The organism is Kribbella qitaiheensis (genome assembly GCF_042657745.1).
GTDB lineage: Bacteria > Actinomycetota > Actinomycetes > Propionibacteriales > Kribbellaceae > Kribbella > Kribbella qitaiheensis.
The window spans coordinates 1-55,685 of the sequence record NZ_JBHSKE010000013.1; the positions used below are offsets into that span (position 1 = coordinate 1).

Consider the following 55,685-nt stretch of genomic DNA (forward strand, 5'->3'; position numbering starts at 1 on the left):
TCACTTACCAGCGGCTACAGGCACCGAGTCTGCCAGCGACCGACCCGATAACACCCATTAGGCAGTACTGGTGGAGTCTCGGAGACCCAGGCGCAGGCGGCGCCCCGCAGTGGCCCGTGCGGCGACCACTACCTGTCCTTCGGTACGCCGCCGGCTCTCCCTCTCCCTCCGTCCCCGGTCCCCGGCGGCTCCCCGACGTACCGGCTTGCCCTCCGGCCGGTCGACCCCCGAAGGCGGGTTCCCTCCTCGGAATCCGGGCAGCCACCCGACGTACCGGCGCTCCCTCTGAGGGGTCAACCCCGAGGGTGCGGGTTGCCCCCTCGGGTTCTGAGCAGGCATCCCTGCGGTTGAGGGGTTGACCCCTCAGAGAGGGCGATCGCTGCACAGCGGGGCCACGAGCGACGGGTCGCGGTTCGGGGCGGGGGTTGCCTGCCGTTGTTGTGGGTTCCCCTCTCGATGGTCCGGGGGGTAACCCGCAACAGGAGCGGGTAACCCCTCGAGTTGGCGGGCGGGTGCGGCTGGGTGGTGGTGCTGTGCGGCGGGTGGCCACCGGTTCTGTGGTCGCCGGCGGTATGTAGGCGCGGGGTGGAGTGGTGGCCGGGTCAAGTTGGTGGATGGGAATTGGCCCATGAAAACTTGAGACAAGTGGAACTGACTGGTGGGCCGGTGGGCTTCTAGGCTCTTGGTATCGAGAGCTTAGGGAGACTGAGATGACTGACACCGACCGTCGTGCCAGGCGGTTGTTGCCGCCTGCTGGGGCGCCCCGGAACCTGGCGTTCGCGCAGTTGGCCAACTCGGTCGGTGATGGGGCGTTCATCGTCACGTCGGCGTTGTTCTTCACCCGGGTGGTGGGGCTATCCACCGCGCAGGTCGGGCTCGGGCTGACGATCGCGTGGCTGGTCGGCTTCCTGACCGGGGTGCCGCTCGGGAACCTCGCGGACCGCAAAGGGCCCCACGGCGTCGCCATTCTGCTGGCGCTGTCCACCTCGGCCTCGGTGGCGTCGTTCCTGTTCGTCCGGAGCTTCCCGCTCTTCGTGATCGCCGCAGTGGCGTACGCCAGCAGCCAGACCGGCCTCACTGCCGCCCGGCAAGCCCTTCTCGCCGGCCTGGTCGAACCGGCAGAGCGCACGCGCATCCGCGCCTTTCTGCAGTCGACGACGAACGCCGGTCTGGCCGTAGGCGCCACGATGGGTGGAGTCGCCCTGCGGTTCGACACCGCCCCGGCGTACCTGACCGTGTTCGCGGTCGACGCCGCGAGCTTCCTAATCGCCGCCGCGCTGATCCACCGGGTCCCCGCGGTCACCGCCGTCACTGTTCGGGTAGCAGGGGAGCCTCGCCTCGCAGTACTGCGCGACCGCCCCTACGCAGTACTGGCTCTGCTGAATGCGGTGATGCTGATGTTCATGCCGCTGCTGAGCCTGGTGGCGCCGCTGTGGATCGTGGAGCGCACCGAGGCGCCGGACTGGGTGGTCGCCTCCTTGCTGATCATCAACACGATCGGCGTCACCCTGTTCCAGGTACGTATCGCAAGGAGCGTCACTGACCTTCGTACGGCGACCCGCTCGGTCCGCTTCGCCGGAGTCGCCATGTTGGCCGCCTGCGGGGTGTTCGCCCTCTCTGCGCTCGGTTTCGCCCCGGCCGGCGCCGCCGCAGTACTGGCTGTTGCTGCAGCTCTCCTGACTCTTGGCGAGATGAAGCTGGCCTCTGGTGCTTGGGAGATCAGCTTCGGCCTGGCCCCTGCCGACAAGCAGGGCCAGTACCAGGGCTTCTTCGGAACCGGCCCCGCAGTGGCGCGGATGCTCGGCCCGGCGCTGCTCACCACGCTGGTACTCGGCTGGGGTCCCGTGGGCTGGATCGTGGTCGGCGCCCTGTTCCTTGGGACCAGTTGCGCGACTGGTCCCGCCGTACGATGGGCGGCACGGACGCGGGCCGTCGGCCCGGCGGTCCAGCCTTCGTTGGTAGAGGAGTGCGCCGCCTGATGGAGATCCCCGGACTGGTCGAGATCACCTCGTACGACGAACTGCGCGAGGTGGTTCCCGAGCCCCTGCAGCACGCAGCCGACAAGACCCGCAAGGAGCTCCACGAGCTCGACCGCCAGTGGCTCGCCGAGTCGCCGTTCTGCCTGATCGCCACCTCCGCGGCCGACGGCAGCTGCGACGTCTCCCCCAAGGGCGACCCGGCCGGGTTCACCAAGGTGCTCGACGACACCACCATCGCCATTCCGGAGCGGGCCGGGAACCGCCGGATCGACGGCTTCACCAACATCCTCACCAACCCGCATGTCGGGCTGATCTACCTGCTGCCGGGACGCGGTGAGACGCTGCGGATCAACGGGCGGGCCCGGATCATCCGCGAGGCGCCGTTCTTCGACGACATGGTGGTGAAGGGCAACCGCCCGCAACTGGCGCTGGTGGTCGAGATCGAGGAGATCTTCCACCACTGCTCGAAAGCGTTTCTCCGCTCGAAGCTGTGGAAGCCCGAGACCTGGAACCCGGACGCGATGCCGAGCCGCGCCAAGATCGCCAAGGCCCTGGACCGCCCGGGCGACGACCTGGCCACGCTCGAGACGTACTACGGGCCGCAGTACGAAGAGGGGATCTATAAAGTCAAGTACTGAACTACTCCGTACGGAGCAGCTTCAAGTACGCCGTGGCGACGATGACACCGGGTGAGCCGGACCTCTACGGTTCCAGGGTGAGCACCTCTGCGCCGACTCTCGGGGACCGCGTCAAGCGGCTGGCGCTGCCTGCCGTGTTGTCGTTCATCGCCGTCTTCGGGTCGTTCGGAGCGTCCCGCGGCCAGGAGGACCGGCGCGCGGCGGACTGGTTCATGGTGGTGCTGCTGCTGATCGGCACGGTGTCCCTCTACTGGCTCCGGACCCACCCGGTGCCGGTGCTGTGGGCAACGGTCGTGTCGACGCTGGTCTACATGCTGATGGAGTACCCCTGGGGCCCGGTGATCTTCAGCTTCGTGATCGCCGTCTTCACGGTGATCCGGACCGGTCATCGCCTGGCCGGGTGGGCGGGCCTCGTCGCCCTGTACGCCGGGCATGTGCTCGGGCGGCTCATCCTCGGCATCAACGAGCAGGGGGTCTACCAGGTCCTTCTGGTCGGCACGTGCTTCGTAGTACTGGGTTTCGTGGCCGAGCTGTTCCGCGGCCACCGGGAACGGGTGATGGCCGCCAACAAGACCCGCCGCGAGGCAGAGCTCCGCCGGGCCGGCGAGGAACGCCTGCGGATCGCCCAGGAGCTCCACGACGTGGTCGCACACCACATCTCGCTGATCAACGTGCAGGCCTCCACCGCGTTGCACCTGGTCGACCGACAGCCTGAGCAGGCCGCTCCTGCCCTCGCGGCAATCAAGGAGGCCAGCAAGGAAGCACTTGTCGAGCTGCGATCGATCGTCGGCGTACTGCGTCAGTCGGACGAGTCCGCACCGCGCCAACCAGTCACCGGGCTGGACCGGCTGGAGCACCTGGTCAGCCGGACCGCCATGGCCGGGCTGGAGGTGCACACGGTCGTGCACGGGGAGGCCCGGCCGCTACCGACCGGGCTGGACCGCGCGGCGTTCCGCATCATCCAGGAGTCACTCACCAACATCGTCCGGCACGCCAAGGCGACCGAAGCCACCGTGCGCATCCAGTACGGCGAGGAGTCGCTCCTGCTGCAGGTGGACGACGACGGGAAGTCTCTGGCGGGTCCACCCAAGGAGGGCAACGGCATCGTCGGCATGCGCGAACGAGCCACCGCCCTCGGCGGCACCCTCACCACCACCCGCACCCCCACCGGCAGCCTCCGCATCATCGCCCAACTCCCCCTCCCCCTCCCCTGACTCCACGGTTCAGGAGAGGCAGCGCGCGGGGTCAGGGACGGAGGACGCGGTAGCGGAGATGGGTGACGCGTTGTGGGAGGTCCTCGTCCGGGGTGGTCAGGCGGCGGACCAGGTCGAGCTCGATGTGCTCCGCCGGCAGGTTGTCGAACAGCCGTCGGCCCTGCCCGAGCAGAACCGGTACGACGTGCAACTCCAGCTCGTCGAGCTCCTTTGCCAGAAGCAACGCCTGCGCCGCACCGGCCCCGTGCACCATGACGTCGCCATCCCCCGCCGCGGCCCGGGCTTGCGAGGCACACTGGCGCACATCGGTGACGAAGCGGACGCTGCCCGGCGGCGGATCGTCCGGGACATCGTGGGTGAGCACGAAGACCGGTACGCCGTCGTGGTGGTCGCCCTGCCAGTGGTTTGCATGTTCGTAGGTCCGGCGGCCCGAGATCAGGGCGCGGGTGGCGAGCGACTCGGCGTACACCTCGCCGCTAGGTCCCGGGTCGTTGCGCCGGTCGAGCCAGTTGAAGAGGCGGAACCCGTCGACACCCATCGGGTTGTCCATGCTGTCCTGCGGTCCGACGACGTACCCGTCGAGGGACATGGTCATGTAGAGCCGGATCTGCGCCATCGGTCAGCCCTCCGACCGCACGCGGTACCGCAGGTGCTGGACACCAGGCGCGTCCAGGTCGCGGACCAGTTCGAGCTCGACGTGATCCGGCGGCAGGTTGTCGAACAGCCGCCGGCCCTGGCCGAGCAGCACAGGCATCAACTGCAGCTCCAGCTCATCCAGCAGCCCGGCGCGAAGGCACTCCTGCGCGGTCGCGGCGCCGTGCAGCAGGATGTCGCGCCCACCTGCCGCGGCTTTCGCCTGCGCAACGCAGGATTCGATGCCGTCGGTGACATAGCGGGCGGATCCCGGCGCGGGCTCGTCGGGTGCGGAATGGGTCAGGACGAAGATCGGTACGCCGTCGTGGTGATCGCCGGCCCAACCACCCGCGAACTCGAAGGTCCGCCGGCCGGTGATCACCGCCCCCGTGTCCATCAACTCGTCGAACACGGTGGCGCTGGCCTTGTCGACAGGCCGGTACGACGCCGGGTCCATGCCGCCTGGGCCTAGCCAGTCGTGAAGCCGCTCACCGTTCACGCCGAGCCCGTGCTCCTTGCTGTCGTCCGGGCCAGTGATGAAACCGTCCACGGACATGGACATGTAGAGCACGACCTTGCTCATCGCGGCTCCGATCCGTCAGAGGTGAACTCGATCTCGATGGCGATCTCGATGGTGTCGGCCACCACGACGTTACCGGCGCCGAAGCCGAGCTGGATGTCGACACCGAACGCGGCGCGGCTGATCTTGGTCGTCGCCGAGAACCCGGTGCGCTCCACGCCGGACGGGTCGTCGACGACGCCGAGGAATTCGCCTACCAGCTGGACAGTCCGGGTGACGCCGTGCAGGGTCAGCTCGCCAACCAGGGTGAAGGTCTCGCCGTTACCGAGCTGGTGGCGCAAGGCCTGTCCACCAAGCAGATCGCCGGCCGGCTGCACTTGTCGTCGCACACGGTGCAGGACCGTCTGAAGTCGATCTTCGCGAAGTCCGGCACCGGCTCACGCGGCGAGCTGATCGCCCGCCTGTTCTTCGATCACTACGCCGGCCCGCTGACGCTGGGAGCCCCGGCCCACTCCTGACCTGAGCGCCGCGTACGCAGTACTAATAAGTTGGCAGGCGGACGTGGGAGGGGTTGAGGTCGGCGACGCTGGGGACGCCCAGGAGCGCCATGGTCCGGCGTACCTCGGTGGTCAGGATTTCGGCCGCGCGGGCGACACCACGCTCGCCGCCGGCCATGAGGCCGTACAGGTAGGCCCGGCCGACTAGGCACGCGTCCGCTCCGAGCGCGACTGCCGCGACGATGTCGGCGCCGCTCATGATGCCCGTATCGAGGTACACCTCCGCGTCGGTGCCCACTGCCTTCCGCACCTCCTGCAGGATCCGCAGCGGTGTTGGTGCGCGGTCGAGCTGGCGACCACCGTGGTTCGACAGCACGATCGCGTCGGCGCCGGCGTCGACCACCCGGCGCGCGTCCTCGACCGTCTGGATGCCCTTCACGATCAGCGGTCCGTCCCAGATCGAGCGCAACCAGTTGAGGTCCTCGATGGTCATGGTCGGATCGAACAGCTGGTTCAGCAGGTCCGCGACGGTGCCGCTCCAGCTCGACAGCGACGCGAAGGTCAGCGGCCGGGTCGTCAGCAGATTGGCCCACCACGCCGGGTGGAGTGAAGCGTCGAGCACCGTCTTGACCGTCAGCGACGGCGGGATCGTGAACCCGTTCCGTACGTCGCGCAGCCGCGCCCCGGCGACGGGGACGTCCACCGTCAGCATCAATGCCTCGTACCCGGCGGCGGCCGATCGCTTCACCAGGTCCTCGCCGGCGTCGCGGTCGTTCCACACGTACAGCTGGAACCACTTCCGCGCGTCCGGCGCGGCCGCCGCGACGTCCTCGATCGAGGTGGTGCCCATCGTGGACAGCGCGTACGGGATGCCGATCTGCTGCGCGACCTTCACGACCGCGCTCTCGCCCTCGTGGTTCATCATCCGGGTGAAGCCGGTCGGCGCGAACGCGAACGGAAGCTCCGAGCGCTTGCCCAGGACGGTGGTGCTGAGGTCGATCTCGGCGACGTTGCGCAGGATCGACGGCTGCAGCTCCATCTCGGCGAACAGCCGGCGGGCCCGGGACAAGCTGATCTCCGACTCCGCCGCGCCGTCGGTGTAGTCGAACACCGACCTCGGCGTACGCCGCTTGGCGATGGCGCGCAGATCCGCGATCGTGAGCGCCTTCTGCAGACGGCGGTCGGTCGCGTTCAGGGTGACCGGCTTGGGCCGCAGCAACGGCTTGAGCTCGGACCAGCGAGGCATCTGGCGATCAGTCATGGGACTTCTCTCAGGCAGTCGGCGGTGTGGTCGGACCACAGCATAGTCTGTGGTCCGACCACAGGGCTACACTCGCCGATGTGAAGAACTACGAGCTGGTCCTGAGCCGGGTCGAGGCCGATCTGGCGGCGGGCCGGCTCCGGCTCGGCGGGCGGCTGCCCGGCGAACGCACGCTGGCGGAGCAGCTCGGGATCAGCCGGCCCTCGGTCCGCGAGGCGGTCCGGGTGCTCGAGGCGATGGGCGTCGTCCGCACCGCCACGGGCTCCGGCCCCGAAGCAGGCGCCGTGATCGTCGCCGAACCCGCCTCTCCCCTGACCGCTCTGGTGCGCCTGCACCTGGCCACCAACCATCTGCCGATGGGCGACATCGTCCAGACCCGCATCCTGCTCGAGTCCTGGACCGCCCGCCAAGCGGCCCAGAACCGCGCCGCTGGGGCTGGGGACCAGGCCGACGACGGGCTGGCGGTTGCTGAGGAATTGCTGGATCGGATGGATGCGCCGGGGTTGACGCCGGAGGAGTTCCACCTGCTGGATGCGGAGTTCCATGTCGCGCTCTCGGCGCTGGCCGGCAACGTGCTGATCGCTGCGGTGATGTCGTCACTGCGGACCGCCATCCACAGCTATGTCCTCGCCGCCGTCCCCAACCTCGCCGATTGGGACGCAACCGCCCACGGGCTTCGCCAGGAACACCGAGCTATCGTCGCCGCCATCCGCGCCGGCCAGCCCACCAAGGCCGCCAACCTGATCACTGACCACATAGAAGGCTTCTACCTGGCCGCCCGCCTCTCCACCTCCTGAGCAACTAGAGGTGTGCGGTACCGGCGATGTAGGGGATGGGGACGAGGCCGGGCAGGGTGTAGCGGTCGAGGGTGACGGTGGTGAAGCCGGCGGACTGGATGGCGTCGCCCGTCTGGCGGGTGGGATCGCAGCCCTTGTCGAAGGTACGGGTGATCGGCCTGATGAGGCCCTGCAGGCGACGGACCCAGCTTCCGCGAGCCGCGCCGATGTGTTCGAAGAACACGAAACGCCCGGCGGGACGGAGCACTCGCCGTACTTCGTTCAGTACTCCGCCGAGGTCGTCCACCGAGCAGAGGACGACCGTCGACAACACCGCGTCAACGCTTGCCGAGGGCAACGGAATCTGCTCAGCGCCGGTGTCGAGAACCCGGTAACTTCCGCCGGTCTTGTCGGCCCAAGTGGCTGCCGTGCTTTCCAGCGTGCGGCGGCTCGCGGCGTGCGGCTCGAGACCGATCCAGTCGACACCCTTGCCCAGCATCCCGAAGTTGGCGCCCTTGCCCGCACCCAGCTCGAGCACCGTCCCGCTCAACCCACCGACCAGCTCCCGCTTCTTCGCGTCGTACGCCGCCCAGCCGCTCATCCGTACCATCTCCCTATCTCACTCACAGTCCACGGCGTTGCACCGAGCTGAGGCGGGGAGTGCTGTGCGGCGGAGGCCGAGGATGGTGACGGCGCCTACGACGAGGTGCAGGGAGGCCAGGCCGAGCTTGGCGCCGACGCCGATCCCGCCGAAGATCGGGCTCCCCAGCGAGGTGATGCAGGCGACCAGGGCGACCACTGTCCATACCTTGCGGGCGTTGACCGTGTTGTGTTCGAGGATCGCGAGCAAACCCCAGCCGGCGAAGGCCATCGCTGCGGAGGCGAAGAAGACCGACGCGGCGCCGATGTGCATCGTCGAGCCCCGCTTGGCCTGAAGGTCGATACCCGCCACTTGTGAGAGCACCGCCCAGACCGCGAGCGCTGCCGCCACCGTGACCCCGACGACAGCCAGCCTGCTGCGACCTGCGACCCGAGTGGGGCCCTGGAGAGCGCGTTCAGACGTACTCGAGAAGGTGTGGTTCGTGGTGCTCATGGTGGGTCCTTCCACTGTGGCCGTTGCTTTGATGAGGCCCAGGATTCAAGAGAGCGCGTCCTCGCGGCATCGGCCGCGAGGCTGTGGCGACCCGGCCGGAAGTCTGCGGGGTATCGACTTTGGTCGGTGGCGATCCGGCCGGGCCGCGGCCTAGCCTCGGCGGCATGAAAGAGAGCGGCGTCGAGGAGATCTGCGGTCCGACGAACCACTGGCGCTGGGGGAACGTGCTCGCCGTGGGCGCGGTCGGAACGCTCTCGGCGCTGACGATCATCGGGCGGCACGCAAACTCGCCCCAGGTCGGCTGGCTGGTACTGGACATCGTGGTGGGAGTGGTTGCCTGCGGGCTCATCCCGCTGCTCGGACGTCGCCCGATCCCGATCGCGCTGATCCTGGCCACGCTCGCCGCGATCTCCCCGGCAGCCACCCCGCCGTCCACGGTCGGCACGTTGACCGTCGCCCAGCGGCGTCCGCTGCGGGTGGCCGCGCTGGTCGCTCTCGCGGGTGTCGCAGGCCACCTGGTCCAGGGCATAGTCCGGCCGCGGAACGGCCTCGACCTGGCCTGGTACGCGATCCTCGACGTGGCGGTCCACGCCGCGCTGCTCGGCTGGGGCCAGTGGATCCAGGCCCGGCGAGCTCTGGTCAACTCGCTCCGAGATCGCGCTGTCCGCGCCGAGGCCGAGCAAGGCCGCCGGGTCGCGGAGGCGCGCACCCTCGAGCGGACGAAGATGGCGCGCGAGATGCACGACGTACTCGCGCACCGCTTGTCCCTGCTCGCAACGTACGCCGGCGCGCTCGAGTACCGGCCCGACTCGTCGCCCGAGAAGCTCGCCAAGGCCGCCGGCGTGATCCGCACCGGGGTCCACCAGGCGCTCGACGAACTGCGCGAAGTGATCAGCGTCCTGCGCGACAATGAGATCGACGAACTGCCCGGGGGCCGCCCGCAACCAACCTTCAGCGACCTGCGGGAACTCGTCGCGGAGTCCCGGGAGGCCGGCGCAGAGATCCGGTACGACGAATCCGTCGCGGATCCGAGTTCGTTGCCACCAGCAACCGGGCGGACGGCGTACCGGGTGGTCCAGGAGGGGCTGACGAACGCCCGGAAACACGCGGCGGGGTATCCGGTCACGCTGGTGGTGCAAGGACGGCCGGGCGGATCCCTGCAGATCGAGCTCACCAACCCGGGTGGAAACGGCGTACCGCTCACTCCGGGCAGCGGCACCGGGCTCGTCGGGCTGACCGAGCGGGTGAATCTCGCGGGCGGCACGCTGGACCACGGAAAGGCGGCCGGTGGCGGCTTCCGGCTGCACGCCTCGCTACCGTGGCCCGCATGAGCGACAGCGAGACCATCCGGGTCCTGGTGGTAGACGACGACGCGCTGGTCCGGGCGAGCCTGGAGATGATGCTCGACGGCGCGAACGGGATCTCGGTGGTCGCCCAGGCGGCCGACGGCGACGAGGTGCCCGCGGCGATCGACGCCCACTTCCCCGATCTGGTGCTGATGGATCTCCGGATGCCGCGGGTGGACGGGATCGTCGCGACCCGGCGGCTCCGGGCCCGGAAGAACCCGCCGGAGGTGGTGGTGCTGACCACGTTCGACACCGACGAGAACGTTCTCCACGCGCTCCGGGCGGGCGCGAGCGGGTTCCTGCTGAAGGACACTCCTCCGGCCCAGATCGTCGAGGCCGTACGCCGGGTCGCGGCGGGTGACCCGATCCTGTCCCCCGCGATCACCCGGCGCCTGATGGATCGGGCGGCCACCCAGGCGGACTCCCACACCGAGGCCCAGGCAGCGCTCTCCCGCCTCAGCCCCCGCGAGTACGACGTCATGCTGGCCGTTGCCCAGGGCAAGGCGAACGCCGAGATCGCCACCGAGCTCTACATGAGCGTGGCGACCGTCAAGGCCCACATCTCCCACATCCTCACCAAGCTGGAACTGGGCAACCGAACCCAGATAGCCCTCCTGGCCCACGACGCCGGCCTCGCCTGACCGGGGGATGCTTTAGCGTGGGCGCATGATTCGGGTGTTGTTGGCTGATGATCAGGCGTTGGTACGGGCGGGGTTCCGCTCGTTGCTGAACGCTGAGGACGACATCACCGTGATCGGTGAGGTGTCCGACGGGGCGGCCGCGGTGGAGGTGGCTCGCGCCGAGAAGCCGGACGTGGTGCTGATGGACATCCGGATGCCGGGGACGGACGGGCTCGAGGCGACTCGGCAGATCGGTGCCGAGGAAGCGCTCTCTGAGGTTCACGTGGTGATCCTGACGACGTTCGACCTGGACGAGTACGTGTTCGAGGCGCTGCGGGTCGGCGCGAGCGGGTTCCTGGTCAAGGACACCGAGCCGGTCGAGCTGCTCCAGGCGGTCCGGGTGGTCGCCCGTGGTGACGCGCTCCTCTCGCCGGGAGTGACGCGCCGCCTGGTCGCCGAGTTCGCGTCACGGAGCCGGCAACCGCACGCCAGCACGGAGCTCGACGTCCTGACCGAGCGTGAACGCGAGATCGTCGCGCTCGTCGGTGAAGGTCTGTCCAACGACGAGATCGCCGAACGCCTGGTGCTCAGCCCGGCCACGGCCAAGACCCACGTCAGCCGCGCGATGGTGAAGCTGGGCGTCCGCGACCGCGCCCAACTCGTCGTCGTCGCCTACCAGACGGGCCTCGTCCGCCCCGGCTGGCTCGGCTAGTACTGCGAGGGCTGCCCGGCACCCTGTACTACGAGGGCTGGCCCGGATACTCCCCTGGCGGTAGCCCGGGTCACTCCCCCGAGGCGACGCGGTAGCCGGGTGGTGGCGGGCAAGGTCGGGGTATGAGTGAAACTGCTGCTCCGCTGGTCGAGGTCACCGGCCTGACCAAACGCTACGGCGACACCCTCGCGGTCGACGGTGTCGATCTGACGGTCCGGTCCGGCGAGGTCTACGGGTTCCTCGGGCCGAACGGCGCCGGCAAGACCACCACGCTGCGGATCCTGACCGGCCTGATCGCACCGACCAGCGGAACCGTCCGCGTACTCGGCGGCGCCCCCGGCCAGGCTCAGGTGCTCGCCCGCACCGGTTCGATGATCGAGTCGCCCGCGTTCTACCCGTACCTGTCCGGGCTCGACAACCTCCGCCTGCTCGCCGAGTACGCCGAGGTGGCGCGCGCCCGGATCCACGAGGTCCTGGCACTGGTGGATCTCACCGACCGCGCGCGCGACCGCTTCTCGACGTACTCGCTCGGCATGAAGCAACGGCTGGGGGTGGCGGCGGCGTTGCTCAAGGATCCCGAGCTGGTGATCCTCGACGAGCCGACGAACGGGCTCGATCCGGCCGGGATGCGGGACATGCGCCGGCTGATCCGCGAGCTCGGCGCCGACGGCCGGACGGTGCTGCTGTCCAGCCACCTGCTCGGCGAGGTACAGCAGATCTGCGACCGCGTCGGCATCATCAGCGAAGGCAAGATGGTTGCCGAGCACAACGTCGAGGAGTTGCGCAGCCAGCAGGAACTGGTGATCCGGGCAGCGCCGCGAGAGAGCGCTCGCTCCGTTCTCATCGAGGCTCTCGGCGCCGACACCGTCCACCTGTACGACGACACGCTGCGAGTCAAGGTGGCCCCTGACCGCGCGGCGGAGGTCAACCGGGTCCTGGTCCAGGCGGGGATCGCGGTGTCCGAGCTCCGCAGTACCGAACGGGCTCTCGAGGACGTGTTCTTCGAGCTCACCACGACCCAGCCGGAGGAGAAGGCCGATGTTGGGTAGCTATCGCGCCGAGCTGCTCAAGCTACGCAAACGATCAGCCGTCTGGGTGCTCTTCGGAGCCGGGCTCGTGCTGAGCCTCATCTTCGGCTATCTGCTGCCGTACCTGGGCTACGCGACCGGCGATGACAACCAGCAGACCAGCGGAGTACCTCGGGCGCAGGTGTTGCGCGGCGTATTGCCCGAGCGCGTGCTGGACAACACGATCGGCGGCTTCCCGGTGTTCGCGGGAGCGCTTGCTCTGGTGCTCGGGGCGATCGTGGTCGGCGGCGAGTACACCTGGGGAACGCTCAAGACCATCCTCACCCAGAAGGCCGGACGCGGCGCGATCCTGGCCGGGCAACTGCTCGGACTGCTGACCATGCTGGCGGTGTGGGTGCTCGGGACCTTCGTTGCCTGTGCCCTGTGCAGCGTCGGGATCGCCGCGGCGGAGAACGCGCCGATGAGTTGGCCGGGTGCGCTCGACATCCTGCAGGCGCTGGCGGGCGGCTGGCTGGTTCTGACGATGTGGTGTCTTGCCGGCGTCGTTCTGGCGGTTGCCTTCCGCAACGTCGCGCTGCCGATCGGGTTGGGCGTCGTCTGGATCCTCGGCGTCGAGGCACTCCTGGCCGGCGTAGTCAGCAGCTTGCTGCCCGACTTGGAGTTCCTGTCCGACGCGATGCCCGGGGCGAACGCTGGTGCACTGGTCTTCAGCGTCACCGGGATGATCGCCGCCGACGCGCCTCCCGGAGTGCGCGACGCCGTGAGCGGAGAACGCGCTCTCCTGACGCTTCTCGGCTACACCTTGGTCTTCGCCTTGCTGGCCGCCGTCACCATGCGCCGCCGAGACGTCGCCTGACCACGTGCCGCCGCGACGTCGTCTGACCGAGCAGGGTGCGCTGATGCCGATAGTCGGTGGCAGGGGTCCGGTGGCCTCAGTCTCGCAGGGCGCCGTCGTACACTCAGCGCATGCCCGGCCTGCAGCACGCCGTCACCATCGCGGCCCCGCCCGAGCGGGTCTGGGCGGTGGTCGTCGATGTCGAGCGCTGGCCCGAGCGGATCCCGACGGTCGACGCTGTGGAGCGTCTCGACGCCGGACCGCTCGCCGTCGGCTGCCGAACCCGGTTGCAGCAGCCTCAGCTGCCCACAGCGGTGTGGACGGTCACCCAGCTGGCCGACGGGTCGTCGTACAGCTGGGAGTCGAGCTCGCCCGGCGTCACGATCACCGCCGCGCACGTCGTCGAGCCGCATCCCGACGGGAGCCGGCTCACCCTCGACCTGACCGTGTCCGGTCCGCTGTCCGGGATCGGCTGGCTGCTCACGCGGTCGCTGACCAAGCGGTACGTCGAGACGGAGGCCGCCTCGATCAAGAGGGCCGCCGAGACCTCGACCACGTAGACAACCAGTGGCGCGAACTCGAAGCCGTTGGACGGCTGGCTGCCGCGAGGATTTTGCGATCCGCAGTAAAACCACGCGGCCCGGACCCGCAGTACGGGCGCGTGTCAGAGGGTGTGGCCGGCGTGGGCGAGGGCTAGTTCGCAGAACATGGCGTTGGCCCAGGAGAACCACTCGCGGGTGAAGACGGTCGGGTCGTCGCAGTGGAAGGACTCGTGCATCTGGCCGGTGCCGCCGGTCGTGTCGCGGAGGAGTTCGAGCAATTGCTGCCGTTCCTCGGCCGAGGTGCTGGTGAGGCCCTGAACCGCGAGCGCGATCGGCCAGACGTGGGACTGCGGCGTGTGCGGGCTGCCGATCCCGGACGCGTGGGTTCCGCTGTAGTAATAGGGATTCTCGGGGCTGAGCAGCAGTGACCTGGTCGCCAGGTACGTCGGGTCGTCGGCGGCCGCGAACCCCGTCATCGGCAGGGAAAGCAGGCTCGGCATGTTCGCGTCGTCCATCAGCAACCGCTCCCCCGCGCCGTCCACCTCGTACGCGTAGACGCGGCCGAACGTCGGATGCTCGACGATGCCGTGCAGCGCGATCCCCTCGTCGATGCCGGCCTTCAGCTCCTTGGCCCGCGCCGCCAACGACTCGTCCCTGAGCACCTCGGAGGCGATGGCCTGCAGGTACCCGAGCACCACCGACGCGAACATGTTCCCGGGCACGTTGAACCCGTGCTCGGTGGCGTCGTCGCTCGGCCGGAAAGCGCTCCACGACATCCCGGTCGGCGTGGTCAGCCGCCCGCGTCCCTCCCGGACGAGGGTGTCCGTCGGCTCTTCGTCGTGCCGCTGGAACCGGTACGCCGACCGCGCCTCGTGGTCCTGCTCGACCGTCCAGAGTTCCAGGATCGCGTCCGCGGCGGCGCGGAACCGCTCGTCGATCACGTCCTGCCGGCCGGTGATCCGCCACAGGCGGTAGGCCAGCTCGATCGGGTAGCAGAGCGAGTCGATCTCGTACTTGCGCTCCCACACCCACGGGGACATCTCGGTCTCGTCGGTGGTGTGGCCCTCCCCGTTGGCCTCGCGGTTGAACGCGTTCGCGTACGGGTCGATCGCGATGTACTCCAACTGCCGGTGCAGTACGCCGATCAGCACGTCCTGCAGCCCGGAGTCGTCGCCGCAGAGCACCAGGTACGGCCGGAGCTGGGCGGCGGAGTCGCGCAGCCACATCGCCGGAATGTCGCCGGTCAGCACGAAGGTGGTCCCGTCGGGCAGCCGCTCCGCGACCGCGGGCAGGTTCGCCGCCATCGACCGCTGGAACATGTCCGCGATCACCTGGTCGCCGGTCGCCCGGCGGACCTCCTCGGCGGCGCGAGCCAGCAGGTCGGCATCGATACCGGTCATCACAACATCACCTTTCAGCAGAACCGACCTGAGCGACTGCGGGAGCGCTCTCCGTCGGCCCGAGCAGGAGCACGGACGGATTAGGCGAGAACGTGTGGTCCAGCACCAGGCTGGCCGCTCCGACCGCGCCGACATCCTCGCCGAGGGCGGTCCCGGCAACCACGAAGGGGTGTACGGAACGGACCAGGAAGCGCTCCTCCAGCGCGGACCGGACGGACTCGTCGAAGAACGGCGCGAGCTGGTTCCAGTGCGGGCCGCCGAAGACGACGCGCTCGAGGTCCAGCAGGTTCGCGATGTCTTCGACCACCTTGGCAATCCTCTCGGCCAGCGCGGCGATGATCTCGCGCGCCACACCGGGCCCGGCAGCGGCGTCGGAGCAGAGCTGCGCGAACGCCAGGTCGACCGCGTGCCGATCATCGAGATCGATGCCAGCGGCAACGACTCCGGCCTGCGCCGCCTGCTGGACCAGGTAGCGCGGCTGGCTCGTCTCGCCGACGCAGCCGCGGCGCCCGCAGTAGCAGAGCGGACCGTCGGGGTCCACGATGATGTGTCCGATCTCGCCGACGTTGCTGGTCGCGCCGCGGACGACCTCGTCGCCGATCACCAGCCCGGCGCCGACACCGGTACCGAGGTAGAAGAAGACGAAGCTGCCGCGTCCGTTCGGACCACCGGCCCACTTCTCCGCCGACGCGGCCGCGGTGACATCCTTGTCGAGCAGCACGGGTAGGCCGGTCCGCACGCGCAGAGCATCGCGCAGCGGGACCAGGTGCCAGGCGGTGAGGTTCGGCGGATCGACCACAACACCGCGGTCGACGTCGATCGGGCCGGGCGCCGCGATCCCGACGCCGACCACCCGCTCGCGTGGTGCGCCCGCCTCCGTGATGACGTCCTCGACCGTCGCCGCGATCCCGGCGATCAGCACGTCCGGATCGTCGGTGGCCGGCGTCTCCGCCCGTCGCCGCGCGACCACTTGGCCGGTCAGGTCGAGCACGACCACCGTCACGACCGCCGGGTCGAGGTGCACGCCCACGGCGTACTGGCCGGTGGGCTCGAGTTCCAGCAGCGTGCGGGGTTTGCCGAGGCCGGTGCTCTTCTGCCGGCCGGCCTCGCGGACCAGGCCGGCGTCGAGGAGGCGGCGGGTGATGTTGGAGATCGCCTGGCCGGACAGTCCGGTCGCCGCCGCGATCTCGACCCGGCTGAGGCGTTGCTCGGCCCGGCGGATCGCGTCCAGCACGACCGTGTCGTTGAACCCGCCGACCCGGTCGAGATTCGTACCCCGGCGAACCACGGCCGGCGGCTGTTCGGTGCTCACCACTCCCCCTGTTCCTCGCTGCACGGGCACTCCTAGCCCGAAGCCGGGTCAGCACCCCAGGGCTGCCCCCAGTCGTAGCGAACGGTGCTGTCGCCCGCGCGCCAGACGTTCGGCGTCGTGTTCACCAGCCAGTCGACCGGCTCGATCCCACCGGCGACGCCACCACTGAGCGCCAACCGTATACCGTCGCCAAGATCGCGATCGGTCTGCTCGGTGCGCGCGGCCGGATCGATGGAGACGAAGAGAGCGCTTCCCGAGCGAGCCACCAGGTCGAGGAACCGGCGGTTCAGCTCCCACGGCGTCTGCGGCGTGCACGGAACGCAGTCGGCGTCGAGGGTGAAGAAGCGGTTGTGCTGCGGCAGCCGGAACGCGAGCGAGTTGACGCCCATCTTCCGGGTCCGCTCCCAGTCCCGGCCGGACGTGTCGTCACCGGTGCGCTGGACGTCGACCAGGCCCGCGGCCAGGTGGCCGACCGTGTTGCAACCGATCAGTACGACGTCGTCGGCCGCCGCGCGGACCTCGCGGTACAGCGCGAGCACGATCTCGGCGGTGGTCCGGCCCGGATCGTGGAACTGCCAGCCGGAGTCCGTCAGCCGCGACCCCATCGCCGGACCGAAGCGGCCGAACACGTCGTACGTGCTGAAGTCGTGCTTGACCAGTTCGAACCCCCAGTCCTTGAACCGGCGCAGGTCCGCCCGCACCATGTCGAGCACCTCCGGGTACGACGGGTCGAGCGCGCGGCCCGGTCCGTCGGCCCTGCCGGGGCGACCCCAGGGACCGCTCTCCCGGGACAGCAACGGGCGGAACCACAGCCCGGGGCGCGCGCCGATCGCCTTCACCGCGGCGGCAGTCCCGGCCATGTCGTCGAAGAGGCCCGGGATCCCGCTCTCCCAGGGACCACCCGAACCGTTGCCGCCGGGGTTCCAGCCGTCGTCGACGACGCTGAACGGCTTCACCGGGTGACCGTCGGCCAGTTCGACGACCGTGGCCGCGTCCTGGAGGACCGCCTTCTCGTCGAAGCCCTCGCCGTACGCGTAGTACCAGTTGTTCGCCCCGACCACGGGCGCCGGCGCGGAGCGCTCGGGCAGGTGGGAGCTCATGGCTGCCACCGCGGCGTGCAGGGTGAGCCACGGAGTGCCGGCGTCCTCGAAGCGCCGTACCGTCGCCGCGGTGAGCGCCCGACCGGCGAGTTGGGTGGGGCCGCCGCCGTTGCGGAGGTCCAGCCAGAGGGTGATGCCGGTTTGGTCGACGGTCCAGGAGCAGAACGCGCTGGGGTGAACGTCCACGCCCATTCCGGTCGTGGTGCCGGTCTGGCGGTCGTGGACCAGCCAGTACCAGGGCAGGAGCCGCTCGGGTTGCAGGTGCCTCCACTGGAGATCGCCGTACGACCGCTCCCACGCGTCACCGAGCACCAGCGCCTCGGCCGGTACTGCCTCGTCCCACCGGAGCGCCACGCGAGAGACTCCGCCCACCGCGCTGACGACCACCTCACCCATCGGGGTCCATTTGACCTCGATACCCGCCGCGGACCAGCCGTTGCCGGTGCCCGGGGCGGTGGTCAGGGCGTCCGACGGACCGGCCTGGACGAAGACCTTGCTCGGTTCTCTCACTCCGCGTGCTCCTTCGCAGCATGATCGGATACAGGTGAGCGCTCTCCGGGTGCGGAGCGCCCGCCACTACCCTCACCCACGGCCGAACCGGTCGTGAAGGTGGAGGTCATGCTGTGACAGGACACCGTCCAGGTCGTCTCCCCCGACTCCAGCCGCCCGCGCGCGGGTGACTCGTACTCCAGCCGCCCGCCGGACCATCCGATGGTTGCCGAGGACAACACCGAGGCGAAGGCCGGCAGGTCGTCGTACCCTGGTGGCGCTGACGACCCCGCAGACCCCGGCCGCGACCGGTCCCGAGGATCTCAATTCGGCCGGCTCCCGTCGCTCGACCGACGCCGAACAGCACAGCCCGACGAATCCGTCGCCGCTGCGCGCGCCGCCCACAACGAACCGACCTGCAGCACCTCGTCGAACTCGGCGACCCGGGAAGTACGCGTGCAAGAAAGGGGATGGATCGGGCGGACCTTGCCTGCGGCAGGGGGCTACCGGACTTACCCCACGGACTTTAGTTACTCGTTTCGATGACTGTCAAGCGCCGTTGATGACCGGACTCGCGCTGCTGTAGACAAGGGGTCGACAGATCTGGAAGACGCTGTTGGGCGGTGGATCTCGACGACGAGGAGGCCGGGAGTTCGCGAAGAGGTGGAGCATCCCGCCGGCGGCGTCGTCGTTGAGAGGCCGATCGCCGTGCCGCTCACCGGGTGGACGAGTTGCTCGCAGCCGAGGCCGCGTCGACCGGATCGGTGGCGATGCCCCCGCGAATCCAGGCGAACCCACTCGGACCCGCGCAGACCCGCGCAGACCCGCCTGGCCGTAGGTCGGGGTCGCACCAGTGAGCATGCCCCCGCCGTCCTAGCCGCTTTCGGCACGCGACCAGCCGCCTGAGTCTCTCACACAGGCGACGACACCACCGGTTGCTATCGGTCGACCAGCGGGTGCGTTCCGGTGTGGTCGACGCGGAACTTGAAGCCGTGCTTGGTGGTCCATTCCAGCGCACCGTCGTCCAGGCGGCGTACCCGCCAACCGCCGTGGGTCTTGACCCGGTGGCTGTAGCGCCGCAGCGGGGTGAGGTTGTCGGTACTGGTCTGCCGTGGTGGCCCGGTCGCGCTGAAGTCGAACGGCGCGATGTGGTCCAGATCGAGGCTGTCGGTGGTCTCGGCGGCGCCGAACACGAACTGCTCGACCGGGTGGGTGAGCTTGACCCGCTCCCGGATCCGGCGCGGGATCTCGTACGCGTCGACGCCGACCTTGCCGTTCAGATCGATGACCGGCTTGACGACGATCTGGTCGTGGCCGAGCAACTCCTCCAGCCGGGCCGCGAACACGGGACCGAAGCGCTCCACCCGCGCGACCCCACCGCCGGCCAGCAGCGTCTCGTCGGTGATATGCACATAGAGCGTCGTCCGGGCAGGCCTGCGCCCAGCGACACCGCGACCCTGGCCGCTGTAGGCACTCTCCTTGATCGCCGCCAACCTCCTCGCGACCTCCCGACGTCCGGCATCGTCCATCCCTGGACCGTCGCCCGGCGGTGATTCAGGAGTCTCCGCGCAGCGGTCGTCTGCTGCCCCTGGATCAGGCAGACCAGCCGAACAGAACAAGCGGTCGTAGGCCGGGTCGCTGGGGTGCGGCGGTTCCCGGTCGGCCTCATCGTGCTCGCCAGGCTCATCGACAACGAACCGTCCCATCGCCCCATCCTCCCCACCACCCGCAAAATCCGCGGTCTCGTCGGCCAACGGGACAGGGAGGTCGGCGGGATGCGCGGTGTGGTCGGTGGGATCTGGACCGGGGTTCGCGGCGCCTGTTCCGGCCTTGGCTGGTTCTGCCTCTGCTGATGCAGGTGCGGCGGCCTCGGGCGCTGCGGGTGTGGCGGTCTGGGGAGTGGTGGTGGTTGGGGTGAGGTGGTGGGCGACGGTGAGGAGCTCGTTGGTCAGGGCCGGGTCGGCGATGATCCCGATCGCCTTGGCCTTGCGCCGCGGCAAGGTGTCGGTATCACCGAGTTGCGCGAGCGCATCGGCGATCTGGCGAATGGTCGCCTTGAAATGGATCACGTCACCGGTCGCCGCCCGCACATACAGCGTGGTGGTGCCGTGATCGTCGGCGCGACCCGCCCAAACACCGCGCTCCTTGGCTCTGGCCTCGGCCGCAGCCCGCGCCGCGTCCGGGTCAGCCTGCTGAACAGCCGCCTTCACGATCCTGTCCAACCGCACCGGCGTCACGGTATCGATAATCCCCGCGACCCGACGGTCGACAATCTCGGCCGCCTCCACCGACAGCGCCAAACACGCAGTCGCGACAGCGCGGGCCTTCCACGGCTCACCATGACCGCCCTTGACCTGGGCCCAGATCCGCGGCAGCCGATGGCGCAACGCCAGCGACTGGCCGATGAAGACCGCCGCCGAACCCGCCGAGCGACCGATCATCGCCCCGAACTCGGCGACCGCGAACTCCGCGACACCAGGACACCCCACACCCCCATACACCACACCGCGTTCACCACCGGCCAACAACACATGGCCGGGGACCGTCGCCGGGTCGGGGTGCAGGTCGGCGAAATGCTGCGCGAGCTCGATCAGCCGCACCTCGGCCCGCGTACGCAGCCCATGCAGCTCGGCGGCCGAGGTCAGCGTCTCGGTCGCACCCAACTCAGCCACATCCCTGTCGAACATGCGTTCGACACTACCCTGAGTGATGACCCGATCGCAACTCAGCTGAGGACCGATTCGCCTTATCCACAAGGGATAACCTCACACCCGAAACGGCAGCAGCTGGTGTATCACGACTTGCAGACACACTGTGAGTAGGAGCAACTGACCGTCGAGTCCGGCGGCTTCGGCCGGCCCCTGGTGGCGATCTGCCGCACCCAGTGCTGCTGGCGAGCATCGTCAACTCAGTGGTGTCGCCTCGCCAGGTCTCGGCCCTGCGCTTCGACTTCGAGAACGCGACCGTCGAGCTCGACCACCTGTACGGCTACACGGACCACGACTTGACGGTCACTGCCACAGCGGGCTTCGGGGACGACGTCGCCGCCGCCTGGAGTGAGGACCCGGCCGGCCAACCAAGCAGCCATCTCGCCCAACTGACCGCACGGCACCGATCAAGGAGCCGCCTCAGCAGCCCCCGGCGTACGGCAGTGTCCTCGTGCGGTTGATCGCCATTCTCGCTCAACCAGTGAGCGACCAGCAGATGCTGATGAAAGGTCATGGGAGCTCTTCTGTGGTCGGGCGTCGGCGCCCGCCGCTGTCGAGCGGCATTTCAGGGCGCGCGGGAACCCGGCACTCCGAACTGGGAGAACCGGGCGGAGCGTTACCGACGTGCGAGTCTCATGCCCGTAGTCTCACGAGGCAGAACCGAACGGTGAAAGGGCTTTGACTTGGTAGCCGAGGCTTGCCGGGGTCAGGAACCTAGGCGCTCGACTGCCTCGACCAAGCGGTCGACGTCGGTGCGATCCGTGTACGGCGCGAGGCCCGCGCGCACAGCTCCGGTGTCTCCCAGACCCGCGTGGCGGGCCGTCTCCAGCGCGTAGAAGGTACCCGCCGGCGCGTTGACCCCGGCCTCCGCGAGCTTCGCCGCGACCGCGCGCGGCTCCCACCCGTCGACGGAGAACAGCAGAGTCGGCGTACGGCGCTGGGCCTTGCCGTGCAAGGTGACTCCGTCGATCGCGGCGAGTCTGGGCTCAAGCTCCGCGCGCAGTTCGTCCTCGTAGTTCTCCAGCAACGCGAGAGATCCGAGCAAGCGCTCTCGCCGGGTCGCCCCCGTTCCACCAAGACCGGCGATGAAGTCGACCGCTGCGGTGGTCCCGGCGAGCAACTCGTACGGCAAGGTGCCGAACTCGAACCGCTCGGGCACCACATCGCTTGCCGGGAGCAACTTGTCCGGGCGGAGTCCTTCGAGCAACGCAGGCGATGCCGAGAGCACCCCGCAGTGCGGCCCGAAGAACTTGTACGGCGAGCACGCGTAGAAATCCGCGAACGCGGCGTCCACCGGGGCGTGCGCGGTCAGGTGCACGCCGTCGACGTACAGGAGAGCGCCCGCCGCATGAACCTTGGCCGCGATGCTCTCGAGGTCCGGGCGGGTGCCGAGCAAGTTCGACGCACCGGTCACCGCGACCAGGCGGGTCTGTGCGGAGAGCAGCGGCTGGAGGTCGTCGAGTTCGGAGGTGGCGGGGTCGAAGGACAACCAGCGCACGGTGGCGCCGACAGCCTCGGCGGCCTGGATCCACGGCCGGACGTTGGCGTCGTGATCCAGGCGGGTCACGATCACCTCGTCGCCCGGCCTCCAGTTCTTCGCGAGTGTCCGGGAGAAGTCGTAGGTCAACTGCGTCATGCTCCGGCCGAAGACGATGCCACCGGGATCCGTCCCCAGCAGGTCCGCCATCGCCTGCCGCGCGCCGACCACTATCTCGTCTGCCCGCCGCTCGGCCGCGGTCAACTGACCGCGGTTGGCCAGCGCCGACACCATCGTCCGCGCGACCGCGTCGGCCACTGCCTGCGGTGTCTGCGACCCACCCGGCCCGTCGAAGTGCGCCGCCCCCTCCGCCAACGCCGGGAACTGCTTCCGGACAGCATCAACCTCAAAGTCACCCATGACGCCATCCTCCCCCGCCGCACCCCTGCCCTACCACCGATCGTCCATCTGCCCGCTTCCAGACAAAAATCTGAAAATGTCGGGGGTTTGCTGCAGGATGTCAGGAGTGAGCACCCTGACGACTCCTGACAAGCCGCCGGTCAAGGCCTGGGCCCCCACGATGCTGGTCCTCGCCGCGATCTGGGGCTGCAGCTTCCTCTTCATCTCGATCGGGGTCCGCGAACTGCATCCGGCGTACCTCGCGCTCGGGCGGGTGCTCGCGGGCACGCTCGTGCTGCTCGCCATCCTGCTGGTCAAGCGCGAGGCGCTGCCCCGCTCGCCGCAGATCTGGGCGCACACCTTCGTCGTGGGCGCGATCGGCTCCGCCCTCCCCTGGACGCTCTTCGGGTACGGCGAGCAGCGCATCCCGTCCCTGCTGGCGGGCATCTGGAACGGGATCACCCCGCTGGCCGTGCTTCCCATCGCGGTCCTGGTGTTCCGGACCGAGAAGTTCACCCTGCAGCGAGTGCTCGGCCTCCTCGTCGGGTTCCTCGGCATGATGGTCGTGCTCGGCGCCTGGCAGCTGCAGGGCGGCGCGGATCTGGTCGGCCAGTTGTTCTGCATGGGCGCGGCCCTCTCCTACGGCGTCGCCATCCCGTACCAGAAGCGCTTCATCGCCGGCAGCAACCTCTCCGGTACCGCGCTGTCGGCCGCACTGTTGCTCTGCGCCACCATCCAACTGGCTGTGGTCGCCCCGCTGATCGCCGGTCACGCGCCGCCGACACCGTGGTCGCTGTCCGTGGAGGTGATCGCCAGTGTCGTTGCCCTGGGCGCCTTGGGCAGCGGGATCGCGTTCGTGCTCAACCTGCGGATGATCCGGCTGATCGGCGCCAGCATGACCTCGATGGTCACCTACGTGATGCCGATCTTCGCGATCGTCGTCGGCGTCATCGTGCTGGACGAGCACCTCACCTGGTACCAGCCGGTCGGCGCGCTCGTCGTGCTCACCGGCGTCGCCGTCTCCCAGGGCGTCATCCGGCTACCGCGCTCCGGCGACCGGCAGAAAACCCCGACGAAGGTGGCGCCGGCTCCGGTACCGTGAAACGGCGGCATCGCGTCGGTTGGGGGGAACCATCCGGCAGCGTGGCAGCCGACACCTGTACTCCGGTACCGCCGGCACCAGGTGGTTCTGGACTCCACGGGCGACCGAGCCGCGTTCTCCGGGGAGGAAAAGATGAGCATCACCGCAGAGCCCGACACCCACGAGATGGTCGTCATCCACCGAGTCTTCCGGCGTGAGTTCCGCCTGCTGCCCGACGTGATCAGCCGCGTCGGCCCGGGCGACACCGGCCGCGCGGCGATCGTCGGCGAACATCTGAGCGACATCGTGCTGGCGTTGCACCACCATCACGAGAACGAGGACGACCTGCTGTGGCCGCCGCTGCTGGAGACGGCGACACTGCACACCGACCTGGTGCACCGGATGGAGTTCCAGCATGCGGCGCTGTCGACGGCGCTCGACCAGATCGACAAGCTGACGCCGGCCTGGCGGGCCACTGCCAACCCGGACGATCGCGACGCGCTGGCCCAGGCCGTCCGTGAGGCATCGGCGATCCTCGACGAGCACATGGCCGAGGAGGAGCAGGAGATCCTGCCGCTGGTCCACAAGTACCTGACGGTCGAGCAGTGGAGCAAGCTCGGTGAACGCGGCGCCGAGTCGATCGACGACAAGCACAAGCGGCTGCTCTTCCTGGGCGCGATCCTCGAGGAGACCTCACCGGAGGAGGAGCAGAACTTCCTGTCCCAACTGCCGGCACCGGTCAAGCTGATCTGGAAGTTCGCCGGCCGCCGCCAGTACGGCAACTACATCCGCCGCGTCCGCGGAACCGCGTGACAGCGCAGCGTCAGCGGCGGCGGAGGTTGGGGATCGAGGCGATCACGACAGCGGCCAGGGCGAGCAGGGTGCCGGCGACCACCGGCAGCGTGACGGCCTGGTCGGACGCGGGCAGGAACAGGTCGATGAAGAGGCTGGCGATCAGCTGACCGGCGATCGTGCCGAGCCCGAGGACGAACACGCCCACCACCCGCACCACCGCGGCCGCCGCGCTGATGAAGATCACGCCGCACGCGCCCCCGACGTACAGCCAGGGTTCGGTCGGCAGGCTGTGTGGCGCGCCACGGACGATCAGGTCGACCAGGAACACGACGAGCAGTGCGGCCGTGCCGACCAGGAAGTTGATCAGCCCGGCGGCGATGGCGCCGTAGGCGTCCGGTGATGCCGTGCGCGCGACCCGTCCGTTGATGGCCTGCTGCACCGCGGTACCGATCCCGGCCAGCGCAGGCAGTACTGCGAGCAGCAGGCCCGACGGGTGGTTCAACCGATCGGACACCGCCAGCACCACAGCGAGAAGAGCCACCAAGGCGCCGAAGATCCGCAGCGGCGTGTACGGCTGGGGACCGGCCGGTCCGAAGCCGAGGCGGTCCACCACGAGACTGCTGACGGCCTGCCCCGCGACGACCGCGACGGTGAACACGGCGACGCCGATCACCACGACGGTGATGGATTGCGTCACGACCAGGTAGGCCCCCGAGAGACCGCCGATGCACTGCCACCAGCGGAGCGAGCCCTGCCCGTCAGACGGAGTACGGACGGTCGTCCAGACCTGTGCTAACGAGGTCCGGATCCGCGGCACCACCGCACTCCCGATCAGCAGGATGACCAGACCGGAACCGAAGGAGATCAGCGCGGCCGCGATCCCGTCGCCGAGCCGGCCACCGAGTTCACCGTTGAGGCGGGACTGGATCGCGAAGAGGATGCCGATGCCGAAGGCTGCCGCCAGCCCGATGAGCTGATGCTGCTGGGCGGTCGGGGCAGGCCGGGAGGCGATCGTTGTCACCTCCCTATCATGACCGTTCGGCCTCACGCCCCTGACACCGGTCCACCGACCGAGCCTCAAGACCGCCGGATCAGAGCCAGGTACATCGCATCCGTCCCATGCAGATGCGGCCAGAGCTGCACATCGGGCCCCTTCCCCAGCGCCGGCACCCCAGGCAACAGCGGGCGGGCGTCCTCGAGCACGGCATCGGACCGCCGGGAGAGTACGGCGTCGACGACGGATCCGGCTTCCCGCGGGTGCGGTGTGCAGGTCACGTAGGCCACCACTCCACCCGGACGCACCGAGGTTATCGCCGAGTCCAGCAGCCGTTCCTGCAACGGCCGCAGCTCCTCGACGTCTTCCGGCGTACGGCGCCAGCGCGCTTCCGGACGCCGGCGCAAGGCTCCGAGGCCACTGCACGGCACGTCGGCGAGCACCCGGTCGAACGAGCCCTCCGGCCAGGTCGGCTTCGTCCCGTCCCCGACCAGCACCTGGTGGTCGCCCGGCACCGCACGCAGGTTCGATCTCACCAGCTCGGCCCGGTGCGGCTGCGGTTCGACCGCGGTCAACACCCCGTCCCGCTGGCTCACGATCGCCGCCAGCAGCGCCGACTTCCCGCCCGGCCCGGCGCAGAGATCCAGCCACTTGGCGTCCGATCCCTCGAGCGGCGCCGACGCGAGTGCGACAGCAACCAGCTGCGACCCCTCGTCCTGTACTCCGGCGCGCCCGGACGAGACCGCGGAGATCCGTCCCGGATCACCGCCACCCTGAAGCACCGCCGCGTACGGCGACCAGCGGCCGCGGGTGGCTCCGGCCTCGATCAGCTCGTCCAGATCCGCGAGGCCGGGCCTGGCCACCAGCGTCACGCAGGGCGGATCGTTGTCGGCGTCGAGCAACTCGTCCAGCTCGTCGCCGTCCGTGCCGAGGGCGTCCGCGAAGGTCTCGACGATCCAGCGGGGATGGGCCTTCGCGATCGCGAGGTGACCGAACAGGTCGTCGTCGAGCGCCGGAGCGACTGCGGCGATCCACTGGTCGAGGGACCGCTGGCTGACCTTGCGGAGCACCGCGTTCACCAGGCCGCTGCGGCTCTGGCCGATCTCCGCGCGGGTCAGCGTGACCATCTCGTTTACCGCAGCGTACGAGTCGACCCGCATGTTGAGGAGCTGGTGAGCGCCGAGGCGGAGCAGGTCGAGCAGTTCAGGGTCCAGCTCGGCCAGCGGGCGGGACACGCTGCGCGCCAGGATCGCGTCGTACGTGCCCTGCCAGCGCAACGTGCCGTGCACGAGCTCCGTGGCGAAGGCGGCGTCGCGGCCGCCGAGCCGCTGGTCGCGGAGCGCCTTGTTCAGCACGAGGTTGGCGTAGCCGTCTGCGGAGGTGACCTGGCGGATCACCTTGTAGGCGAGCTGGCGGACCTTGTCGGGGCGACGCTGCGGCGCGCGATTGCGAGGACTACGGTCGCTCACTCGGCGCCTGATTCCGAACCTGAGTCCGGGCCTGATTCTGCACCCAAGCGGTCCGCTTCGGTGATGCGGACGCCTCGGGCCCAGTCCGCGGCCGCCATCGGCTTCTTGCCCTGGGGCTGGACCGTCACCAGCCGGAGCGCCTTGCTGCCGGTGCCGACCGTCACGCTCGACTTGGTCGTCACCAGCTCGCCCGGCTTCAACTCGTCGTCGGTCAGGTCGACGTCGAGCACCTTCAGGCGCTCACCGCGGAACGTCGTCCAGGCACCCGGCGCGGGGTTGCAGCCGCGAACCAGCCGATCGACCCGCTGCGCGGGCGCGGTCAGATCCAGCTCGGCGTCCTCGACGTTGATCTTCGGCGCGAGCGTGACGCCGTCGGCTGGCTGCTCCCGAGCCTCCAGGACACCCGCCTCGATGCCGTCGAGGGTGTCGACCAGCAGCTTGGCGCCCGACTCCGCGAGCCTGCTGAGCAGATCGCCCGCGGTGTCCTTCGGCCCGATGCGCTCAGTCAGTACGCCGTACACGGGTCCCGCGTCGAGCGCCTTCACGATGCGGAAGGTGCTCGCGCCGGTCACGTCGTCGCCGGAGATGATCGAGTGCTGCACCGGCGCGGCGCCCCGCCAGGCCGGGAGCACCGAGAAGTGCAGGTTGATCCAGCCGTGCAGCGGGATGTCGAGCGCCGCCTGCGGCAGCAACCCGCCGTACGCGACGACCGGGCAGGCGTCCGGGGCGATCTCCCGGAGCCGCTCGAGGAACGCGGGGTCGCTCGGCTTGACCGGCTTGAGGACCTCGACGCCCAGCTCCTCGGCGTACTCGGCGACCGGGGAGGCGACCAGCTTGCGGCCGCGGCCGGCGGGCGCGTCCGGGCGGGTGACCACGGCGACCAGTTCGTGGCCGCTGGCGGCGACGGCTTTCAGCGCGGTGACGGCGACCTCAGGGGTGCCGGCGAAGACGACTCTCACAGACCGAATCCGTTCGTGGGGTGGGGCGAGACCTTGATCTGCGGCGGGCCGGCCAGGCCGGACCACTCCGCCTCGCGGATCGCCTTCATCGCGGCCTTGCGGGTATCGGTGTCCAGCCGGTCCACGAACAGCACGCCGTCGAGGTGGTCCGTCTCGTGCTGGATGCAGCGGGCCAGCAGGTCCGAGCCCTCGATCACCACCGGGTCGCCGTACATGTTGAAGCCCTTGGCGATCACGTGCTGGGCGCGACGGCAGTCGAAGGTGAGGCCGGGGATCGACAGGCATCCCTCCGGACCGAATTGCTCGTCGGCCGAGAGGCTCAGCTCCGGGTTGACCAGGTGGCCGAGCTCGCCCTCGATGAAGTATGTGAAGACGCGCAGGCCGACGCCGATCTGCGGCGCCGCCAGGCCCGAGCCGGGCGCGGCCTGCATGGTGTCAGTGAGGTCCGACACCAGCCGGCGGAGCTCGGCGTCGAAGTCGACGACCGGGTCGGCCTTGGTGATCAGGACAGGGTCGCCGAACAGGCGGATGGGCTGGACCGACACGCAAACTCCACAACACTCACCGAACGGGGACCAGCCAAGTCTAGTGGTGCACCACAGCACCCTTCTCCGGCCGCCCGCCGTCCGGCTCCGCGGCGGGCTTGGTGGCTAAGAGCAACGGACCCGCTCCCCATTGTTGCCACAAGCACGTACTGTGGTCCCAGGCGTACCTACAGTAACTACCGTCACACGCCCAACGGGAGACCACAATGCCCACCGCCTGACGGTCAGGGACGGAGGTTGATCCCCCGGTCCCTGAGCTGGTTGCGCAGGGTCTGGCCGTCGACGAACAGCTCGGCGTCGAAGCCGACTGCCCGGGCGGCGTCCACGTTGTACTGCTTGTCGTCCATGTAGAAACTGCGCGCCGGATCGAGGTCGTAGCGTTCGAGCAGGATGCGGTAGATCGTCTCGCCGGGCTTGACCGTGCGCTCGGTGCCGGATACCACCTCGCCGTCGAAGCCGGCCAGGATCGGGAACGTCTGCTGCGCCACGGCCCACTTCTCGTCCGAGAAGTTGGTCAGCGCGTACGTCGGCACGCCCAGCTCGCGGAGCTCGGTGAGCACGGCCGCGGAGTCCTCGAAGAGGCCCTTCGCCATCTTGAGCCAGCCCGTGTCGTAGGCCTCGATCCACTCCGCGTGCTCGGGGTGCAGGGAGGTGAGCTCGGCGACCGCCTCGGCCCAGGGCCGGCCCGCGTCCTGCTGCTGGTTCCAGACCGGGGTGGCGATCTTCGTCAGGAAGTGCTCGCGCTGCTCCTGGTCGGGGATCAGCTCCTCGTAGAGGTAGTCCGGGCTCCAGTCCAGCAGCACCCCACCGATATCGAACACGACCTGGTCGACCTTCTGCTTACTCATGACCGCAACCCTACGGAATGATCCGGGCCGCTCAGGAAGGAGTCGGCGCCGGAATCGCCGCGGCAGCGCGGGCCCGGGCGTGAAGAGCGGGAGCCAGAGCCAGTTGGGCGGCGAAAAGGACGACTCCCAGCACGGCGCAGGCGAGCCACACCGTCGTACGACCGGCGTGTTCCAGGGTGTTCGTGCCGAGCAGCGGGCCGATGACGCTGCCGAGGCCGAACGACATGCTGCCGGCCAGGCCCATGTAGCCGCCGCGCAGGTCGACCGGAGCGAGGTCGGCGAAGACCGCGCCGATCACGGCGGCGAAGCCGATCTCGCCGATCGTCCAGACCACCACGGACAGCCCGTACCCCCACCAGCTGTGCACGACAGCGCCGAGGCCGAAACCGGCTCCGACGATCAGCATCGAGGTGGCCAGCAACTTCGGCCGGTCGAGCAGCGAGAGCCGGCGATTGACGAACGGCTGGACCAGCACGATCACCACCCCATTCAGCGCGATCACCAGCCCGTACGTCGACGAGGGCAGTCCGTCGGCCGCCATCGCCAGCGGCAGGGTCGAGTAGCCCTGGAAGTAGATCGTCGCGTAGCCGATCTGGAGCAGGATCATCAGCAGGAAGGTGGTGTCGCGCAGGGCCACGGGCAGCAACGGCCGACGAGGACCCTCGTCCAGCACCGGCCGGGTCTCCGGCACCATCCGCAGGATCACCAGCGCCGCGACGATCGAAGTACCGGCGTTGATCCAGAACAGCAGGTTGTAGCCGATGCTCGCGAGGACGCCCGCGCTGACCGTGGAGACGGAGAAGCCGAGGTTGATCGCCCAGAACAGCAGCCCGTACGCGCGAACGCGCTCTCTCGGCTGGAGCAGGTCGGCGACGGTCGCCTGGACCGCGGGCCGGAACAGGTCACCCATCAGGCCGACGACGAAGGCCGCCACCCAGATCGTCAGCATCGAGCGCGCCGAGCCAAGCAGGATCAGCGCGGCCGCGGTACCGAAGAAGCCGATCAGCATCGTCCGGCGGCGCCCGGCCCGGTCCGAGAGCCAGCCGCCGACCAACTGGGAGACGACGGAACCTGCACCGACAGCAGCGGCCACGGCGCCCGCAGTACCGGCGGACAGGTGGCGGTCCTGGGTCAGGTACAGCACCAGGAAGGGCTGCACGAAGCTGCCGAGCCGGTTCACCAACTGGCAGACCCAGAGGGCCCAGAAGGCTCTCGGCAGGGGCGGGGCATCAGTACGCGCGTTCATGGCTCCACTGTCGAGCCCGCGAGGAAGGCTGTCGAACATTAGGCGGAGGACTAATCGTCGATCGCAGCGTTGTCGCGGAGCTACAGTGCTCGGGTGATCACCATCAGGCTCAGCACCGACGACGTGAGCCGGATCAGGTTCGCGTTCTCGCCGGTCTGGGAGACGGTGACGAGTGTCCGGGCGCTCAGCAACAGCACGGCCGGCAGCGTGCACGGACCGTGGCTGCGCAAGGTCCGCCCGCTCTGCGTGGACCCGGACGACGACCTGCTGTTGCTCAAGGCCCTGATCCCGTCGGTGAGCTACATCCCGGACTTCATCACCCCCGCGCCGCCGCGACGGTCGACCAGCTTCGAGTCGGGCCTGGCCGCGGTGGCGGCGACACCGCATCACCTCGTCGTCGATGAACTCACCAAGCTGCACGCGGAGACTCCGCACCCGCTGCTGCCCGGGCTGATCGCGCATCCGCGCAAGGCCCTCGAGCGGATCACCTCCGCCCTCGACAACTACTGGCATCAGGCGATCGAGCCCGACTGGCGGCGGATGCGCTCGCTGCTCCAGGAGGATCTGGCGTTCCGGCTGGAGGAACTCGCGAGCGGCGGGGTGGACCGGCTGTTCCGGAACCTGCATCCGTCGGTGCGCTTCACCGGCGACCGGATCGAGATCGAAAGGCCGTACAGCTGCGACGGCGAACCCTTGCCGGGCCAGGGATTGCTGCTCGTACCCTGCGTCTTCACCTGGCCCGCTGCGCTCCCCGTCACGGCCGCGCCGCACGTGCCGACGATCACGTATCCACCGCGCGGCCTCGGGCGGCTCTGGGAGAGTCAGGAGGACGTGAGCGAGTCCCCGCTCGCCGAACTGGTGGGCCGGACCCGCGCCGCGATAGTGAGCCACCTCGATCTGCCGATGTCGACCACGCACCTGGCGCATCAGTTGGGGGTTTCGGCACCGACGCTGAGCGTCCACCTGGGCATCCTGCGCGCGGCGGGCGTGGTCGACTCTCGCCGGGACGGACGGGCCGTGCTCTACTCCCGCACATCGCTGGGCAACCACCTGCTGGCCGCGTCCCGCCCGGCCGGACTGGCCGCAGCAAGCGCCTGAGGCTGAGGCTGATCAGCCGAACGACGCGGGGTCGACCTGGACTCGGACGGAGCCGATCAACTTCTTGGTACTGCGCGCGGCCTGCCCTTCCTTCAGGGCCCGCGCAAGACTCGCACCGGCCGATCGCGGGGTCCGCACGACCGCCCGCGAGGTCTCGTCGTCGGTCGCCACCGGACCGAGAACCTCCAACCCTGCTTGCGGATCGATCAACTGCCGCACCCGGGCGACCAGATCGAACACCGCCTCGGTCGGCCCGGTGAGCTCCGCGAGCTTGGCCGCCGGAGCCAGCCGCGCAGTACGGCGCTCCTCCAGCTCGCGGGACGCGAACCCCTCGGGGCTCCACCGCACCACCGCCTGCAACGGCGTAGAGGACGGCTCGCCCACCATGATCACGGCACCACCGTCGCGAGCCGGACGAACCAGCGCCGCCGCGTTGAACCATCGCCGTACCGCTTCTTCCGGGGCGCGCAGATCCGGCCGGGCGAGCAGCAACCACGTGTCCAGCAGGAGGGCGGCGCTGTAGCCGCCTTCGGCGACTGGTTCCGCGCCGGGTGTGGTGACGATCAAGGCCGCCTGGTCGGACACCTTGTCGAGCATGTTGTCCCCGCCCGAAGTACGGACCAGGACCCCGGGAAAGGCCCGGCCCAGCTCCTCCGCGGTACGGCGGGCTCCGACGACGGCGGCGCGCATCCGGGTGTCGCCGCAGTCCGGGCATCGGTGGTCCGCCGCCGGGCGGCCGCACACGCTGCAACTCGGCGGCCCGGAACCACCGGTACGGCGCAACGTCCCGCCGCAGGTGGAACACCGGGACGGCGCACGGCAGGTCTGGCAGACCAGGCTCGGGAGATACCCGGCTCGCGGCACCTGGACGAGGACCGGGCCCGAGCGAAGCCCCTCGCGCGCGATCTCGAACGCCCGGTGCGGGAGTCGCGCGGCCCTGGCAGCCGGATCGCGGGCGAGCTCGGTGTCCGACTCCCCCGCGATGTGCACGGCCGGAGCGGCCGCCCGGACCACCGCGCGATCCGCGATCAACTCGGCAGCCCAGCCGGATTCCAGCAGCGCGGCCGTCTCGGCGGATCGGGCGAAACCACCGAGCAGCGCGGCGCACTTCTGCCGATGCGCCCGGAGCAGAAGCACCTCGCGCGCATGCGGGTACGGCGCGCGCGGCTCGGCGTACGAGTCGTCGCCGTCGTCCCAGAGCGCGACCAGCCCGAGATCCGCCACCGGCGCGAACGCGGCCGCGCGCGTGCCGATCACCACCCGCGTGCAACCTCTCAACGCCGCCAGGAACGCCCGGTACCGCGCGGTCGGGCCGAGGTCGGCCGAGAGCGAGACGAATCCGTCCGGCCCGAGCACCGCGGTACAGGCTTCGGCCAGACGCTCCAGGTCACGCGCATCGGGCGCGAGCAGCAACGCGCCACGCCCCGAGGACGCACAGACCGCCGCCGCCTGCGCGAAGGCGAGCGCCCAGTCGGCCCCCGGTACCGCGGTCCAGATGGCGCGGGGGGCTTCCGAACGAGTCAGGGCGTCGAGGAACCCACCGGCCACCGGGTACTGCGACCACTCCGACCGCGAGGCGGACTCGACCGGGCGGACGGGCTGGGAGCACTTCAGCGGCTCGGCCTCGACCTTGGCGTGCCGGGGTGGGACCGCCAGTCGGGTCACGTCCGCGAAGACCCCGGCATACCGGTCGGCGACGGCCCGGCAGAGATCGGCGACCTCGGGGGTCAGCACCTGCTCGGGTGACACGACCTTGCGGATCCGCGCGAGCTTGCCATCGTGGTCCGAGGCCTCCAGCCGGCGCAGTACGAACCCGTCGAGGTCCTTGCCGGCGAAGCGCACCTTGACCCGCGCGCCGGGCTGCGCCGCGTCGGCCAGATCGTCGGGCACCAGGTAGTCGAACGGGCGGTCGAGATGCGGCAGCGGCATGTCCACCGCGACCTGGGCGATCGGCAGCGTCGAGGTGATGCCGGCCGGCTCCTTGGTGCGGGAACGGCGAACAGTCTCGCGGAGCAGCGTCAACTGCTCAGGTGAGTCCCCGTTCTGTGCCACCGGTGAACTCTAGTCGGACCGGCCGACAACCGCCGGGAGGCCTGGGGACAACCGCGGCACCGGTCCGGACGGGCGAACCGCCCGCGACCTCGTCAGGTCGCGGGCGGTCACGGGGAACTACTGGGCGATCGCGGCCTTCAGTGCCTCGACGCGGTCGAGCCGCTCCCAGGTGAAGTCCTCGCCGGTGCGGCCGAAGTGGCCGTTGCGGGCGGTCTGGGCGTAGATCGGCCGGAGCAGGTCGAGGTCGCGGATGATCGCGGCCGGACGCAGGTCGAACACCTCGAGCACCGCGTCGCTGATCTTGTCCACCGGCACGGTCTCGGTGCCGAAGGTGTCGACATAGAAGCCGACCGGCGCCGCCTTGCCGATCGCGTACGCGACCTGGCACTCGGCCCGCGAGGCGAGCCCCGCGGCGACGATGTGCTTGGCCACCCAGCGCATCGCGTACGCCGCCGAGCGGTCCACCTTCGACGGGTCCTTGCCGGAGAACGCGCCGCCACCGTGACGGGACATGCCGCCGTAGGTGTCGATGATGATCTTGCGGCCGGTCACGCCGGCGTCGCCCATCGGGCCGCCGATCTCGAACCGGCCGGTCGGGTTCACCAGCAGCTTGTAGTCGGTCGAGTCGATGTCGAACTGCTCGAGCACCGGGTCGACGACGTGCTTCTTCACGTCCGGGCTCAGCATCGAGTCGAGGCTGATGTCGGCCGCGTGCTGGCTCGACACCACCACGGTGTGGATCCGGACCGCCTTGTCGCCCTCGTACTCGACCGTGACCTGGGTCTTGCCGTCGGGACGCAGGTAGGCCATCGTGCCGTCCTTGCGGACCTCGGACAGCCGCGCGGACAGCCGGTGCGCGATGGTGATCGGCAGCGGCATCAGCTCGGGCGTCTCGTCCGACGCGTAGCCGAACATCAGGCCCTGGTCGCCCGCACCCTGCAGGTCGAGCGCGTCGGACGACTCGTCCGAACGGGTCTCGTACGCCGTGTCGACGCCCTGCGCGATGTCCGGCGACTGGCTGCCGATGGCAACCGTGACTCCACAGGAAGCGCCGTCGAAGCCCTTCAGGGATGAGTCGTAGCCGATCTCGAGGATCCGCTCCCGGACGATGCCGGGGATGTCGACGTACGCGGTGGTGGTGACCTCGCCGGCGACGACGACCAAGCCGGTCGTCACCAGGGTCTCCACCGCGACGCGGCTCTTGGGGTCCTCGGCCAGCAGGGCATCAAGGATTGAGTCGCTGATCTGGTCAGCGATCTTGTCCGGATGACCCTCAGTCACCGACTCGGACGTGAAAAGGCGCCGTGCCACGGATTCTCCTCGGGTTTCCTCGTTCGCCACATGACAGGGCAGCCTCTCCCCCGTCACAGCACCGCCCCACGCGATGTATCTGGGAAGTATGCCAGCAGATCCGGCCAAGGTCCCGAATGACGGGCCGATCCGTTCGCTTCGTGAGATTCTGCGCCACATAGTGGACAACTGGGTATATGCGGATGGTGATGCCGATCCTACCCGGAGCGAGTTTCACGCTCACTCAGGCATGCGGACCGGTCTCCACCGGGCCGATGGTGAGCACCGGGCTCGCGTCGAAAATGTGACCAAGGCGATCGACCTCCGCATCGAGCGCGCGCAGCCGGGTGGGGCTGAGGGTGCTCAGTGGTTCCACTGTGACGTGGAGCTTGCGACCCGACTTCCGCTGATGCCACACCCCGGCGACGATTCCGTCCACCAGTAGCAGCGGGTAGTTGCCCGCCTGGCCGCCGGCCAGCGCCCGGGTCGATGCCCGGCCCGGGAAGAGCAGGTCGCGCGGATGGCTGCCCACGCCGTACGCGTCGAAGTACGGCAGCAGCCGTACTCCGGTAGCCGGCTTGTCCGTCATCGCGGTGTCGCCCTCGGCGAGCCACGCTCGGCTGCCTTCGAGGTCGACCTCCGGCAGGCCGTCGAACAGGTTCCGCACGAAGGCCGTCGAGGTGCTGAGCCATTTCGCGAACTGCTCGGGAGTCGCTGGGCCGTAGCTGCGGAGATATCGGTCCAAGAGCGCAGAGAGCGCTTCCTCCCCGTTCATCGGCTGGAACGGCGTGTACCGGTGCGGGTTCGCGTAGGTGACCTTGCGACCGCGATTGGGGCCGTAGGCAAGCATGCCCGCGTTCGCAGCATCAGGGATGACCTGCCGCCAGCGCGGCCAGAACACCTGGAACGCCGGCATCACCAGATCACCCGCCCACGAACCGGTCCGCGCGATCACCTGCTCGGACAGTTCGTCGACAGTCAGGTCGTCGTCAGCCAGCGCCGCACCGATCGCAGCGATCACCTCGTCGCGCTGATCGTCGGTCAGTCGCATGTACTTCGGCGCCGCCGGACCCTTCGGCAAAGCGGACAGCGCGCCCGTCCACAACGGCAGATCGTCGGCCGGCAACAGATGCACTGTTCCCCGCGGCCCGAACGTCCTCACCAGGCTGTGGTCCTCCCACAACGCCTTCTGAACGTCTGTCCGCGTGGCCCCGTCGACCCTGAGCGCGACCGACACCTCCCCGGCCGACAACACCTGCGCATGAGCCCCACACATCGCCCGTATTACGTCCGCCGGGCTGCTCGCCGCCGGAACGGCCAGGTGATGCCGGGCCATCCGGCGGGCGACCACGGACTTCCACTGCAGTTGCTCGCTCATACCCTGAGGCTAGAACGAGAAGCGGCCAGATCCTGACCGCTTCGATTCTCCGACTAAGCGCGTTACTGGAAGAGGCCGCTGTAGGCGTTGAGGGCGGGCTGGCCGCCGAGGTGGACGTAGAGCACGTTCGAGTCCTTCGGGATCTCGCCGTCGCGCACGAGGTCGATCAGCGCGGCCATCGACTTCCCTTCGTAGACCGGGTCGATGATCATCGCCTCGAGGCTGCCGCTGAGCCGGATCGCGTCCAGCGTCGACTGCACCGGGATGCCGTAGAGCTCGCCGGCCCAGCCTTCGAGCACCGTGATCTCGTCCTCCCGCAGCTCCCGGCCGAGGCCGATGAGCTCCGCGGTGTTGCGGGCGATCTTGGCCACCTGCGCCCGGGTCTCGTCGATCTTGGCCGACGCGTCGATGCCCAGCAGCCGGCGCGGACGATCCTGGCCCCCAAAGCCGGCGATCATGCCTGCCTGCGTGCTGCCGGTGACGCTGCACACGATCACCGTGTCGAAGAACACGCCCAGCTCCTGCTCCTGCTGCTGGACTTCCCCGGCCCAGTTGGCAAACCCGAGCCCACCGAGCGGATGGTCGGACGCCCCGGCCGGGATCGCGTACGGCGTACCGCCGCCGGCCCGGACGTCGTCCAGCGCTTGCTGCCAGCTCTCCTTGAAGCCGATGCCGAAGCCGGCCCGGACCAGGCGGACGTCGGCGCCCATGATGCGCGACAGCAGGATGTTGCCGACCTTGTCGTTGACCGGGTCCGGCCAGTCGACCCAACTCTCCTGCACCAGCACGGCCTTCAGGCCTGCCTTCGCTGCGGCCGCGGCCACCTGGCGGGTGTGGTTGGACTGCACGCCGCCGATGCTCACCAACGTGTCGGCGCCCTGGGCAAGCGCATCGGCGACCAGGTATTCGAGCTTCCTGGTCTTGTTGCCGCCGAAGGCCAGACCGCTGTTGCAGTCCTCGCGCTTGGCCCAGACCCGCGCCCCGCCGAGGTGCTCGGTCAGCCGATCGAGCGGGTGGACGGGGCTCGGGCCGAAGAGCAGTGGGTAGCGCTCGAAAGCGTCGATGGGCATTAAGCCTCCTGGAGTGAGCTGTCGAGCAGGGGGACGAGGGTCTGCCAGTTCGCGCGAGTCGCGGCGGTGGCGCGTTCGACGTCACCCGCCTCGCAGAGGGAGATGATCCTGTCGTGCTGGGCGACCGAGCCGCGGCCGCCGAGCGACGAGAACCTCAGGCGCTCGACGCGTCGCAGTACGGGGGTGAACTGTTCGAGGACGGTCTCGATCGCGCGGTTCGCGCAGGCGGCGACCGGTACGCCGTGGAAGTCGTCGTCGGCGGCGATCGCGGCGTCGACGTCGTTACGGCGCAGGGCATCGGCGAGGCGCTGGTTCGCCTCGCGCATGGCGTCGAGCTCGGCTCCCGACAGGTTCGGGATCGCCTCGCGTACTGCGAGCTCGTGCATCGCGGCGGTGACCAGCTGAGCGGAGCGGATCTCGCGGACGTCGAGCGGGCTGACGATGGTCGAGCGCCCGGGCTTGGTCTGCACCAGGCCGGCCTGTTCGAGCCGCGCCAGCGCCTCGCGGACCGGCGTACGGCTGACGCCCAGCCACTCCACCAGATCCGCGTCGTTGAGGCGCTCCCCCGGCGCGAGAGTGCCGTCGACGATGGCGTCCCGGATGGCGCGGTAGGCGTTCTCCCTCAGGAGCGTCCTGGAGACGAGCCCTCGACTGTGCGGCACTGGCATGCAATATATTGCACACGGCACAGAGCGATCTGTCCAGTGACCGCCTTGAACGGCTTAGTGCCAGTGGGTGGCGACGAGATTCCAGATGACGCCGGCCAGGGCGTCCTTGCTGCCGGAGGGGACCGGGAGGGCGCCGCCGTCGCGATCGAGGATGACGGCCTCGTTGTTGTCGCTGCCGAAGACCTTGCCGCCGGACACGTCGTTCACCACCAGCAGGTCGCAGCCCTTGCGCTCGAGCTTGGCCCGGCCGAGTTCGAGCACGCTGTGCTGGGCGTCGCCCGTCTCGGCGGCGAACCCGACGATGACCTGGTCCGACCGCTGCCGGTCATGCGAGATGGTGGCGAGGATGTCGGGGTTCTCCACCAGGTTGACCGCCGGCACCGTACCGTCGCCGGTCTTCTTGATCTTGTGCTCGGCGACATCGGCCGGCCGGAAGTCGGCGGGAGCAGCCGCCATCACGATCGCGTCGGCGTCGACCGCGCGGCTGGTGATCTCCTCGTACAGGTCGCGGGTGCTGGTGACCGGGACGACCTGGACTCCCGCGGGATCCGCGAGCTCGGAGTTGGCAGCGACCAGGGTGACCTTGGCGCCACGGGCGGCGGCGATCCGGGCCAGCGCGTAGCCCTGCTTGCCGGACGAGGAGTTGCCCAGGTAGCGAACCGGGTCCAGGTGCTCGCGGGTGCCGCCGGCGCTGACCAGGACGTGCTTGCCCGTCAGATCCGCCACCGACTGCCCAGCGGCGCGGGCGGTCTCATCGGCGAGCATCAACTGGCTGATCGCGAATATCTCGGCTGGCTCGGGCAAGCGCCCGCGGCCGGTGTCGGTGCCCGTCAGCCGGCCGACCGCCGGGTCGAGCACGGTGATGCCGCGGGACCGCAGGGTCGCCACGTTCGCCTGGGTGGCCGGGTGTTCCCACATCTCGGTGTGCATCGCGGCCGCGAACAGGATCGGGCAGCGCGCGGTCAGCAGGGTGTTCGTCAGCAGGTCGTCCGCCAGGCCGTGCGCGGCCTTCGCGATCAGGTTCGCGGTGGCGGGCGCGACCACGACGAGGTCGGCCCCCTTGCCGATCCGGACGTGCGGGACCTCCTGCACGTTGTCGAACGGGTCGGCGGTGACCGGTTGCCCTGACAGCGCGGCCCAGGTCGCGGCCCCGACGAACTCCAGGGCGGCCGCGGTCGGCACCACCCGGACACTGTGCCCGGACTCAGTCAGCCGGCGGAGCAGATCACAGACCTTGTAGGCCGCGATCCCGCCGCCGACACCGAGAACCACGGACGGCCGCTGCTGGGCGGTCACAGAGCTGAACCCGGCGTCGTCATCGACGGATGATTACTCGGACTTCTCCGCAGCGGCGGCGGCAGCTTCCGCCTCGGCCTCGGGGTCGATGTCCGTGCAGGTCAGCACGCCCTCGTTGATCTCGCGCATCGCGATCGACAGGGGCTTCTCCTGGACGTGGGTCTCGACCAGCGGTCCGACATACTCCAGCAGGCCCTCGCCGAGCTGGGAGTAGTAGGCGTTGATCTGCCGAGCCCGCTTGGCCGAGTAGAGCACCAGCTTGTACTTCGAGTCGGTGTGGGTGAGCAGGTCGTCGATCGGCGGGGAGGTGATGCCGATGGCGACGGGCTGGTTGGCAGACAAGTTCAGCTCTTTCCAGAGATGGAGGGTGATCGAATCAACTTTACCAACTGATCGGCCGCTTCCCGAACAGAGGCGTTCACGATCGTGACGTCGAACTCCTTCTCGGCCGCCAGCTCCAGCGTAGCCGTCTGCAGTCTGCGCTCCCGCTCCTCGGCCGTCTCGGTCCCCCGGAAGACCAGCCGGCGGACGAGTTCGTCCCAGCTCGGCGGCGCCAGGAAGACGAACTGCGCCTCCGGCATCGTCTCGCGCACCTGCCGCGCGCCCTGCAGGTCGATCTCCAGCAGTGCCGACCGGCCCTCGGCGAGCTTGTCCAGCACCGGCTGCCGCGGCGTCCCGTAGCGGGCCGCCTTGTGCACGACCGCCCACTCGAGCAGTTCGTCGTCGGCGATCATCCGGTCGAACTCCTCGTCGGACACGAACAGGTAGTGCACCCCGTGCACCTCGTTCGGCCGGGCCTTGCGGGTGGTCGCCGAGACCGAGATCCAGATGTCGGGGAAGCGCTCCCTGATGTCGGCGGCGACAGTTCCCTTACCGACGGCCGTCGGGCCCGCCAGGACGGTCAGCCGGGCCCCGCCGGTACCGCGTTCCGCGTCGTTGCCCGTGTCCGAATCCATCTTCCGGCCCGTTTCCTGCTGCGTCGTGATCAGATCCGTCGACATCAGCGTCACTCGGCGAACTCGCGCTCGAGCGCGGCGATCTGGTTCGTCCCGAGGCCGCGCACCCGGCGGGTCTCGGAGATCCCGGCCCGCTCCATGATCTGCTGGGCCCGGACCTTGCCGACCCCGGGGATGCACTGCAGCAGCGCGCTCACCCGCATCTTGCCGATCACGTCGTTCGTCTGCCCCTCGTGCAGCACCTCCGTAGGAGACGCCCCCGAGTGCCGGATCCGGTTCTTGATCTCCGCACGCTCACGCCGTGCGGCCGCGGCCTTGTCCAGAGCAGCCGCACGCTGCTCTGGGGTCAAAGAAGGAAGTGGCACCGTTTCACCTGTCCCGTTTTGTGGCTTCGCCGCTGAACCTAACACGCGACGGGACAGCCTCAGTTCAGCTCAGGGACATCTACCTTGCACGAGTCCTTCGCATGTGTCGCGATCGACTTGTAGGCGGTCACCGCGGGCCCGGTCTCCTTGCTCAGCCGAGCCAGTTCGACACGATCCGTACCGGCCTGCTGGGCCTTCTCCGCGATCGTCACGATCTTGGCCCAGTCGTCCTTCACCTCGGCCGGCGCGCTGTTCTCGAGCTTCTTCGCGTCCTCGAGGATCTTCGCGTAGTCGGCCGGGTTCTGCGGGTCCACGTTCACCGCGGAGGCCGCGTAGCCGGCCAGATCGACGCAGTAGGCCTGCTCCTCGGTGCATGCGGTCAACCCGGCGGCCGCGGCGATCAGGGTCGCGGTGATCACAACTGTGCGCATCTGTTCCTCATCCTCGGGGGTCTCGAGTGGTCCTCGGGGGTGTTGCCGCAGACGCTACCGGCCGTCACCAAACCAACCGGAAACCCATCTTTTCGCCACCCTGGCTCGGCGGGTGGGGGTCAGTTCTCGATGCTGACCTTGCAGGTGTCCTTCGCCTGCTTGGCGATCGCCTCGGAGGCGGTCCCCATCTTCTGGCCCTCGTTCTTGGCGAGCTCGGCCAGCTTGGTCTGGTCGCCGTTCGCGTCCTTCGCCTTGTCGAGGAAGTCCTTCACGACCAACCAGTCGTCCTTCAGGTCGTCGGGCGCCGACTTGGACAGCTTGCCGGACTCGGTGCGGATCTTGTCGACGGCCTCGGAGTCCTTGATGTCGGCGTTCTTGACCGCCTCGGCATAGTTCTGCAGTTCGCTGCAGTAGTCGCCACCCGAGCACGCCGTCAATGTGCCGACGCCCAATGTCACTACCGCCGCGAGGGCCGCAACCTTACGCATTCCTGTCCCATCTGTTGCCGCGGAAAGCCGTTCGCTTCCCGTCACGGCAACCCTTCCGAACACCGGGGTCAACACTGCGCACCACACGCCGTGAACAACGTCGCACGACCGGGTTGGAACCAGCCCGTAACCTCTCGCGTCAGCCCCCGTTCGCCACGGCAGCGCGCACTGATCTGCCCTGCCGTCCAGCTGTTCCCGCAGCAACTGCGTTGGCGGCGACGATCACAGTGATGGCGAACCAGTCGAGGCGATCGAGCCGCTGATCGAGCACCAGCAGGCCGACCAGGGCAGCCAGTACCGGGTTCACACTCATGAAGACCCCGAACAACTGCGCCGGAACCGTGCGCAGCGCGAGCAGGTCCACCAGGAACGGAACAGCCGACGACAGCAGTCCGGCCGCGAGTGCGTACCCGATCGCCGCGACCGTCGGCGGATGGTGCCAGAGCACGAAGATTCCGACCGGGACGTAGGCAAGCCCCGACACAGCAGCCGCAGCGGCCGACCCTTGCGCTCCCGGGATCCGCCGTCCCACCGTGCGGTTGAGCAGGATGTAGCACCCCCAGCAGACCGCCGCCACCAGCGCCAGCCCGACGCCCAGATAGTCAGTGCTCGCCTGCGGCCGGGTGAGCACCACGACCGCCGGCCCGGCCGCGAGCGCACAGACAAGATCGATCGTCCGCCTCGAGCCCACCAGCGCCACCGTCAACGGCCCGAGGAACTCCAACGTCACCGCCAGGCCGAGCCCGATCCGGTCGATGGCCGTGTACAGCGACAGATTCATCGTCGCGAACACCACCGCGAGCCCGAGCACCGGCCACCACTGGCGAGCCGTGAACTCCCGCAGCCGAGGCCGCCCAACAGCCACCAGCAACAGCCCGGCCAACCACTGCCGCACCGCCACCACACCGACCGGCCCGATCACCGGAAATGCGAGGGCTCCCATGGCCGCCCCGACCTGATTGGACAGCCCGCTCCCCAACATCATCAGCACCCCCAGCGCGGGCTGGGGGTCGGCTGTCGCCGGCGCTGCGGGGGTATGACTGGCGGTTGTCATGACTCGAGGCTGCGCGGGTGCCAACTGTTCGCAAAATGCATCGACGAGGGGATCTATACGCTGGAGTCATGGGTCTCGAGCTGCGGCACTTGCGGTGCCTGGTGGCGATCGTGGATACGGGCACCTTCACCGACGCCGCGATCGAGCTGGGGATCTCGCAGGCGGCGGTGTCGCGGACTCTGCTCGGTCTCGAGCAGGTTCTCGGGGTGCGCGTGCTGCACCGGACCAGCCGGACCGTCAGCCCGACCACGGCCGGCGTACAGGTGCTGGCGCGGGCAAGGCATCTGCTGGCTGAAGCGGACGATCTGGTGCGGGAGGCGACGACCGGACATACGCGGTTGCGGATCGGGCATGCGTGGTCGGCGATGGGGCAGCACACGGGCGAGTTCCAGCGACGGTGGGCCGCGCTCTACCCGGACGTCGAGTTGCATCTGGTCCGCACCAACACGACGACTGGCGGCTTGGCCGAAGGGCTGTGCGATCTGGCGGTCGTCCGGACACCCATCGACACCCAGCGGTTCGCACACGCCAAGATCGCGGACGAACGCCGGTACTGCGCGATGGCCGCCGACGACCCCTGGCGGCGTCGGCGCTCGATCACCATGGACGAGCTACGCGAACGCACCTTGCTGGTGGATCGCCGGACCGGGACGACCACGACCGACCTCTGGCCGGAAGGCTCGCGCCCTCAACTGGAGCACACCCAGGACATCGACGACTGGCTAGCCGCGATCGCCACCGGCCGGTACGTCGGCCTGACCCCGCAAGCCACCGTCACGCAGTACCGGCGCGACGGCATCGTCTACCGCCCTGTCCGCGACGCTCCTCTCGTCGAGGTCCACCTGGCCTGGCGCCGCCACGACCCCCACCCGGCCACTCAGGCAGCCGTGGCTCTGCTGACCGACCTCTACAACGATCAGTAGCCGAGGACCGTCCGGAAGGCGTCGTTGGAGCGGGCTGCGGCTTCGCGGAGGGCGGCCGGGTTGGGGCCGGCGCCGAGGATCTCGCGGGAGCTTGACGGTACGACGTTGTGGACTGCGGCGCCGAAGACCTTCGACAGGCTTGCAGGCGTGGCTCCCTGGGCTCCGAGTCCGGGGGCGAGCAGCGGGCCGCGGATGTCGAGGTTCTCGTCGGTCGGCTGGATCGTGGCGCCCACCACGGCCCCGAAGGATCCCAGGTCGTCCGCGTCAGCGTTCAACTCGCGCAGCCCGTCAAGAACCGCGCCGGCCACGGTCGGCCCGGCCGCAGTACGGGCCGACTGGAACTGCGGGCCTTCCGGGTTCGAGGTCAGCGCCAGCACGAACAGACCGGCACCGGCCTCGCGGGCCTCGTCGATCGCGGGCTGGAGCGAACCGAACCCGAGGTACGGGCTGACCGTCAGCGCGTCGCACGCGAGCGGCGCCTTCTCGGACAGGTACGCCGACGCGTAGCCGGACATGGTCGAACCGATGTCACCCCGCTTGGCGTCGATGATCACCAGTGCGCCGGCCTCGCGCAGGCGGATCGTCGCCTGCTCCAGTACTGCGATGCCGGCCGACCCGAAGCGTTCGAAGAACGCCGACTGTGGCTTGAACACGGCGACCTGGTCGGCGAGTGCGTCGACCACGCCGTACGTGAACGAGGCGAGGCCGTCGGGGTCGTCAGGCAGACCCCAGGCCTCCAGCAGGTGGGCGTGCGGGTCGATCCCGACGCAGAGGGGGCCGCGCTCGGTCATCGCGGCGCGGAGCCGGGTTCCGAAGGGCTGGCTGCTCATAGGGCGTTCTCGCTCTCTCATCGAAGTCCTCAGGCTCATCGAAGTCCTTGCCCGGCCAGGTGGCGGTTGGTCTGGCGGATCAGGCCCGGGCCGCGGTAGATCAGGCCGGTGTAGATCTGGACGAGGCTGGCGCCGGCGTCGAGCAGGCGGGCCGCGTCGGAAGGGTCGAGGATGCCGCCGACGCCGATGATCGGCAGCGCTCCCCCGGTCTCGGCATAGATGTGGGCCACGGTCTTGGCGGAGATCTCGGTCAGCGGACGACCGGACAGACCGCCGGTCTCCCCTGCCAGCCGCTCGTCGGCCGGAGCGAGCCCGCCCCGCCCGATGGTGGTGTTGGTCGCGATGATCCCGGCCACGCCGACGTCCGTGCAGACGCCGAGCAGTTCGTCGATCGCCTGCTCGGTCAGATCGGGCGCGATCTTCACCAGGATCGGCTTCGGCCCGCGACCACCGGAGCTCAATGCGTCGGCCTCGGCGTGCAGCGCCGTGAGCAGTTCCCGAAGGTGGCCGGAGTCCTGCAGAGAGCGCAATCCCGGCGTGTTCGGCGAGCTCACGTTGACCGCGAAGTAGTCGCCGAAGTGGTAGAGCCGCCGCAGCGACGTGACGTAGTCCTGCACCGCGTCCTCGAGCGGCGTCACCTTCGACTTCCCGATGCTGATCCCGAGCGGATACCCGAGATCGCCGTACTGCTCCAGCCGGTCCGCGAGAGCCGCCGAGCCGAGGTTGTTGAACCCCATCCGGTTGATCACGGCCTCGCTCTCGACCAACCGGAACAACCGCGGCTTCTCGTTGCCCGGCTGGGCCTGCGCCGTCACCGTGCCGACCTCGACGAACCCGAATCCGAGGGCCCGCCAGGCCGGCAGGGCGACACCGTTCTTGTCCATACCGGCGGCCAGCCCGACCGGGCTCGGAAAACGCACCCCGAAGACCGTGCGCTCCAGCCCGGCGGGCAGCGAACCGTAGGAACGCGAGAGAGCGCTCACCGCGCCGGGAACGCGGCTCAGCCGGCGCAGCCCGTGCAAGGTCTGCTCATGAGCCACCTCGGCATCTCCCTTGCCCAGCCGGTACAGGACCGGCCTGATCACCTTCCGGTACACGCCGCTCAGCTCTCCACACCCACACTCGCCGAACCCGCGCCGACGTTTGCGCCGGCACCCGGCGCCGAGTCGGCCTTGCCGCGGATCCGTGAGGTCCAGTCCTGCAGGGAGCGCACTCCGATGTCCCCGGCCCGCTGCGCCTCGATCCCCTGCACCGCCGCGGCCAGGCCCTGCACCGTGGTGATGCACGGGATGTTTCGGGCCACCGCCGCGCTGCGGATCTCGTAGCCGTCGATGCGCGGCGAACCGCCCTGGGTGATCCCGATCGGGGTGTTGACGATCAGGTTCAGCTCACCGTCCTGGACCATCTGGACGATCGTCGGCTCGCCGTTCGGCCCCGGGCCCTGGCTGCTCTTGCGGACGGTGACCGCCTCGACCCCGTTGCGCCGCAGTACGTCGGCCGTCCCCTCGGTCGCGTAGATCTGGAAGCCGAGATCCGCCAGCCGCTTGACCGGGAAGATCATGTGCCGCTTGTCCCGGTTGGCGACCGACACGAACACCTTGCCGGATCCCGGCAGCGGCTGGGACGCCCCTGCCTGGGACTTGGCGAACGCGGTACCGAAGGTGTCGTCGATGCCCATCACCTCGCCGGTGGACCGCATCTCCGGTCCGAGCAGGGTGTCGACCGACGTCCCGTCGATGGTGCGGAACCGGTTGAACGGCATCACGGCCTCCTTGACCGCGATCGGCGTCGAGGCCGGCAGCGTGCCACCGTCGCCCTCGGCCGGGAGCATCCCCTCGGACCGCAGGTCGGCGATCGTTGCCCCGAGCATCACCCGGGCCGCGGCCTTCGCCAGCGGCGTCGCCGTCGCCTTGGAGACGAACGGCACCGTCCGGGACGCCCGCGGGTTCGCCTCGAGCACGTAGAGCACGTCGCCGGCGAGCGCGTACTGCACGTTCAGCAGACCCCGTACTCCGACGCCGCGCGCGATCGCCTCGGTCGACTCGCGGATCTTCTGGATGTCCGCGTTCCCGAGGGTGATCGGCGGCAGCGCGCAGGACGAGTCGCCCGAGTGCACCCCGGCCTCCTCGATGTGCTCCATCACGCCGCCGAGGAACAACTCGTTGCCGTCGTACAGCCCGTCGACGTCGATCTCGACCGCGTCGTCCAGGAACCGGTCGATCAGCACCGGGTGCTCCCAGTTCGCCGCGATCGCGTCACCGCTGAGCCGCTGCAGCGCGGCGGTCAGCTCGGCCTCGCTGTAGACGATCTCCATGCCGCGACCACCCAGCACGTACGACGGCCGCACGAGCACCGGGAATCCGATCTCGGCGGCGATCGTCTGGGCCTGGTCGAAGGACATCGCGGTGCCGTGCTTCGGCGCCGGCAGCGAGGCGTCGGCGAGCACCTTGCCGAAGGCGCCGCGCTCCTCCGCGAGGTGGATCGCCTCGGGCGACGTGCCGACGATCGGCACTCCCGCGTCCGCGAGCCGCTGGGCCAGTCCGAGCGGAGTCTGCCCGCCCAATTGCACGATCACGCCGGCGACCGGACCCGCCTGCATCTCGGCGTACACGATCTCCAGCACGTCCTCGCAGGTGAGCGGCTCGAAGTACAGCCGGTCCGAGGTGTCGTAGTCGGTGGAGACGGTCTCCGGGTTGCAGTTCACCATCACGGTGCAGTAGCCGGCGTCGCGCAGCGCCATCGACGCGTGCACGCAGGAGTAGTCGAACTCGATGCCCTGCCCGATCCGGTTCGGCCCCGATCCGAGGATCAGGACGGCGGGCTCGGTGCGCGGAGCCACCTCGCTCTCCTCGTCGTACGACGAGTAGTGGTACGGCGTGGTGGCGGCGAACTCGGCCGCGCAGGTGTCCACCGTCTTGAAGACCGGCCGGATCCCGAGCGCCTGCCGGACACCCCGTACGACGTCCTCCGTGAGCCCGCGGATCTCCGCCAGCTGGAGGTCGGAGAACCCGTGGCGCTTGGCGAGCCGCAGGATCTCCGGGGTCAGCCGGGGTGCGGCCGCGACCTGGAGAGCGGTCTCGTGGATCAGGTACAGCTGGTCCACGAACCACGGGTCGATCTTGGTCGCGTCGAAGATCTGCTCCGGACTCGCCCCGGCCCGGATCGCGTCCATGATCGTGCGCAGCCGGCCGTCGTGCGGCGTCCTGATTGCCTCCAGCAACGGCTCGAGGTCGCTCGCGGGCGCTTCGGCCCAGGAGAACCGCGCCTCCGGCTTCTCCAGCGAGCGCAGCGCCTTCTGCAGCGCCTCGGTGTAGTTGCGGCCGATCGCCATCGCCTCGCCCACGCTCTTCATGTGCGTGGTCAGCGTGGCGTCCGCGGCCGGGAACTTCTCGAACGCGAACCGCGGCACCTTGACGACGACGTAGTCCAGCGTCGGCTCGAAGCTCGCCGGGGTCTGCTTGGTGATGTCGTTCGGGATCTCGTCCAGCGTGTAGCCGATGGCGACCTTCGCCGCGATCTTGGCGATCGGGAAGCCGGTCGCCTTCGACGCCAGCGCGGAGGACCGGGACACCCGTGGATTCATCTCGATCACGATCAGCCGGCCGTCGGACGGATCCACCGCGAACTGGATGTTGCACCCGCCGGTGTCGACCCCGACCTCGCGGATGATGCCGATGGCCAGGTCCCGCATCACCTGGTACTCGCGGTCCGTCAGCGTCATCGCCGGCGCCACCGTGACCGAGTCGCCGGTGTGTACGCCCATCGGGTCGACGTTCTCGATCGAGCAGATGATCACGACGTTGTCGGCCTTGTCGCGCATCACCTCGAGCTCGTACTCCTTCCAGCCGACGATGGACTCCTCGATCAGGACCTCCGTCGTCGGGCTGGCGGACAACCCGGCCCCGGCGATCCGCCGCAGGTCCGGTTCGTCGTACGCCATCCCGGAGCCGACGCCGCCCATCGTGAAGGACGGCCGGACCACCAGCGGGTAGCCGAGCTCGGCCGCGGCGGCCATCACGTCGTCGATGCTGTGGCAGACCACAGAGCGCGCGACCTCGGCGCCCAGCTTCTCCACGATCGCCTTGAACGACTCGCGGTTCTCGCCGCGCTGGATCGCGTCCACCGAGGCGCCGATCAGCTCGACGCCGTACTTCTCCAGCACGCCGTTCTCGTGGAGAGCGATTGCTGCGTTCAGCGCGGTCTGGCCGCCCAGGGTGGCGAGCAGGACGTTCGGGCGCTCCTTCTCGATCACCTTCTCGACGAACTCCGGCGTGATCGGCTCGACGTAGGTGGCGTCGGCGAACTCCGGGTCCGTCATGATCGTGGCCGGGTTCGAGTTCACCAGGATGACCCGGAAACCCTCCTCCTTGAGCACCCGGCAGGCCTGGGTGCCGGAGTAGTCGAACTCGCAGGCCTGACCGATCACGATGGGCCCGGAGCCGATCACCAGCACCGACTCGATGTCTGTACGGCGGGGCATCAGCGATTCTCCATCAGTTCTACGAAGCGGTCGAAGAGGTAGGCCGAGTCGTGCGGACCGGCCGCGGCCTCCGGGTGGTACTGGACCGAGAAGGCCAGCACGCGCCCGTCGCGCCCGGTCAGCTTCAGACCCTCGACCACGTTGTCGTTGAGCGAGATGTGGCTGACTTCGGCGGTCCCGTACGGCGTCTCGACCTTCTCGTCGATCGGCGCGTCCACGGCGAACCCGTGGTTCTGCGAGGTGATCTCCACCTTGCCGGTGGCCCGGTCGAGCACCGGCTGGTTGATGCCGCGGTGCCCGTACTTCAGCTTGAAGGTGCCCAGTCCGAGCGCCCGGCCGAACACCTGGTTGCCGAAGCAGATGCCGAAGTACGGCTTGTTCTGCTCGAGGAGTTGCTTGAGCAGGGTGGTCGGGTGCTCGGTGGTCTCCGGGTCGCCCGGGCCGTTGCTCATGAAGATGCCGTCCGGGTTCACCGCCAGCACCTCCTCCAGGGTGGCGGTGGCCGGCAGCACGTGGACCTCGATCCCCCGCTCGGCCATCCGCTTCGGCGTCATCGACTTGATCCCGAGGTCTAGCGCGACCACGGTGAACCGCTTCTCCCTCTCAGCCGGTACGACGTACGCCTCGGCGGTGGTGACCTCCGAGGCCAGGTCGGCGCCGACCATCGGCGGCTGCTCGAGCACCTTGGCCAGTAGCGCCGCGGGGTCCAGGATCTCGGTGGAGATGCCGGCCCGCATGGCGCCGCGCTCGCGCAGGTGGCGGGTCAGGGCGCGGGTGTCGATGCCGGAGATCCCGACGATGCCCTGCGCCTTCAGCTGGTCGTCGAGGGTGCGCTTGGCCCGCCAGTTCGACGGCACCCGGGCGGGGTCGCGGACGACGTACCCGGCGACCCAGATCCGGTGGGACTCGTCGTCCTCGTCGTTCACCCCGGTGTTGCCGATGTGCGGCGCGGTCTGGGTGACGATCTGGCGGTGGTACGACGGGTCGGTCAGCGTCTCCTGGTAGCCGGTCATGCCGGTGGTGAACACCGCCTCGCCGAAGGTCTCGCCGGTCGCCCCGTACGACGTACCGGCGAAGGCACGGCCGTCCTCGAGGACCAGCAGGGCGGCTGTGGAAGCTGCCTGGCTCATTTACTCGGCTCCGATCAGGGTCGAGATGGAATCGGTCAAGGGGCGCGTGTCGGCCTTGCGGCGCGGCCGGAAGCCGGTGTCGAGCTCGTGGCCGTCGTGGGTCCAGGTGACCACCACGAGGCCGGAAGCCTCGGCGGTCACCTTCCCGGCGATACCGCGGTCGGTCCGGACCCCGGTCAGGTGGTCAGCCGGGATGAAGACATCCGCCGCGCCCTGCCGGTGGAAGATCAGGCCGGCCTCGCTGACGGCCAGGTCCGCCGTACTGCGGACTCCGAGCTCGTGCACGGCGATCCGGTCCATCCAGTCGCCTGCCGTCGTCGTGGCGACGTACACGCCCTCTGTCTTGGCGCCTTTGACGTCGGCCGGGACCGCCGGGAGCGGGCCCAGGTCGGCCTGCCGCTGCTGGCGGTTGCGCCAGCCGCGGTACATGCCGAACCAGCCCGCGCCGATCACCAGCAAGGTGCCGATGATGCCCAGAACGGTCTTCACCGGGTCAGCTTCCCGTCCAGTACGGTCGGCTTCCCGCGGAGGAAGGTCGCGACGACGCGACCAGGCAACGTCATCCCGTCGAACGGCGTGTTCCGCGACAACGAAGCCGTCTCGCTCGGTACCACGGTGCGCTCGCCGGCCGGGTCGACCAGGACCAGGTTGGCGGGCGCTCCCGCTGCCAGCGGCTGTCCGTGCTCGCCGCTGACCTGGCCGATCGCGGCCGGGCGGTAGCTCATCCGGTCGGCGAGGTCCGCCCACGACATCAGCTTGGTGTCGATCATCGCGTGCTGGACCACCGAGAGAGCGGTCTCCAGCCCGGTCATCCCGAACGCCGCCGCGCTCCACTCGCAGTCCTTGTCCTCGACCGGGTGCGGGGCGTGGTCGGTGGCGACGATGTCGATCGTGCCGTCGGCCAGACCCTCGCGGACCGCCTCGACGTCCTCCTTGGTCCGCAGCGGCGGGTTCACCTTGTAGACCGGGTTGTACGACGCCGCCAGGTCCTCGGTCAGCAGCAGGTGGTGCGGCGTCACCTCGGCGGTGACCTCGAGCCCCCGGCGCTTCGCGGCCCGGACGATCTCGACCGAGCCCTTGGTGGACAGGTGGCAGATGTGCAGCTTGGACCCGACATGCGCGTTCAGCAGGATGTCGCGCGCGATGATCGACTCCTCGGCCACACTCGGCCAGCCGGTCAGTCCGAGAACGCCGGAGAGCGCTCCCTCGTTCATCTGCGCGCCCTGGGTGAGCCGGGGCTCCTGCGCGTGCTGCGCGATCGTGCCTCCGAAGGCCTTCACGTACTCGAGTGCGCGCCGCATCAGGGCGGCGTCCCAGACACAGTCGCCGTCGTCGGAGAACACTCGCACCCTGGCCGCCGAGTCCGCCATCGCGCCAAGTTCCGCGAGCTGCGTCCCCTGCCGGCCGACGGTGACCGCGCCGATCGGGTAGACGTCGGCGTACCCGGCTTCGCGACCGAGGCGCCAGACCTGCTCGACGACTCCGGCGGTGTCTGCGACCGGGTCGGTGTTGGCCATCGCGAACACGGCGGTGAAGCCGCCCAGCGCCGCGGCCCGGGTGCCGGTGAGTACGGTCTCGGCGTCCTCGCGACCGGGCTCGCGCAGGTGCGTGTGGAGATCGACCAGGCCGGGGAGAGCGATCTTGCCGCTCGCGTCGATGCTCTCCACGTCCTCCGGAGCGGCGAGGTCGTTGCCGATGGCGACGATCTCGCCGTTGTCGATCAGCAGGTCCGCCACCTCACCGCCGATGATGCTCGCTCCGGTGATCAGGAAAGCGGTCATGCGGTGGTCTCCTCAGTGTTCGGCGTTTCGGATGTTCCTGAGAGCAGCAGATAGAGGACGGCCATGCGGATCGCCACGCCGTTCGTGACCTGCTCGACGATCACCGAGCGGGTCGAGTCGGCGACCTCGGCGCTGATCTCCATGCCGCGGTTCATCGGGCCGGGGTGCAGCACGATCGCCTCGTCCGGCAGTTGCGCCATCCGGTGCACGTCCAGGCCGTAGCGGCGGGTGTATTCGCGGGCGCTGGGGAAGAACGCGTCGTTCATCCGCTCGCGCTGCACCCGCAGCATCATCACCGCGTCGCTCTTGGCCAGCGCCCCGTCCAGGTCGTACGACGTCTCGCAGGGCCAGGTGGTCATGTCGACGGGCAGCAGCGTCGGGGGTGCCACCACGGTGACGTCGGCGCCGAGCGTCGAGAGCAGCAGCACGTTCGACCGGGCCACCCGGCTGTGCAGGACGTCGCCGACGATGGTGATCCGGCGACCCTCGAGCGAGCCGAGGTGGCGTCGCATGGTGAAGGCGTCGAGCAGCGCCTGCGTCGGGTGCTCGTGGGTGCCGTCACCGGCGTTCACAACCGCGCCGGTCAGCCAGCCGGAGTTGGCCAGCAGGTGCGGGGCACCCGAGGAGCCGTGGCGGCAGACAACGCCGTCCGCGCCCATCGCCTGCAGCGTCAGCGCGGTGTCCTTGAGCGACTCCCCCTTGCTCACGCTCGAGCCCTTGGCGGAGAAGTTGATCACGTCGGCGGACAACCGCTTGGCGGCCGCCTCGAACGAGATCCGGGTCCGGGTGGAGTCCTCGAAGAAGAGGTTCACCACCGTGCGGCCGCGCAGCGCGGGCAGCTTCTTGATCGGCCGGTCCGCCAGCGAGCGCATCTCCTCGGCGGTGTCCAGGATCAGGTGGGCGTCGTCGCGGCTCAGATCGCCCGCGCTCAGCAGATGCCGCATCACGCGGAGGCTCCCGTCTTGTCGGTGCTGCCGGACTTCTTGTCAGCTGACGTCCTGTCGGGGCGGGACTTGTCGGGGTGGGTCTGGTCGGCGATCAGGACGGCGTCGGCGCCGTCGTACTCGGTCAGGTGGACCGTGACCCGCTCCACCAGCGAGGTGGGCAGGTTCTTGCCGACGTAGTCGGCGCGGATGGGAAGTTCGCGGTGCCCGCGGTCGACCAGGACGGCCAGTTGGACCGCCCTCGGGCGGCCGATGTCGCCGATCGCGTCCAGCGCGGCGCGGATGGTGCGGCCGGAGAACAGCACGTCGTCGATCAGCACGACGACCTTGCCGTCGATGCCGCCCGGCGGGATGTCGGTGTGTTCCAGCGCGCGGGCCGGCTTCAGGCCGATGTCGTCGCGGTACATCGTCACGTCGAGTGACCCTGTCGGCACGCTCCGCCCCTCGACCGCCGCGATGCGGTCGGAGATGCGGCTCGCGAGCCCCACCCCTCGGGTGGGAATACCCAGCAGGACCACGGGGTCGGCACCGCGGTTGCGCTCGAGGATCTCGTGCGCGATCCGGGTCAGTGCCCGGGAAATGTCGGAAGCATCCAGCACTGTGCGGGGTACGGCCTTGGCGACCGGGGCAGTCTCGGAGACTGACTCGGGCGCGGGCTCTGGTACCAAGGCAGGGCTCATCGCTACCGTTCCTCCTTTCCCGCCTCTCTGGACGGGTCTTTAAAGGACGTTCGGACCGCTTGACATGCTAGCGGATGTGACACGCCGTCTTGACGCTAGCCTCGCGGCCGGAATATTGTTACTCTGTGTAATCGTGGGGGGTTTCACCAAAACGGCCCACCCATCCGGGCCACCGGGTAGTCGATCAAAAGTCGGAGGGAAGAACCAGCGTGCCTAGCGAATACGCGAAGACACTGGGCGGCAAGTTGCGCGCCATCCGCCAGCAGCAGGGATTGTCGCTGCACGGCGTGGAAGAGAAGTCCAAGGGTCGCTGGAAGGCGGTCGTCGTCGGCTCGTACGAGCGTGGCGATCGGGCCGTCACCGTCCAGAAGCTCGCGGAGCTCGCCGATTTCTACGGCGTGCCGATCCGTGAGCTGCTTCCTGGATCCGCCAGTGCGGCTGCTGCGGCTGCAGCTCCGCCCCGGTTGATCCTCGATCTGGAGGCTCTGCAGCACCTCGACGCGAGCGAGGCCGGGCCGCTGGCGCGGTACGCGGCCACGATCCAGGCTCAGCGCGGGGACTACAACGGCAAGGTGCTGTCGATCCGTCAGGACGACATGCGCACTCTTGCGGTGATCTACGACGAGTCGCCGACGACTCTGACCGAGCGTTTCATCTCCTGGGGCGTGCTGAACCCGGAGGCGAAGGGCGACGTCGAGGAGTCCGAAGCAGCCGGCTGAGCCGGGCGCGACAAGACGGTCGGGGCTCGTAGCAGCTTGCCCACGGCCGCCTGCCCGCCCTCCTTCACGAGGACGGGCGACCAGCAACACCTGGAAGACCTGAACTACGGAGTACCAGGCATTTTCAGTACCAGGCCGGGGCCGTTCCCCCCGCGCCCACGAAGGGGGAGGCTGAGAAGGCCCGGCACCGCACCGTGGCGGTACCGGGCCCGTTGTGTTTCTGGGGCTGTTCAGACCGTGGAGCTCAGACTCCGAGGGTCGGCTTGAGCTGCAACAGCCGCGCCAGCAGGCCGTTCACGAAGGCCGGCGACTCGTCGGTGGACAAGTCGCGCGCCATTGACACCGCCTCGCTGACCGCCACCACGTCCGGCACCTGCTCGTCGAACAACAGCTCGTAGACGCCGATCCGCAGGATGTTGCGGTCGACCGCCGGCATCCGGTCCAGCGTCCAGCCCACCGAGTGGGTGCTGAGCAGCTCGTCGATCGAGTCGATGTGTTCCGAGACACCCTCGACCAGCGCCACGGTGAACTCGTTCACCGGCGGGTCGTTGTCAGCCACCCGGTCGCCGAGGGTGCCGCCGACGGGCAGCCCGCGGACCTCCGACTCGTAGAGCACGTCGAGGGCGCGCTTGCGGGCCTTGCTACGGGCAGACATGTTCTGTTGTCAGCTTTCGGGGCTCAGGACGTGACGCGGCCGAGGTAGTCCCCGGTCCGGGTGTCCACCTTGACCTTCTCGCCGGTGGTCAGGAACAGCGGGACGTTGATCGTGTAGCCGGTCTCGAGCTTGGCCGGCTTCGTGCCACCGGTCGAGCGGTCGCCCTGCAGGCCGGGCTCGGTGTACTCGACGGTCAGCTCGACCGACGGCGGGAGCTCGACGTACAGCGGCAGTTCCTCGTGCACGGCGACGATGGCGTCCTGGTTCTCCAGCAGGAAGTGCGAGGCCTCGCCGACCACCTCGGGGGTAACGTGCACCTGCTCGTAGGTGGAGCTGTCCATGAAGACGTAGGAGCCGCCGTCGTTGTACAGGTACGTCATGTCCCGCTTGTCGACGTTGGCCACCTCGACCTTGACGTCGGCGTTGAACGTCTTGTCGACCACCTTGCCGGACAGCACGTTCTTGAGTTTCGTCCGCATCACGGCACCGCCCTTGCCGGGCTTGTGGTGCTGGAACCAGACGACGGACCACAGCTGCCCATCCAGGTTGAGCACCATGCCGTTCTTGAGGTCGTTCGTCGTTGCCACGCGGGAAGCCCTTCGAAAGTGATCAGCGGTACGCCCAATTGTAGCGGTCACCACGTACTGCGGCCGACTCCCCGCCCAGTCCCCGCCCAGTCGCAGCCGGACTCAGCGCCCGGCCGGTGGCCCGCGGGAGGACCGGGCTGCCCCTACGCTGAGTACCAGGTAGTTCAGTGAGCCGGGCCGGGAGGCATTTGATGCTGGAGTTCATCGTCTTCATCGGGGTGCTGATCGTCGGCGCGCTGATCAAGAACGCGAGCAACCGCAAGGCGGACAAGAGCAACCCCAGCCCGCGGGTGC

Annotated in this window: 57 protein-coding genes (1 of these 57 running past the window's edge); 18 read left to right on the forward strand and 39 right to left on the reverse strand. The window is 69.3% G+C overall.

Annotation, left to right across the window (positions count from 1 at the left end; genetic code table 11):
* Positions 1-710: 710 nt before the first annotated feature.
* The 3 genes from ACFPJ1_RS12575 (at position 711) to ACFPJ1_RS12585 (ending at position 3,831) form a co-directional block, all read left to right on the forward strand.
* Complete coding sequence (locus ACFPJ1_RS12575) at positions 711-1,979, forward strand: MFS transporter (protein WP_380103761.1); 1,269 nt, start codon at positions 711-713, stop codon at positions 1,977-1,979.
* On the forward strand, positions 1,979-2,617 hold the full coding sequence (locus ACFPJ1_RS12580) for a pyridoxamine 5'-phosphate oxidase family protein (protein WP_380103762.1): 639 nt from the start codon (positions 1,979-1,981) through the stop codon (positions 2,615-2,617). The genes ACFPJ1_RS12575 and ACFPJ1_RS12580 overlap by 1 nt, the downstream gene beginning before the upstream one ends.
* 77 nt (positions 2,618-2,694) lie before the next feature.
* Positions 2,695-3,831 (forward strand): sensor histidine kinase, encoded by a 1,137-nt coding sequence (locus tag ACFPJ1_RS12585; RefSeq protein ID WP_380103763.1) that lies wholly within the window; start codon positions 2,695-2,697, stop codon positions 3,829-3,831.
* 31 nt (positions 3,832-3,862) lie between these two features.
* Here the strand turns inward: ACFPJ1_RS12585 and ACFPJ1_RS12590 are convergent, their stop codons facing one another.
* Genes ACFPJ1_RS12590 through ACFPJ1_RS12600 form a run of 3 tightly spaced genes read right to left on the reverse strand, consistent with a single transcriptional unit; the run spans position 3,863 to position 5,325 of the window.
* The gene (locus tag ACFPJ1_RS12590; RefSeq protein WP_380103764.1) at positions 3,863-4,447 is read right to left on the reverse strand and encodes a dihydrofolate reductase family protein; all 585 of its coding nucleotides are present in this window, start codon (positions 4,445-4,447) and stop codon (positions 3,863-3,865) included.
* Positions 4,448-4,450: 3 nt separating this feature from the next.
* The gene (locus tag ACFPJ1_RS12595; protein ID WP_380103765.1) at positions 4,451-5,047 is read right to left on the reverse strand and encodes a dihydrofolate reductase family protein; all 597 of its coding nucleotides are present in this window, start codon (positions 5,045-5,047) and stop codon (positions 4,451-4,453) included.
* Positions 5,044-5,325, reverse strand: coding sequence for a YceI family protein (locus tag ACFPJ1_RS12600; protein ID WP_380103766.1), 282 nt, complete (start codon positions 5,323-5,325; stop codon positions 5,044-5,046). Before ACFPJ1_RS12600 ends, ACFPJ1_RS12595 begins: the two co-directional genes overlap by 4 nt.
* On the opposite strand from ACFPJ1_RS12600, the gene ACFPJ1_RS12605 reads away from it, so the two are divergent.
* Positions 5,317-5,502 carry a response regulator transcription factor gene (locus tag ACFPJ1_RS12605; RefSeq protein ID WP_380103767.1) on the forward strand — a complete coding sequence of 62 codons (186 nt, stop codon included), beginning with the start codon at positions 5,317-5,319 and terminating at the stop codon, positions 5,500-5,502. The genes ACFPJ1_RS12600 and ACFPJ1_RS12605 overlap by 9 nt on opposite strands.
* A 22-nt stretch (positions 5,503-5,524) precedes the next feature.
* Here the strand turns inward: ACFPJ1_RS12605 and ACFPJ1_RS12610 are convergent, their stop codons facing one another.
* Positions 5,525-6,742: an alpha-hydroxy acid oxidase gene (locus ACFPJ1_RS12610; protein WP_380103768.1), complete on the reverse strand. Its 1,218-nt coding sequence runs from the start codon at positions 6,740-6,742 to the stop codon at positions 5,525-5,527.
* An 80-nt stretch (positions 6,743-6,822) separates the two neighbouring features.
* Here ACFPJ1_RS12610 and ACFPJ1_RS12615 point away from each other — a divergent pair, with 80 nt between their 5' ends.
* Entirely contained in the window at positions 6,823-7,539 is a 717-nt protein-coding gene (locus ACFPJ1_RS12615; RefSeq protein ID WP_380103769.1) for a FadR/GntR family transcriptional regulator, read from the forward strand.
* Between the two features lie 4 nt (positions 7,540-7,543).
* Here ACFPJ1_RS12615 and ACFPJ1_RS12620 read toward each other — a convergent pair whose 3' ends face one another.
* Both ACFPJ1_RS12620 and ACFPJ1_RS12625 read right to left on the reverse strand, forming a co-directional pair.
* Positions 7,544-8,119 carry a class I SAM-dependent methyltransferase gene (locus ACFPJ1_RS12620; protein WP_380103770.1) on the reverse strand — a complete coding sequence of 192 codons (576 nt, stop codon included), beginning with the start codon at positions 8,117-8,119 and terminating at the stop codon, positions 7,544-7,546.
* An 18-nt stretch (positions 8,120-8,137) separates the two neighbouring features.
* Positions 8,138-8,611: a DUF6069 family protein gene (locus ACFPJ1_RS12625; RefSeq protein ID WP_380103771.1), complete on the reverse strand. Its 474-nt coding sequence runs from the start codon at positions 8,609-8,611 to the stop codon at positions 8,138-8,140.
* Positions 8,612-8,775: 164 nt separating this feature from the next.
* Here ACFPJ1_RS12625 and ACFPJ1_RS12630 point away from each other — a divergent pair, with 164 nt between their 5' ends.
* From ACFPJ1_RS12630 to ACFPJ1_RS12655, 6 genes are all read left to right on the forward strand, one after another.
* Entirely contained in the window at positions 8,776-9,942 is a 1,167-nt protein-coding gene (locus ACFPJ1_RS12630; protein ID WP_380103772.1) for a sensor histidine kinase, read from the forward strand.
* Complete coding sequence (locus ACFPJ1_RS12635; protein ID WP_380103773.1) at positions 9,939-10,598, forward strand: response regulator; 660 nt, start codon at positions 9,939-9,941, stop codon at positions 10,596-10,598. The genes ACFPJ1_RS12630 and ACFPJ1_RS12635 overlap by 4 nt, the downstream gene beginning before the upstream one ends.
* A gap of 25 nt (positions 10,599-10,623) precedes the next feature.
* Complete coding sequence (locus ACFPJ1_RS12640; protein WP_380103774.1) at positions 10,624-11,289, forward strand: response regulator; 666 nt, start codon at positions 10,624-10,626, stop codon at positions 11,287-11,289.
* A gap of 122 nt (positions 11,290-11,411) precedes the next feature.
* Positions 11,412-12,338, forward strand: coding sequence for an ABC transporter ATP-binding protein (locus tag ACFPJ1_RS12645; protein ID WP_380103775.1), 927 nt, complete (start codon positions 11,412-11,414; stop codon positions 12,336-12,338).
* Positions 12,328-13,173 (forward strand): ABC transporter permease subunit, encoded by an 846-nt coding sequence (locus ACFPJ1_RS12650; RefSeq protein WP_380103776.1) that lies wholly within the window; start codon positions 12,328-12,330, stop codon positions 13,171-13,173. Before ACFPJ1_RS12645 ends, ACFPJ1_RS12650 begins: the two co-directional genes overlap by 11 nt.
* 110 nt (positions 13,174-13,283) lie before the next feature.
* On the forward strand, positions 13,284-13,712 hold the full coding sequence (locus ACFPJ1_RS12655; RefSeq protein WP_380103777.1) for an SRPBCC family protein: 429 nt from the start codon (positions 13,284-13,286) through the stop codon (positions 13,710-13,712).
* 104 nt (positions 13,713-13,816) lie between these two features.
* On the opposite strand, the gene ACFPJ1_RS12660 is transcribed toward ACFPJ1_RS12655, so the two are convergent.
* From ACFPJ1_RS12660 to ACFPJ1_RS12675, 4 genes are all read right to left on the reverse strand, one after another.
* Positions 13,817-15,094 (reverse strand): glycoside hydrolase family 125 protein, encoded by a 1,278-nt coding sequence (locus ACFPJ1_RS12660; RefSeq protein ID WP_380103778.1) that lies wholly within the window; start codon positions 15,092-15,094, stop codon positions 13,817-13,819.
* A gap of 7 nt (positions 15,095-15,101) precedes the next feature.
* On the reverse strand, positions 15,102-16,406 hold the full coding sequence (locus ACFPJ1_RS12665; protein WP_380103779.1) for an ROK family transcriptional regulator: 1,305 nt from the start codon (positions 16,404-16,406) through the stop codon (positions 15,102-15,104).
* A gap of 32 nt (positions 16,407-16,438) precedes the next feature.
* Positions 16,439-18,016: an alpha-amylase family protein gene (locus ACFPJ1_RS12670; protein ID WP_380103780.1), complete on the reverse strand. Its 1,578-nt coding sequence runs from the start codon at positions 18,014-18,016 to the stop codon at positions 16,439-16,441.
* Between the two features lie 917 nt (positions 18,017-18,933).
* On the reverse strand, positions 18,934-20,682 hold the full coding sequence (locus ACFPJ1_RS12675; protein ID WP_380103781.1) for a hypothetical protein: 1,749 nt from the start codon (positions 20,680-20,682) through the stop codon (positions 18,934-18,936).
* Positions 20,683-20,906: 224 nt separating this feature from the next.
* On the opposite strand from ACFPJ1_RS12675, the gene ACFPJ1_RS12680 reads away from it, so the two are divergent.
* Complete coding sequence (locus ACFPJ1_RS12680) at positions 20,907-21,164, forward strand: hypothetical protein (RefSeq protein WP_380103782.1); 258 nt, start codon at positions 20,907-20,909, stop codon at positions 21,162-21,164.
* A gap of 245 nt (positions 21,165-21,409) precedes the next feature.
* On the opposite strand, the gene ACFPJ1_RS12685 is transcribed toward ACFPJ1_RS12680, so the two are convergent.
* Positions 21,410-22,600, reverse strand: coding sequence for a cysteine desulfurase-like protein (locus ACFPJ1_RS12685; protein WP_380103783.1), 1,191 nt, complete (start codon positions 22,598-22,600; stop codon positions 21,410-21,412).
* Between the two features lie 97 nt (positions 22,601-22,697).
* Between ACFPJ1_RS12685 and ACFPJ1_RS12690 the strand changes: the two genes are divergently transcribed.
* Positions 22,698-23,681 (forward strand): DMT family transporter, encoded by a 984-nt coding sequence (locus ACFPJ1_RS12690; RefSeq protein ID WP_380103784.1) that lies wholly within the window; start codon positions 22,698-22,700, stop codon positions 23,679-23,681.
* A 132-nt stretch (positions 23,682-23,813) separates the two neighbouring features.
* Positions 23,814-24,473: a hemerythrin domain-containing protein gene (locus ACFPJ1_RS12695; protein WP_380103785.1), complete on the forward strand. Its 660-nt coding sequence runs from the start codon at positions 23,814-23,816 to the stop codon at positions 24,471-24,473.
* A 10-nt stretch (positions 24,474-24,483) separates the two neighbouring features.
* Here the strand turns inward: ACFPJ1_RS12695 and ACFPJ1_RS12700 are convergent, their stop codons facing one another.
* The 6 genes from ACFPJ1_RS12700 to ACFPJ1_RS12725 form a co-directional block, all read right to left on the reverse strand.
* A complete protein-coding gene (locus tag ACFPJ1_RS12700; protein ID WP_380103786.1) occupies positions 24,484-25,476 on the reverse strand; it encodes a DMT family transporter in 993 nt (330 codons plus the stop codon).
* A 56-nt stretch (positions 25,477-25,532) separates the two neighbouring features.
* Positions 25,533-26,918, reverse strand: a complete 1,386-nt coding sequence (locus ACFPJ1_RS12705) for an RsmB/NOP family class I SAM-dependent RNA methyltransferase (RefSeq protein WP_380103787.1) — start codon at positions 26,916-26,918, stop codon at positions 25,533-25,535.
* Positions 26,915-27,877, reverse strand: coding sequence for a methionyl-tRNA formyltransferase (fmt, locus tag ACFPJ1_RS12710; RefSeq protein ID WP_380103788.1), 963 nt, complete (start codon positions 27,875-27,877; stop codon positions 26,915-26,917). The genes ACFPJ1_RS12705 and fmt overlap by 4 nt, the downstream gene beginning before the upstream one ends.
* Positions 27,874-28,422, reverse strand: coding sequence for a peptide deformylase (gene def / locus ACFPJ1_RS12715; RefSeq protein WP_380103789.1), 549 nt, complete (start codon positions 28,420-28,422; stop codon positions 27,874-27,876). The genes fmt and def overlap by 4 nt, the downstream gene beginning before the upstream one ends.
* 224 nt (positions 28,423-28,646) lie before the next feature.
* Positions 28,647-29,270 carry an HAD family hydrolase gene (locus ACFPJ1_RS12720; RefSeq protein WP_380103790.1) on the reverse strand — a complete coding sequence of 208 codons (624 nt, stop codon included), beginning with the start codon at positions 29,268-29,270 and terminating at the stop codon, positions 28,647-28,649.
* Between the two features lie 31 nt (positions 29,271-29,301).
* Entirely contained in the window at positions 29,302-30,516 is a 1,215-nt protein-coding gene (locus tag ACFPJ1_RS12725) for an MDR family MFS transporter (RefSeq protein WP_380103791.1), read from the reverse strand.
* Between the two features lie 93 nt (positions 30,517-30,609).
* Between ACFPJ1_RS12725 and ACFPJ1_RS12730 the strand changes: the two genes are divergently transcribed.
* Positions 30,610-31,614 carry an ArsR/SmtB family transcription factor gene (locus ACFPJ1_RS12730; RefSeq protein ID WP_380103792.1) on the forward strand — a complete coding sequence of 335 codons (1,005 nt, stop codon included), beginning with the start codon at positions 30,610-30,612 and terminating at the stop codon, positions 31,612-31,614.
* Between the two features lie 12 nt (positions 31,615-31,626).
* Here the strand turns inward: ACFPJ1_RS12730 and ACFPJ1_RS12735 are convergent, their stop codons facing one another.
* From ACFPJ1_RS12735 to ACFPJ1_RS12790, 12 genes are all read right to left on the reverse strand, one after another.
* Entirely contained in the window at positions 31,627-33,666 is a 2,040-nt protein-coding gene (locus tag ACFPJ1_RS12735; protein ID WP_380103793.1) for a primosomal protein N', read from the reverse strand.
* 117 nt (positions 33,667-33,783) lie between these two features.
* Complete coding sequence (gene metK, locus ACFPJ1_RS12740; RefSeq protein WP_380103794.1) at positions 33,784-34,977, reverse strand: methionine adenosyltransferase; 1,194 nt, start codon at positions 34,975-34,977, stop codon at positions 33,784-33,786.
* 223 nt (positions 34,978-35,200) lie between these two features.
* Positions 35,201-36,334: a winged helix DNA-binding domain-containing protein gene (locus ACFPJ1_RS12745; protein WP_380103795.1), complete on the reverse strand. Its 1,134-nt coding sequence runs from the start codon at positions 36,332-36,334 to the stop codon at positions 35,201-35,203.
* Positions 36,335-36,396: 62 nt separating this feature from the next.
* Positions 36,397-37,404, reverse strand: coding sequence for a 1-aminocyclopropane-1-carboxylate deaminase (locus tag ACFPJ1_RS12750; RefSeq protein WP_380103796.1), 1,008 nt, complete (start codon positions 37,402-37,404; stop codon positions 36,397-36,399).
* A complete protein-coding gene (locus tag ACFPJ1_RS12755) occupies positions 37,404-38,072 on the reverse strand; it encodes a GntR family transcriptional regulator (protein ID WP_380103797.1) in 669 nt (222 codons plus the stop codon). The genes ACFPJ1_RS12750 and ACFPJ1_RS12755 overlap by 1 nt, the downstream gene beginning before the upstream one ends.
* Positions 38,073-38,126: 54 nt before the next feature.
* Positions 38,127-39,368: a bifunctional phosphopantothenoylcysteine decarboxylase/phosphopantothenate--cysteine ligase CoaBC gene (gene coaBC, locus ACFPJ1_RS12760; RefSeq protein ID WP_380103798.1), complete on the reverse strand. Its 1,242-nt coding sequence runs from the start codon at positions 39,366-39,368 to the stop codon at positions 38,127-38,129.
* A gap of 33 nt (positions 39,369-39,401) precedes the next feature.
* Positions 39,402-39,710 (reverse strand): DNA-directed RNA polymerase subunit omega, encoded by a 309-nt coding sequence (rpoZ, locus tag ACFPJ1_RS12765; protein WP_132296263.1) that lies wholly within the window; start codon positions 39,708-39,710, stop codon positions 39,402-39,404.
* A gap of 2 nt (positions 39,711-39,712) precedes the next feature.
* Positions 39,713-40,324 carry a guanylate kinase gene (gmk, locus tag ACFPJ1_RS12770; RefSeq protein WP_380104020.1) on the reverse strand — a complete coding sequence of 204 codons (612 nt, stop codon included), beginning with the start codon at positions 40,322-40,324 and terminating at the stop codon, positions 39,713-39,715.
* A 50-nt stretch (positions 40,325-40,374) separates the two neighbouring features.
* Entirely contained in the window at positions 40,375-40,689 is a 315-nt protein-coding gene (gene mihF / locus ACFPJ1_RS12775) for an integration host factor, actinobacterial type (RefSeq protein WP_380103799.1), read from the reverse strand.
* Positions 40,690-40,748: 59 nt separating this feature from the next.
* Positions 40,749-41,120, reverse strand: coding sequence for a hypothetical protein (locus ACFPJ1_RS12780; protein WP_380103800.1), 372 nt, complete (start codon positions 41,118-41,120; stop codon positions 40,749-40,751).
* Between the two features lie 119 nt (positions 41,121-41,239).
* On the reverse strand, positions 41,240-41,608 hold the full coding sequence (locus ACFPJ1_RS12785) for a hypothetical protein (protein ID WP_380103801.1): 369 nt from the start codon (positions 41,606-41,608) through the stop codon (positions 41,240-41,242).
* A gap of 139 nt (positions 41,609-41,747) precedes the next feature.
* Positions 41,748-42,662, reverse strand: a complete 915-nt coding sequence (locus tag ACFPJ1_RS12790; protein WP_380103802.1) for an EamA family transporter — start codon at positions 42,660-42,662, stop codon at positions 41,748-41,750.
* Positions 42,663-42,730: 68 nt separating this feature from the next.
* On the opposite strand from ACFPJ1_RS12790, the gene ACFPJ1_RS12795 reads away from it, so the two are divergent.
* Entirely contained in the window at positions 42,731-43,585 is an 855-nt protein-coding gene (locus ACFPJ1_RS12795; RefSeq protein WP_380103803.1) for a LysR family transcriptional regulator, read from the forward strand.
* On the opposite strand, the gene pyrF is transcribed toward ACFPJ1_RS12795, so the two are convergent.
* From pyrF to pyrR, 8 genes are read right to left on the reverse strand one after another with little or no spacing between them, the layout of a single operon-like run.
* Entirely contained in the window at positions 43,579-44,415 is an 837-nt protein-coding gene (pyrF, locus tag ACFPJ1_RS12800) for an orotidine-5'-phosphate decarboxylase (RefSeq protein WP_380103804.1), read from the reverse strand. The genes ACFPJ1_RS12795 and pyrF overlap by 7 nt on opposite strands.
* A gap of 35 nt (positions 44,416-44,450) precedes the next feature.
* A complete protein-coding gene (locus tag ACFPJ1_RS12805) occupies positions 44,451-45,512 on the reverse strand; it encodes a quinone-dependent dihydroorotate dehydrogenase (protein WP_380103805.1) in 1,062 nt (353 codons plus the stop codon).
* Positions 45,513-45,517: 5 nt separating this feature from the next.
* Positions 45,518-48,895 (reverse strand): carbamoyl-phosphate synthase large subunit, encoded by a 3,378-nt coding sequence (carB, locus tag ACFPJ1_RS12810; RefSeq protein WP_380103806.1) that lies wholly within the window; start codon positions 48,893-48,895, stop codon positions 45,518-45,520.
* On the reverse strand, positions 48,895-50,025 hold the full coding sequence (gene carA, locus ACFPJ1_RS12815) for a glutamine-hydrolyzing carbamoyl-phosphate synthase small subunit (RefSeq protein ID WP_380103807.1): 1,131 nt from the start codon (positions 50,023-50,025) through the stop codon (positions 48,895-48,897). The genes carB and carA overlap by 1 nt, the downstream gene beginning before the upstream one ends.
* Positions 50,026-50,514, reverse strand: coding sequence for a PH-like domain-containing protein (locus ACFPJ1_RS12820; protein WP_380103808.1), 489 nt, complete (start codon positions 50,512-50,514; stop codon positions 50,026-50,028).
* Complete coding sequence (locus tag ACFPJ1_RS12825; protein WP_380103809.1) at positions 50,511-51,806, reverse strand: dihydroorotase; 1,296 nt, start codon at positions 51,804-51,806, stop codon at positions 50,511-50,513. Before ACFPJ1_RS12825 ends, ACFPJ1_RS12820 begins: the two co-directional genes overlap by 4 nt.
* Positions 51,803-52,750: an aspartate carbamoyltransferase catalytic subunit gene (locus ACFPJ1_RS12830; RefSeq protein ID WP_380103810.1), complete on the reverse strand. Its 948-nt coding sequence runs from the start codon at positions 52,748-52,750 to the stop codon at positions 51,803-51,805. Before ACFPJ1_RS12830 ends, ACFPJ1_RS12825 begins: the two co-directional genes overlap by 4 nt.
* Positions 52,750-53,430 (reverse strand): bifunctional pyr operon transcriptional regulator/uracil phosphoribosyltransferase PyrR, encoded by a 681-nt coding sequence (gene pyrR / locus ACFPJ1_RS12835; protein ID WP_380103811.1) that lies wholly within the window; start codon positions 53,428-53,430, stop codon positions 52,750-52,752. The genes ACFPJ1_RS12830 and pyrR overlap by 1 nt, the downstream gene beginning before the upstream one ends.
* 209 nt (positions 53,431-53,639) lie before the next feature.
* Here pyrR and bldD point away from each other — a divergent pair, with 209 nt between their 5' ends.
* The gene (bldD, locus tag ACFPJ1_RS12840; protein ID WP_380103812.1) at positions 53,640-54,149 is read left to right on the forward strand and encodes a transcriptional regulator BldD; all 510 of its coding nucleotides are present in this window, start codon (positions 53,640-53,642) and stop codon (positions 54,147-54,149) included.
* 244 nt (positions 54,150-54,393) lie between these two features.
* On the opposite strand, the gene nusB is transcribed toward bldD, so the two are convergent.
* Complete coding sequence (gene nusB, locus ACFPJ1_RS12845; protein WP_132188735.1) at positions 54,394-54,804, reverse strand: transcription antitermination factor NusB; 411 nt, start codon at positions 54,802-54,804, stop codon at positions 54,394-54,396.
* A gap of 23 nt (positions 54,805-54,827) precedes the next feature.
* The gene (gene efp / locus ACFPJ1_RS12850; protein WP_380103813.1) at positions 54,828-55,391 is read right to left on the reverse strand and encodes an elongation factor P; all 564 of its coding nucleotides are present in this window, start codon (positions 55,389-55,391) and stop codon (positions 54,828-54,830) included.
* A gap of 191 nt (positions 55,392-55,582) precedes the next feature.
* On the opposite strand from efp, the gene ACFPJ1_RS12855 reads away from it, so the two are divergent.
* Positions 55,583-55,685, forward strand: the beginning of a protein-coding gene (locus ACFPJ1_RS12855) for a hypothetical protein (protein ID WP_380103814.1). It continues 761 nt past the right edge of the window; only the first 103 of its 864 coding nucleotides appear in the window; its start codon is at positions 55,583-55,585; its stop codon lies beyond the right edge, outside the window.

What these genes read in the sequence shown, in the direction of transcription:
- ACFPJ1_RS12575 (WP_380103761.1), top strand. Translation starts at nt 711, where the DNA reads ATGACTGACACCGACCGTCGTGCCAGGCGGTTGTTGCCGCCTGCTGGG.
- ACFPJ1_RS12580 (WP_380103762.1), top strand. Translation starts at nt 1,979, where the DNA reads ATGGAGATCCCCGGACTGGTCGAGATCACCTCGTACGACGAACTGCGC.
- ACFPJ1_RS12590 (WP_380103764.1), bottom strand. Translation starts at nt 4,447, where the DNA reads ATGGCGCAGATCCGGCTCTACATGACCATGTCCCTCGACGGGTACGTC.
- ACFPJ1_RS12595 (WP_380103765.1), bottom strand. Translation starts at nt 5,047, where the DNA reads ATGAGCAAGGTCGTGCTCTACATGTCCATGTCCGTGGACGGTTTCATC.
- ACFPJ1_RS12610 (WP_380103768.1), bottom strand. Translation starts at nt 6,742, where the DNA reads ATGACTGATCGCCAGATGCCTCGCTGGTCCGAGCTCAAGCCGTTGCTG.
- ACFPJ1_RS12620 (WP_380103770.1), bottom strand. Translation starts at nt 8,119, where the DNA reads ATGAGCGGCTGGGCGGCGTACGACGCGAAGAAGCGGGAGCTGGTCGGT.
- ACFPJ1_RS12625 (WP_380103771.1), bottom strand. Translation starts at nt 8,611, where the DNA reads ATGAGCACCACGAACCACACCTTCTCGAGTACGTCTGAACGCGCTCTC.
- ACFPJ1_RS12630 (WP_380103772.1), top strand. Translation starts at nt 8,776, where the DNA reads ATGAAAGAGAGCGGCGTCGAGGAGATCTGCGGTCCGACGAACCACTGG.
- ACFPJ1_RS12635 (WP_380103773.1), top strand. Translation starts at nt 9,939, where the DNA reads ATGAGCGACAGCGAGACCATCCGGGTCCTGGTGGTAGACGACGACGCG.
- ACFPJ1_RS12640 (WP_380103774.1), top strand. Translation starts at nt 10,624, where the DNA reads ATGATTCGGGTGTTGTTGGCTGATGATCAGGCGTTGGTACGGGCGGGG.
- ACFPJ1_RS12645 (WP_380103775.1), top strand. Translation starts at nt 11,412, where the DNA reads ATGAGTGAAACTGCTGCTCCGCTGGTCGAGGTCACCGGCCTGACCAAA.
- ACFPJ1_RS12650 (WP_380103776.1), top strand. Translation starts at nt 12,328, where the DNA reads ATGTTGGGTAGCTATCGCGCCGAGCTGCTCAAGCTACGCAAACGATCA.
- ACFPJ1_RS12655 (WP_380103777.1), top strand. Translation starts at nt 13,284, where the DNA reads ATGCCCGGCCTGCAGCACGCCGTCACCATCGCGGCCCCGCCCGAGCGG.
- ACFPJ1_RS12660 (WP_380103778.1), bottom strand. Translation starts at nt 15,094, where the DNA reads ATGACCGGTATCGATGCCGACCTGCTGGCTCGCGCCGCCGAGGAGGTC.
- ACFPJ1_RS12675 (WP_380103781.1), bottom strand. Translation starts at nt 20,682, where the DNA reads ATGTTCGACAGGGATGTGGCTGAGTTGGGTGCGACCGAGACGCTGACC.
- ACFPJ1_RS12685 (WP_380103783.1), bottom strand. Translation starts at nt 22,600, where the DNA reads ATGGGTGACTTTGAGGTTGATGCTGTCCGGAAGCAGTTCCCGGCGTTG.
- ACFPJ1_RS12690 (WP_380103784.1), top strand. Translation starts at nt 22,698, where the DNA reads ATGTCAGGAGTGAGCACCCTGACGACTCCTGACAAGCCGCCGGTCAAG.
- ACFPJ1_RS12695 (WP_380103785.1), top strand. Translation starts at nt 23,814, where the DNA reads ATGAGCATCACCGCAGAGCCCGACACCCACGAGATGGTCGTCATCCAC.
- ACFPJ1_RS12720 (WP_380103790.1), bottom strand. Translation starts at nt 29,270, where the DNA reads ATGAGTAAGCAGAAGGTCGACCAGGTCGTGTTCGATATCGGTGGGGTG.
- ACFPJ1_RS12725 (WP_380103791.1), bottom strand. Translation starts at nt 30,516, where the DNA reads ATGAACGCGCGTACTGATGCCCCGCCCCTGCCGAGAGCCTTCTGGGCC.
- ACFPJ1_RS12745 (WP_380103795.1), bottom strand. Translation starts at nt 36,334, where the DNA reads ATGAGCGAGCAACTGCAGTGGAAGTCCGTGGTCGCCCGCCGGATGGCC.
- ACFPJ1_RS12750 (WP_380103796.1), bottom strand. Translation starts at nt 37,404, where the DNA reads ATGCCCATCGACGCTTTCGAGCGCTACCCACTGCTCTTCGGCCCGAGC.
- ACFPJ1_RS12755 (WP_380103797.1), bottom strand. Translation starts at nt 38,072, where the DNA reads ATGCCAGTGCCGCACAGTCGAGGGCTCGTCTCCAGGACGCTCCTGAGG.
- gmk (WP_380104020.1), bottom strand. Translation starts at nt 40,324, where the DNA reads ATGGATTCGGACACGGGCAACGACGCGGAACGCGGTACCGGCGGGGCC.
- ACFPJ1_RS12780 (WP_380103800.1), bottom strand. Translation starts at nt 41,120, where the DNA reads ATGCGCACAGTTGTGATCACCGCGACCCTGATCGCCGCGGCCGCCGGG.
- ACFPJ1_RS12785 (WP_380103801.1), bottom strand. Translation starts at nt 41,608, where the DNA reads ATGCGTAAGGTTGCGGCCCTCGCGGCGGTAGTGACATTGGGCGTCGGC.
- ACFPJ1_RS12790 (WP_380103802.1), bottom strand. Translation starts at nt 42,662, where the DNA reads ATGACAACCGCCAGTCATACCCCCGCAGCGCCGGCGACAGCCGACCCC.
- ACFPJ1_RS12795 (WP_380103803.1), top strand. Translation starts at nt 42,731, where the DNA reads ATGGGTCTCGAGCTGCGGCACTTGCGGTGCCTGGTGGCGATCGTGGAT.
- pyrF (WP_380103804.1), bottom strand. Translation starts at nt 44,415, where the DNA reads ATGAGCAGCCAGCCCTTCGGAACCCGGCTCCGCGCCGCGATGACCGAG.
- carB (WP_380103806.1), bottom strand. Translation starts at nt 48,895, where the DNA reads ATGCCCCGCCGTACAGACATCGAGTCGGTGCTGGTGATCGGCTCCGGG.
- carA (WP_380103807.1), bottom strand. Translation starts at nt 50,025, where the DNA reads ATGAGCCAGGCAGCTTCCACAGCCGCCCTGCTGGTCCTCGAGGACGGC.
- ACFPJ1_RS12825 (WP_380103809.1), bottom strand. Translation starts at nt 51,806, where the DNA reads ATGACCGCTTTCCTGATCACCGGAGCGAGCATCATCGGCGGTGAGGTG.
- ACFPJ1_RS12830 (WP_380103810.1), bottom strand. Translation starts at nt 52,750, where the DNA reads ATGCGGCATCTGCTGAGCGCGGGCGATCTGAGCCGCGACGACGCCCAC.
- pyrR (WP_380103811.1), bottom strand. Translation starts at nt 53,430, where the DNA reads ATGAGCCCTGCCTTGGTACCAGAGCCCGCGCCCGAGTCAGTCTCCGAG.
- nusB (WP_132188735.1), bottom strand. Translation starts at nt 54,804, where the DNA reads ATGTCTGCCCGTAGCAAGGCCCGCAAGCGCGCCCTCGACGTGCTCTAC.